This window comes from Paucibacter sp. KBW04, assembly GCF_003852425.1.
GTDB lineage: Bacteria > Pseudomonadota > Gammaproteobacteria > Burkholderiales > Burkholderiaceae_C > Paucibacter_A.
Genome location: NZ_QAJN01000012.1, coordinates 65,554 through 119,949 on the forward strand (window position 1 = coordinate 65,554; position 54,396 = coordinate 119,949).

Genomic DNA, 54,396 nt, shown 5'->3' on the forward strand with positions numbered 1-54,396 from the left:
TCGCCCAGGCAACACGGGGAGCACCAACCCCACTCGGCTCGCTGCGCGTCGCCTCGGTCCAATACATAACTCACAATCGCGGCGCGCTGGCGCGCCGCCCCTCAAGCCGATGCGCAGCGAGGCGTGACGGTATTCAAGTCCCGTTGAGACTGGGTGAGGAGCGGAAACTTCCTTGGGCGTCGCGAAGCGACTTCGAGGACTGACTTCGCGCCCCTTGTCTGAACGGAGCGTAGCGCAGTGAGTTGGGCGCGGCCCAAGGAAGTTGAGCACCGCAACGGACCCCGCAGGGGCCAGGCGTCGGGTCGCCTTCTTTTGCTTACTTTTCTTGGCGAAGCAAGAAAAGTGAGTCGCCCGCCGGGGCGAAATCCCGGCTGGGCCAGGGAACTAAAACCCGGCGAGTTAAAGAGTTATATGGCGGCGAAACGAAGCACGCGCGATTCAACACTTCACCAATACAACTTCGCCCTCACCACACTCGGCCGCCGCAAGCCCAAGCTCCATTGGTGATAGACGCTGCGGGCCATGCGGTGCAAATCATCGGTGCGTTGCTCCAGATCTCGCAGGATCTCTGCCTCGCTTTGAACGGCTGGGCCATGCACATGCTCCAGCTCATGCTTGGACTCATGACACCAGGCGCGTACGCTTTCCTCGGTCACTTCCAGATGACATTGCAGCGCGACATGCTTGCCCATGGTGAATCCTTTGTTGATGCAGTGAGTGCCAAACAGGCTGCGGCGTGCGCCCTTGGGGATCTCGAAGGTGTCGTAATGCCAGTTGAAAACCGTGGTCTGTGAGCGGCCGCAGAACAGCGCGCGGGCGTCCGGTGTCACCCACAGCTTGCTCCAGCCGATATTCGGCCAGGCATTGCGGGTGACCCGCGCACCGCAGCTCTTGGCCAGCAGCTGGGCGCCAAAGCAGTGACCCAACACGGGCACATCGTGCGCGACCGCATCCTTCACCAGCGTCTCTTCCGCCGCAATCCAGTCCAAGTCATCGTTGACGCTGTGATTGCTGCCCAGCACGACCACGCCGCTGAAGTCCTCGGCCCGCCGTGGCGGCGCCTCACCCAGGGCAGGCCGGAAGGTCTCGGTCGGGATGCCTTGCTCTTGCAAGAACTCCGACAGATAACCCGGCCCTTGATTGGCTTCGTGCTGAAGGATGGCGACTGGTCTCATATCCTTGGCGCGCCAGGCTTTTGTAGGGGGCGCCGCTTGTTGCGAGGCCTTCAATTTAGGACCGGGCGACTCAAGACCTCGCCAAGCTTTGGCCCGGCCGCATCAAGAAGCTGTCAAGCGTTTTGATACCTGCACGAACCTACAATCCGGCTTCTCTTTTGACCTGTTCGCTTTCTTCTTCAAGGCCTCCACCATGCCCGTCAATCTCAGCGCCCCCGATCCCGCTTCCTTGCACCCGGTCCCCGGTGTGCGCCTTGGCATCACCCAGGCCGGCATCCGCAAGGCGGACCGACGTGACTTGAGCGTGATCGAGCTGATTGAAGGCGCCAGCGTGGCCGGTGTGTTCACCAAGAACCGTTTTTGCGCGGCGCCGGTGCAGATCTGCCGTGAGCATCTGGCCAAGGACGGCAATCAGATCCGCGCCATCTTGGTCAACACCGGCAATGCCAATGCCGGCACCGGCGCGGACGGCCTGGCGCGGGCGCGCCAGAGCTGCGAGGCCCTGGCTGGTCTGATGGGCGTGCAGGCCGAGCAAATCCTGCCTTTCTCCACCGGCGTCATCATGGAGACCTTGCCGGTGGATCGCATCATCAAGGGCCTGCCTGCCGCCATCGCGGCCCTGCGCGCCGATGCCTGGGGCGAGGCTGCTTTGGGCATCATGACGACCGACACCGTGCCCAAGGCCGCGTCGCTGCAGGTGCAGATTGGTGGCCAGACGGTGACCCTGACCGGCATCAGCAAGGGCGCGGGAATGATTCGCCCCAATATGGCCACCATGCTGGGCTATGTGGCGACCGACGCCAATATCAACCCGGCCCTGATGCAGGCCCTGGTGAGCGAGGCCGCTGACGCGTCTTTCAACCGCATCACCATCGACGGCGACACATCCACCAACGACTCCTTTGTGCTGATCGCCACCCACAAAGCGGCCCATGCGCGTATCGACTCGCTGGACAGTGCCGAGGGTCAAGTCTTGCGCGCCGCGCTGATCAAACTCTCGCAACAGCTGGCCCAGGCCATCGTGCGCGACGGCGAGGGCGCGACCAAGTTCATCACCGTGACGGTGGACGGCGGCCGCAACGAGGCCGAGTGCAAACTGGCGGCCTACGCCATTGCCCACTCACCCCTGGTGAAGACGGCCTTCTTCGCCAGCGACCCGAATCTGGGCCGCATCCTGGCGGCCGTGGGCTATGCCGGTATCGACGATCTGGACCAGACCCTGATCTCTCTGCATCTGGACGATGTGCATGTGGTGCGCGACGGTGGCCGCCACCCCGACTACCGCGAGGAAGATGGCCAGCGCGTGATGAAACAGAGCGAAATCACCGTGCGGGTGAATCTGCAGCGCGGCGCCGCGACGGCCACGGTCTGGACTTGTGATCTGAGCCACGATTACGTCAGCATCAACGCCGACTATCGCTCCTGAAGAAGCGCTGTCCTAAAAATCTACCGCCTTGGTGCGCATACCGCGTGCCACCAAGGTCGCGTTGATCAGCTGGGCTTCTTCGCGGCCGTCAAAAGGCCAGACGGCGGGGCGCCAGCCTTCGGGCGTTTGAAAGACCTGGGCTTGCAGCGCGCCCGCGTGCATGGGCGCGATCATGCCGCGCATACGGGCCAGCTGGGCTTCGGCCTCCTGCTTGCTCGGGCTGACCGGGCCCACCAGGGCCACCACCGGCTTGCTGTCTTGCTTGCCGCTCTTGCCACCCTCGGGTTTGACGACGGAGTGGATGGTCTTGTCCTCGCCCTTTGTGCCCAAGGGGCCCAGCTTTTCCACCAGAGGGGCGGTCGTCGCGGTTTTGTCGCTGGCGGCCTTGTCTGAGGTTTTCTCTCCGGGCTTGGCGGCGGGCTTGGGCGCTTCTTCCTTCGCCTCGGGCTTGAGGGCTTCTTCCGGTTTGGCGCCAAACGGTGTGCGCTTGGGCAAGGCCTTGACGAAATTGGGGCGGATATCGGGCTGGGGTTCGCTGGCCGCCTCTGCGGCTGGGCTGGCCGCCGTCCCAGGAGGCATCGCGGCCTGGGCGCCCGCCGGTTTTTGCGGCAGGCTGTCGGACAAAGACCCCGAGGCCGCAGCCTCGCTACCGGCGGCTTCGGAGGCCGGGGCCGAGGCCCCTTCGGCCGCCGCGGAAGCGGCCGCTGCTGCAGCCGCTGCTGACGCGGCTTCGGCCTGAGCCGCGACCAAGGCCGCCGCAGAAGCCGCTGAAGCTGCTTGGGCAGCGGAAGCAGCGGAAGCCGCAGCCTCAGCTGCCGCCACCGCCTCCTGTGCGGCATGGTGCTTCTGCAGCAGCAGGGCCGAACCCAGGCCTAGCAAGCCCAGCAAGACCATGGCCGCCAGGCCCAGGCGTTTCGGGCTCCAGCAGCGTGGGCCGAGGATGTGGGGCTTGCGGCCCACCCCGATCAAGACCCGGCTGCGCGAGTTGCCGGCATCGATGGCGGCGCTGATCAGATAAAGCTCAAACGGCCAGGCGCCGCTGTGCTTGGCCATCATGGCCTCGTCCATGGCCACCACGCGCTGCGGCCAGCTGGCGTCGCCCGGCGGGTTCAGAAAACCCTGGGCCTGAGCGAACTTGGCCACACGGGCCGGGCGCAGGCCGGGGATGAAGCGTTCGCTGAAAGCCGGCCAGGCGCTGGAAGCGCCGCCTGCGGCGCCGCGCTTCCAGAACCCTGCGAGCCCGCTGAGGCGCTCGCGCCAGCTGGGCTTGGGCAGGTGCTCGGCCGGGTCTTCCCCGTCGGCCAGGGCGTCCAGATGTTGGGCCGTGGTGTTGGCGTGGGCGTCCAGCGTGCTCTCGCCCACATCGTGGGCTGCGGCTTCGCCCACGCCCTCTTCGGCCAGCACCGGCTCGATGGGTTCCGCCAAGCTACCGGCGCGGCCGCCATGGCCCACGGCCGTACCGGCGCGGCCGGTGCGCACAAAGGGCAGGGCGACGACGCCAATGGTGTGGACGTCGTAGATGGTGATTTTCTTCGCGAGCGGATGGCTGTTATGCCAGGCCACCACGTGCTCGACCAATCGATCCATGCTTGCGGTTTGGTTTGAAAAAAGTGAGGGGCGGGCAGGGCCAGAGCCCTTGCCCGCCCATGGTGCCTCAAGTATCCCTGCCCGGAAGGGGCGGCGTTGCCGGCAAGGCACGTTTCAATGCCTGGATAAGCGGGCCAAAACAGGACTTTGGCCCGCGCTGGGGCCTGGCTGCGGGCACGGGTCGGCTCCAGCCTATCCCTCCGTGTCGCGCTGCATTGTGGTGCGCTCTCACCAAGCTGGTGCGCTTTGGGCCGCATGTGCAGCATTTGGGGCGGGGCATGACCAAGACCACACCTGTCAGCTCTTGCTGTGGTGGCATGGCGCTTGCATTGCTGTGCATGACAAACAACGCTTTCACTCGTCTTTGACGACGCCCATCATGAGCACCGCCGCCGACACCGAACGCCTCACTTCCACGGCAAGCGCTGCCTTTCAGCCCGGCTTGCCCGTGGGGGCGCAGCTGCTCTTGCTGGTGCAGGGGGCCACTTCCTTGGCGGCCGGCCCTCAGCCCCGCCATCTCTTGCAAGAGGTGCTGGAGGAGTCGGGCTACAACGTCCAATTGCTGTGGCTTGAGCCAAGGGATGCCCAAGGCCCAAGTGACCCGGCCGAATGGGCCAGGGCGGCTGCATCGGCCACATCGGCCCCATTCGCCTCGTCTGCCTCTGCGCCCGAGGTCTTGCTGATCGAAGTGGCGGCCGAGCAGGAGGCCCAGGCCTTTGCCCTGGCCCAAGAGCTGAAGGCCCTGCCGGTCTTCAGCACCACGCCCCTGGTCTTGCTGGGTGGGGCAGGGGGCGCCGCGCAGACGGAGGCGGCCCTGGCCGCCGGGGCAGTGGACTATCTGGCCCGGCCCCTGCGCCCGCGCGACTTGCTGGCGCGTTTGGGCCAGCTGATCCAGGGGGCACGTGCTCAAGGTCGGGGTCAGCCGGCGCAGCCACAAGCCCTGGCTCAGGCCCTGGATGCCTTTGGCCAGGCCAGCTTGGTGGTGCAGGAGAGCAGCGGCCGCTGCGTCTGGCACACCAGCCTGGCGCGCGATCTGATGTTGCAGTACTTCAGCGCCGGGCATTTCGAGCGCGGCCGCCTGCCGCCCGAGCTGATGCTGTGGCTGCACCGCGAGGCCTTGCGCCGGCGTGCCGGGGCCGATAGCAAGACGCTCACCGTCCTGCCGCAAGCCCACGCCGGCGCCCTGCCCAAGGCGCCCGCCGTGCTGGCCCTGGGCCCCAAGCGCCTGAGCTTTGCCCTGCATGCCATGGATGCCGATTCGGTCGGCGAGGGCTGCTGGTTGATCGTGCTGCGCGAGTCCGATGACGCGGCCTTGCTGCATGGCCTGATCCATGCCTTTGGCCTGGCGGCCCGCGAGGCCGAGTTGCTGTACTGGGCCGTCAAGGGCAAGGACCCCCGCGAGCTGGCCGCGGTGCTGGGCAGCAGCGCCGCCGAGGTGCAGGGCGGCCTGCAAACCATGCTCATCAAATTAGGCGTTAGTACGCTTGGGGCCGCGGTGGCCCTGGCGGCGGAGCGGGTCAAGGGCTTGAGCCGCTCGGCCTGATGGCTGGCGGGGCCAGGGGAGGTAGCATGCACGCTGCCCTTTCTTCTGGACTTCTGGAGGCCCCTCATGAGCACAGGCACCGTTCAATTGCACCGCGTCATCCGCAGCCAGCCGGAGAAGCTTTACCGCGCCTTTCTGGAGCCCGATGCCTTGAGCAAATGGCTGCCGCCCTATGGCTTTACCTGCCAGGTCCATCAGCTGGAGGCGAAAGTGGGGGGCAGCTTCAAGATGTCTTTCCGTAATTTTGGCAACGGCCAGGGCCATTCCTTTGGCGGCGAGTATCTGGAACTGCGTCCGGGTGAGTTGCTGCGCTATACCGATCGCTTCGATGACTCGAACCTGCCCGGCGAGATGCAGGTCGAGGTCAAGCTCAAGGCCGTGCTGTGCGGCACCGAGATCAGCATCACCCAGGCCGGCATTCCGGCCATGATCCCGGTCGAGATGTGCTATCTGGGCTGGCAGGAATCGCTCGCTCAGCTGGCCCAGTTGGTGGAGCCTGAGATCGCGGGCTGAGGCCGGGATGGTGGCTTGGCTGCGCTGGCCCGAAGTTCGCGGCCTGATCTTGGTCATGGTCTTGGCCGCGCTGGGCGCGGCCGCATGGGCCATCCGCCACTACAGCAGCCCCGTGATTGAACAGCCCGGGCAGATTGTTGATGAGGCGCTGGCGCTGATTCAGGCCCATGCGCTTGCGGCCGAGGGCAAGGATTGGCCGCCTTTGCAGGCCGCAGCGCGGGCGCGGGCCGAGCTCGGTGGGCGTGAGGTCGATCTGGACATTGCTCTGAGCCAACTCGTTGGCGCGCTGGGTGACGGGCATTCTTTCTATATGAGTCGCAGCCAGGCCCAGGTCTTTCAGGCGGCTCCGGGTCAGGCGCAGGCGCCCAGCACCGCTTTGGGCGAATTGCAGGCGCCGGTGCAAGGCCTGGCCGTCCTCAAGCTGGATGGGTTTCCCTCCATTCAGCCGGAACAGATGCGCTTGGCCGCCTCGCATCTGCGCGATCAGCTCTTGCTCGCCTTGGCGCAAAGCCCTTGTGGCCTGGTGCTCGATTTGCGGGCCAACACAGGCGGCAATATGTATCCCATGCTGGCGGGCTTGGCAGCGCTGCTGCCCGAGGGCCCGGTCTTGAGCTTTGAAGACGCGCGGGGGCGGCGCGAGCCCTTGCTCTTGCAGAACGGGCAGCTGCGCTATGCCCAAACGAATCCCATGGGGGAGGGGGCCGAGGCAGCGCTGCCCTCAGCAGACCCTGCATGGCGCAGCCATGCCGTGGCCGTGCTTGGCGGGCCATTCACGGGCAGCTCGGGTGAGATGGTCTTGATCGCCTTCAAAGCTCGGGCCAATACCCGCTTCTTTGGCCAGCCCAGTGCCGGCGTCAACACCGGCAATTCGGTTCACGCCCTGCGCCATGGGGGACTCTTGGCTTTGGCCGGCGTTCGTACCCTGGACCGCCAAGGGCGTTTGTACAGCGGCCCCATCGCGCCCGACGAGATCAGTGGGGGTGCCCAGGCCGATGCCGACACGCTGGCGCGGGCGGCCCGCTGGTTGCATTCGACTTGCGGTGCTGCCCCGCCTGCAGGCCGGGCGGCGCCCCTCTGAACAGGGGGCTGTGCGTTTTTGTTCACCCCCTGTTTGAGGTCGCAGCGGAGACAGGTTTTTTCTGGCTCAGGCCCGATGATGGTCGGCATGGGAACGCTCTATCTTGTCCGCCACGGTCAGGCCTCTTTGGGGGCCGAGGACTACGATCAACTCAGCGATCTGGGGCGGCGCCAGTGCCAGGCCCTGGGCCGCTACTGGCGTGAACGGGGCCAGGGCTTTGATGCGGTGTTGACCGGCACGCTCAAGCGCCATCAGCAGTCCCTCGCCGCCCTGAGCGAGGGTTTGCAGCAGGCGGATCTGCCGACGGCAGTTCAATGCCCTGGCCTGGACGAATACGACAGCGAGGCCTTGATTCGCGCCATCCACAGCGGGCCGCTGGAGCGCCCGCTGACGCCAGAGGCGGCGCGCGCCCATTTTCGTCTGCTGCGCGAAGGCCTGGCGGCCTGGATGGCGGGCCGCGCGGCGCCCGAGGGCATGAGTGGCTATGCCGAGTTCAGCGCCGGTGTGGCCGCGGCCCTGCGCCAGGTGCAGGGCATTGCTGCCGAGAAGGCCCGCGCCCGCGTGCTGCTGGTGTCCAGCGGCGGGCCCATCTCCACCGCCATCGGCCAGGTGCTGGGCACGCCGCCCGACGCCACCATCGAGCTGAATCTGCGCATACGCAATAGCGCCGTCAGTGAGTTCGCCATCAGCGCCAAGCGCATGGCTTTGCAGACCTTCAATAGCGTGGCCCATCTGGACGACACGGCCTTGCTCAGCTTTGCCTGATGGGCGAGCCGCCCCCCCAAAGCCTGGCTGCGGCGCTTGAGGGCAATCAGGGCTGGGCCGGGATTGCGGTGGGCGCGGGGAAGAGGGGGAGCTGATCGTCTTTGATCAGGGCTAAGCGGAAGCCCAGGGCATGGTGGCTATGCCCTGGCTCCTCGGTTTGGCGGTGGGCACAGCGAGCTTCGGTAGCGGGGGCGCTCCAGGAACCGCCGCGGGTGACTCTTGAGGCCAGTTGCTTGGCTTCGCGCGAATGAGCCGTCGGCCGCGCCGCGCTGCCGCTGTAGGCGCCGCCCTTGCTGCGTGTCCATTCCCGGACATTGCCCAGCATGTCGTACAACTCCAAGTCATTGGGTGGAAAGCAGCCCACGCTGCAGCTGTCTTGCAGCTGGCTTTCCCGGCTATTGGCCAGCCAGGGCGCTGGCTTGTTGCCCCAGGGAAAGAGGGAGTCGCAGCTATTGCCGCGGGCCGCCTTCTCCCACTCAAACTCGCTCGGCAAAGCAATCTTCCAGCCCTGGCGAATCAGCTTGGTCAAGGCCAGGTTTTGGTAGCGGGGGCCGGACAGCAGGCAGCGGTTCAGCCAGCCGCAATACATCTCGGCGTCCCGCCATGTGACGCGGCGCACCGGTCGGCTGCCCAGGTCGCGCAGGGCCGGTATGTCCAGCGTCATCCGGTTGGCCTCGCGAAAGGCGCGGAACTGCGCCACCGTCACCGGGTAGCGGCCGATGTAGAAGGTGGGCGTGGGCGTCGGGCGGTCATTGATCTCGTTGGGGTGCACCGACACGCCCAACCGGGCGCTGGTCCGGCCGGTGTCCTGGCGGCGGGTGCCGACGCGAAACTCGGGATCGGCCTCGACGCGGACAAAGCCCTGCAATTTGTCTTTGGGCAGGTGGTAGAGCAGGGGGTCAAAGCGAGGGTCGCCCAGGGCCGACAAGGGCTCGGCCATGCGCGCCCGCACAAGGGGGCTGACCTGTTTGAGCAACTCTTTGTCGGACAGCAGCGTGACGATGTGCTGGGCGCAGTCAGCTCGCAAGTCTTTGCCGGCCTCGCGGCGCTCCAGAATGGCCGTGGCCGCCAATTCTGCCGCGCAGCATTGGGCCGTCGGCGTTTGGCCCAGGCGCGCCAGGCGGGCGAAGAAGTTGGGCGCGACCTGCATGGCCTCGCGGCGAGCGCGGTAGCCCGAAAGCAGCAGGATCGGTTCGCGCCACCAGGGATCCTCCAGCCGCGGTTCCAGGGCCGCAAAGATTTCGGTGAGGGCCGTGGCGCCCGTGACCGCGCAAAGATAGCGCGCGGTCAGAAACTCCTGGAATGCCAGGTGAATGAAGCGGTAGACGCCGTCGCGCTCTTCCATGATGCTGCCGCGTTGCCGGACCTGGGCCAGAAAGGCGTCGATATGTGGGCGAAAGCACTCCTCGCGTTGCAGCAGGCGGCGCAGGTCCGCCTCCTCGATCTCTCGCCCCTGCTCCGGCCCTTGCTGATGCATATGAAAGGCCAGGTATTGAGAGATGTCCAGGAACACCTCCCAACCGCTGTTGAGCTGGGTGATCTCGTCCTGATCGACCCCGTAGTCCACCTGCAGCAAGGCCAGGATGGCCTTGTTGAAGAGCAGGGCGCGCTCGTCCGGCAAGGTCCGGTTGTTGACGTCGACGATCAGCAGCAGGCGCACGATCAGGGGGCTGTCCACCAGGGGCTGGCTGTCGCGCCCCAGGCGCTCGCGGCGATCCTGCTCCAGGCGCTGAATGCTTTTGAGCAAGGCTTCGCTGCGTTCCTGGCTTTTGGCTTCGTCGAAGGGCGGGATGCAGCGATAGGCTTGGCGAATCATGGGGGCGATATGGCGGCCCATCTCCAGGGGCTGGACCACGATCTCCTGGAAGTCGGCGCCAAAGGCCGTGCGGCCGTTTCGATAAGCCACCGTCCGGCAGGTGACGATGGCGCGTAGCCCGGGTTTGCCAGCCAGCAGCTCTTCCACACATTGGCGCACCTCGGCGCGCTCATTCTCATTGGCCACCTCGTCCAAGCCGTCCAGCAGGAGCAGGATATTGAGTTTGGCGGCCAGCAGCTGGCTGAAAAAGTCGGCCGGCAGATCCAGGCTGACTTGTTTGCCGATCAGGTGCCGGGAAATGAATCCCGCAAGGGTCAGGTCTTGCGCGGCCAGGCTCTGTGCCTGTTTGCGTCTATGGCGGGCGAAGGAGGCCAGCGGCACGAAGATGGGCAGGGGCAGCTGGTGAACGCCTGTGTTCATGCCCAAACTGGTCTGCGCCGGTTCCGCCTTGTTCTCGACGATGGAGCTGGCTAAAGCCCAGGCCATATGGGCCAACACCGTGGTCTTGCCCGAGCCCGGGCCGCCCACCACCACCAGCCGGCTCCCGAGGGCCAGGAGCTCGTTGAGGGCCAGCTCGCCGCGCGCCTGGCCGGGCTGGGGCTTGCCGGTCTTGCCGCCTTTGGCTTCGTAGAGGCGCTGGCCTCGCATGCGGGCTCGCAGCGGCACATAAGCTGTTTCCAAGGGCAGCATCAGCACCGGGCCATTGCCGCCGCGCTCGATGCCGCGCATCTCGATGTTCTGGCAGCGTTCGCGCAGCCAGCTCAGATAGCTGCGCAGCTGGCGCATCAACACGGTCTGGGCCGCCGATTGCTGCGGTCCGCTTGAGCCGCCCTCGGCTGCCTGCTGGCCGCCCTTGAGTAGGCGCAGTTGTTCTTCCACCAGACGCAGCAGGGCGTCCACATTGTCGTAGTGGGTGTAGAAATGCTGCAAACCTTCCAGCTTGGCCTGGAAGCGCAGCAGGCTTAGCTGGTCTTCCGCCCGCAGGCTGCTGGGCTTGCGCGGCGCGTCGCTGAAGTAGGTGAGGATGCGAGGCCGTCCACATTGCAAGAACTGCCGATAGGCGACGTCGAACTCTTCCTCCGTGTAGCGGCCCACCTTGCCGGCCGCCAGCAGAATCAGCAGATCGCAGTCACAGATGGCTTGGTTGTATTCGTCTTGCTTGCGGGTGGGGGAGAGGCTGGCATCGAAATCCTCGCAGATGACCAGTTCCAGCTGGGCGTGTTCTTGGGACTGTGCCTGTGCCTGCGCATTGCGGCGCGCGACAAGTAGTTGCAGCGCCTCTCGCTCTTGCTTGAGTTCGGCCGAGGAGGCCAGGAAAACCTTGATGCCCAAGTGACGCCTCCTTTGTCCTTCTTGCCTTGCCGCTCCAGTCTGCTACCCGCTGCCGGGCGACTTTAGCCCAGAGCCGGGCGCCGTGGCCGCTGCGGACTAGGGGTCAGGTCTTGCCCAGGTTTGCAGTCCGAGCCCCTGTTTCAACCGTTCATCCGTCCTCGCTTGGTCTCACCGCAGCGCGCTTTTATAGTCAAACGCTCGCCCCGGCCCTCGGCCGGCTCATTGAATTTTTGAGGGAGATGAGATGAAGAGTTCGACTTTTGCGCCTTCGCAGCCCGGTCTGCGACTGGCACGTTTGGCGGCCGCCAGCCTGCTTGCCTTGCTCGCGGCCCAGACCCATGCAGCGGGCGATGGCAGCAGTGCCAGCACCGCGAAGAGAGCCGTCGAGGCCAGCCAGTCCAGCAAGGTGGCCAAGGCCGCCGAGGCCAAGCAGGCGCCCAAGCGTTACAGCATCGAGCAATTCATGGCCACGACGGCCATCAACGGTGCTTCCTTCAGCGCCGATGAGAAGCGCATTTTGTTCAGCAGCAATGTCACGGGCATCTTCAATGTCTACAGCCAGGATGTGGCGGGCGGTGCGCCGCGTGCCCTCACCAGTTCCACCACCGACAGCCATTACGCTGTCAGCTATTTCCCCCAGGACGACCGGGTGCTGTTCACCCGCGACAAGGGGGGCAATGAGCAAAACCACCTGTTTGTGCGCGAGTTGGACGGCCGCGAGCAAGACCTGACCCCGGGTGACAAGTTGAAGGCCAGCTTTGCCGGCTGGACGCCGGACGGCAGCGCTTTTTACGTCAGCAGCAATGAGCGCGACCCCAAGTTTTTCGACCTCTACCGCTACGATGCCAAGACTTATGCCCGCACGCTGATCTACAAGAACGAGGCGGGTTACGAAGTCTCGGAAATCAGCCGCGATGGCCGCTGGATCGCGCTGGAGAAGATCAACACCACCGCCGATTCCGACGTCTATCTGTTTGACACCCAGACCCAGCAGCTCAAGCATCTGACCCCGCACGACGCCAAGAAAGAGTCGATCAGCTACCGCGCCGCCACCTTCACGCCAGACTCCCGCCAGCTGATTCTGCAAACCAATGCCGGTGCCGAGTTCACCCGCTTGCAGCAATATGAGCTGGCCACGGGCAAGACCAGCGAGTTGGAAAAGGCTGACTGGGATATCGCCTACACCTATTTCTCGCAGGACGGTCGCTACCGCGTCACCGGCGTCAATGCCGATGCCAGCATCCGCCTGTCGGTGAAGGAGCAGGTGAATGGCCAGGAACGGCCGGTGGCCCTGCCCAGCCTACCCGGCGGCGAGGTGCGCGGCGTGCAGTTCTCGCGCAGCGGCGCCAAGATGGCCTTTTATTTGAACGGCGATCGCTCGCCCAGCAATCTGTTTGTCTACGACTTCGCGGGCAAACAGGTCAAGCAGCTGACGCAATCGCTGTCCAAGGAAATCGACCCGGCTGATCTGGTGGACGCGCGCATCGTGCGCTTCAAGTCCTTTGACGGCATGGTGATTCCTTCTGTCTACTACCAGCCCAAGGAAGCCTCGGCGACGAACAAGGTGCCGGCCGTCTTGCTGGTGCATGGCGGCCCCGGCGGTCAGACCACGCGGGGCTATTCGGCCCTGGCCCAATACTTGGCCAATCATGGCTATGCGGTGCTGGGCATCAATAACCGGGGCAGCTCGGGTTATGGCAAGAGTTTCTTCACGGCGGATGACGGCAAGCATGGCCGCGAGCCCTTGTGGGACTGCGTGGAGGCCAAGACCTATCTGGCCAGCACCGGTGTGATCGACCCGGACCGCATCGGCATCATGGGCGGCTCTTACGGTGGCTATATGACGCTGGCGGCCCTGGCCTTCCGGCCCGAGGCCTTCAAGGTGGGCATTGACATCTTCGGCGTCAGCAACTGGTTGCGCACGCTGGAGAGCATTCCGCCTTACTGGGAGTCCTTCCGCCAGGCCTTGTATCAGGAGGTGGGCGACCCCGCGCGCGACCGTGACTTCCTGATCGCCACCTCGCCGCTCTTCCACGCCAAGGAGATCAAGCGGCCGCTGATGGTGATCCAGGGCGCCAATGACCCGCGCGTCATCAAGCCCGAGAGCGATGAGATCGTGGAAGCGGTGAAGAAGAACGGCGTGCCGGTGGAGTACCTGGTGTTCGACGACGAAGGCCATGGCTTCTCGAAGAAAAAGAACCAGATCGAAGCCAATCGCCGCATGCTGGAGTTTTTGGATAAATACCTCAAGCCCGGCCTGAGCAAATAAGGGTCTTATTCCCCGGGTAACGGTGTGTAAATGTCGCTCGATTCGAGGTTTGGTGACCTCGATCGTCCGCACAATCGCGCCGTTATTTTTCAGAGGGAGTCAGCATGACCTTCATGCTCAAAAAAGAGCGCCAGCTGATGGCGCTGATCGCAGGCCTGGCCCTCAGCGGACAGGCCTTTTCACATGGCTATATCAGTGCGCCGGAGTCGCGCAATCTGCTTTGCCGCTCCGGTGGCAATAGCGCTTGTGGCGCCATTCAGTGGGAGCCGCAAAGCCTGGAAGGCCCCTCGGGTTACCCCGATCGCGGCCCGGCCGACGGCCAGATCGCCAGCGCCGGCCTGCTGCAGTTCTCCCCCATGGACGAGCAGACCGCCTCGCGCTGGAGCAAGCGGAGCGTCAGCAGCGGCCCCATGAGCTTCAGCTGGACCTTCACCGCCAATCACGTCACCAAGGGCTGGCGCTACTACATCACCAAGCCGGGCTGGAACCCGAACCTGCGCCTGAGCCGCTCGGCCTTTGAGGCCCAGCCCTTTTGCCAGGCGGACGGCGGCATGCGCCAGCCGCCCAAGCTGGTGACGCATCAATGCCAGCTGCCCGCCCGCACCGGCTACCACCTGGTGCTGGGCGTTTGGGAAGTGGGCGACACGCCGAACAGCTTCTACAACCTGGTGGACCTGATGTTTGCCGATGGCGGCAGCAACCCGACCCCACCGGCCGCCAACTGGGCGGTGCGTGGCAGCATCTATCCCTCGGTGGATCTGAAGCCCGGCGACAAGGTCGCCACCCGTGTCTTCGACGCCAAGGGCGAACGCCCCGATCTGCAAACCCGCCTAAGCATTGCGAACGATGCCGATGGTCAGCGCAACACCTGGCCCTATCTGCTGGCGACCCGGGTGAACACCCAGCAAACCCTGCTGCGTGCCGGCCAGCTGGCGCCGGACGGAACGATTTCGCCGGTGCAAGGCCAGAACGAAGTTTTTGCTCGCCAGGACAGCGGCCTGAACCGCGTTGAGGTGCAGATCGAGAAGGCAGCCACGCCGCCCAGCGCCGACATCTTGGTGAACGGCCTGGCCGCGCAGCAGCAGATTGTGGGCGGCAAGCTGACGCTGCAGTTCAGCGTTACCGCCGTGGGTGAGTTGGACTTGAACGCCAGCGTCTTCGACCATGGCGGCCAGACCAAGGGCGTGGCCACGGCCTCGCTGAACAACTCGGGCCAGAGCCTGCGCATCGTCATCGACAAGCCCGCGGCCGGTCACCACCAGCTGGTGCTCAAGGGCGTGGTCAAGGGCAGCGGTCTCTTGATTCAGAAGACGTTTGATCTGATGTTTGTGGGCGAGACCGCACCCCAGCCTGGCGGCAAGTTCGACTACCGCTTCCCTGAGGGCCTGAAGAGCTACAAGGCCGGCACCCGCGTGCTGCAGCCCAAGAACGGCCGCATCTATGAATGCCGCCCCTGGCCCAACAACGGCTACTGCGTGCAGTGGAGCCCCTCGACCCCGCAGTTCGAGCCCGGAACAGGCAGCCACTGGCAGGAGGCCTGGATCGCACGTTGATCGATTGAGCAAAGAATCAGGTCTTGGAGGCCTGATCCTGGCTTGCCCAAGCCGCCTGAGGCCCGCTGGTCCCGCCCGATGTGCAGTTCATCGAGTCAGGGGCCAGTCGGTCGCAGGCGGCTTTCTCTTGTGCGCTTCGCCGCCTAGAGTGCAGTTGTGAGTTCGGGATGGGCCCGGGCTCGCAACAGTCTTGAGGCCTTGGCGGTCTCGATGAAAGGTTTGCGGTGAAGCTCTTGTTGTGGTTGCTGCTGTTTGTGCTGTGCTGGCCCCTGGCCTTGATGGCGCTGCTGCTGTGGCCCTTGTTCTGGCTGATCTCCTTGCCCTTCCGCCTGATCGGCATCAGTGTGGAGGCAGTGTTTGCCCTGCTGCGCGCGCTGCTGTTCCTGCCCGCGCGCTTGCTGGGGCACAAGGGCTCTTGAGCCAAACTGGCCCCGCAGCTCTTAGATCCGCATCACCACCCGTCCATCGATCTGGCCTTGCTTCATCTGATCGAAGATGGTGTTGATGGACTCCAGCTTGTCATTGCGGTAGTGGGTGCGGATCTTGCCGTCGGCGGCGAAGGCCAAGGCCTCTTCCAGGTCCTTGCGGGTGCCGACGATGGAGCCGCGTATGGTCTTGGCATTGAGCACCACATCGAAGATGGGCAGGGCGAAGTCGCCCGGCGGCAGGCCGACCAGCGACATGGTGCCGCGCTTGTGAAGCATGCCCACGCCTTGCTTGAAGGCGCTGTTGGACACCGCCGTGACCAACACCCCGTGGGCGCCACGCACATGTTTTTGCACCTCGGCCACCGGGTCTTGTGTCAGCGCATTGATGCAGACCTCGACCCCCAACTCACGCGCCAGTGCCAGCTTGTCCTCGGCGATGTCCACCGCGATCACGTGGTAGCCCATGGCCTGTGCGTACTGCACGGCCATATGGCCCAGACCGCCTATGCCCGAGATGGCCACCCAGTCGCCGGGCTTGCAGTCCAGCACCTTGAGCCCTTTGTAAACCGTCACGCCTGCGCAAAGCAGGGGCGCTGCCGGGTCGAAGTCCAGGGCGTCGGGTAGGCGACCCACATAGCCGGGGTCGGCCAGCACATACTCTGCATAGCCGCCGTTGACGGTGTAGCCGGTCATTTGTTGCTCACCGCACAGGGTTTCCCAACCGGTGATGCAGTGCTCGCAGTGGCCGCAAGCGGTGTGCAACCATGGGACACCGACCCGGTCGCCTTCTTTGACATGCTTGACGCCACGCCCCAGCGCGGCGACAAAGCCCACGCCCTCGTGGCCGGGAATGAAGGGCAGGGCGGGCTTGACCGGCCAGTCGCCATTGGCGGCGTGCAGGTCGGTGTGGCAGACGCCCGAGGCCACGACCTTGACCAGCACCTGGCCCTCCGGCACCTCGGGCACATCGACCTCTTCGATCTGCAGCGGCGCGCCAAACTCATGGACGACGGCGGCTTTCATTTTTTGAACCATGGCAATCCTCTCCTGTTTGTCCGGGCACTCGCTGCCCGCAAGCAGTATGTCGGCTGCAGGCAGGCGGTCAATGCCCTGGATCAAACAAAGATCGCGCGCGGGCGAGGGCTGTCATGCCGGCAGGCCTAACTCGGCAGGCCTGCGCGCTCAGACCTTCAACTCCAGGCGCAGCTGCCAGCTGGTATAGCTGCGCCCACCGCTGTCCGTCGTGATGATCTGCTCGGTCGTGGTGGTGATATTGCCGTTGCTGTAGTTCAGCGGGTCCAGATTGCTGGCCGACAGGCGCAGCTGGGCATTCGGGTTGATGCTCCACAGCGCAAAGGCGTCCAGCACCACTTTGCGGGAGTTGTGGGCCTCGGTCAGCAAGGTTTGCTGGATGGTGACGGCAGGCGTCCAGTTCAGGCCCGCGCCCAGGGACAGCGGCAGGCTGCGCAGCTTGTAGTCGGCGCCTAAATTGGCGGTGGCGCGGGGCTGTTGATCGAGGCGGTTATTGGGGCCGGGGATGCCCTCCACCGAGGAGCGGAACAGGCTCAGATTGCTGCGCACCGAGACCGGCCAGGCCTCGGGCAGGAACTCATCCAGGCGGAACTTGGCTTCCAGCTCCAGCCCCATGGTCGTGGCATTGCCGATGTTTTGCGGGCTGCTGACCCAGCGCGGCACGCTGGCCCAGGGCACGGTTTGCAAGCGGATATCGTTGCGCATCAGATCGCTGATGCGGCGGTAGAACACGCTTGCGCTGAGGATGCCGCCCTTGGACAGATAGCGCTCATAGGCCACATCGATGCCGGTGGCCAGCTCGGGCTTGAGATTGGGGTTGCCCATGCGGTCGGCATAGTTGACCGCGTTCTCGCCGCAGAGTTGACCGTCCGGGCAGGGGTATTGCGAGTTGATGGCCGGCTTGGCGATCAGGTCTTGCAGCTGTGGGCTGCGATAGCTGCGGGTCAGGCTGGCGCGGATCTGGTCGCGGCTCTTCTCGTCAAACTTCCAGACCGCATGCAGCAGCGGCGTCCAGACGCTGGAGCGGTTGCTGACCTGGTAGTTGGCTGCCGAGCTGCAGGTAGCAATGGTTTCGCCACGCAGGCCGGCGTAGAAAGACCATTGCTTGCCCACGCTCCATTCGTCCTGGGCGTAAAGGGCGAAGCGCTGGGTGGAGGCGGAGAGGTCGTCGCCAAAGTCCAGCAGGCCCGGGCAACCCTGGCCGTTTTGCTGGCAGACACGGGTCTGATCCCTTTGCGTGCCTTCGCCCTCCAGTCCGGCCACCAGGCTGTGCTCGTTCTCAAACTGGTGCGAGTACTTGCTGTTAAGGCTCCAGGAGCGATCCTGGCTGTTCGTCTTGTCGTCCTGCGTGCGCACCGGCGTGCTCGAGGCGCCGACAAACTCCTGCCGCAGGCTGTGGCTGTCCGAGCGACCCAGCCCTAAGCCGGCGCGCGTTTCCAGGCGGCTGTCGTCGGCTATGCGGTGGGTCCACTGGGTGTTGACGCGCAGCATCTCGAACTTGCTGTCGCCGTCAATGCGCGCATTGTCAAAGGGGTTCAGAGGCTTGGGCGCGCCCGAGGCATCGGGCTGGCCGAAAGCTGGCGTGCGGGTCTGGCTGAAGACATTGCTATTGCTGCTCTTGGAGGCCACCAAAAAGGGCTGGATGCTGAGCGAATCGCCGCCGGCCAGCTTCCATTGCAGGCGCAGATTGAGGTTCAGGCCGCGGCGCTCGTCCTCGCTCTGGCCCTGGGTCTTGAGCAGACTGTCGGCGCCGGTCTTGAGGCTGTGGGTCAGGGCGCTGGTGTTCTGATCGTCGCGGTGGCTGACTTGTTGGGCATTCAACGTCAGGTTGTAGGCGCCGCCGTGATCGTCCAGTTTGTCATTGCGGGTCCAGCCTACGCTAGGCGTCCAGATGCCGCGCTCCTCGCCGATGCCGAAGCGCCAGTCGTTCAGACGCCTTTGCAAGGCCTCGCGCAAGACCACATTGATGGTGCCGGCCACGGCACGGGCGCCGTACTCGGCCGTGGGCGCGCGCAAGACCTCGATGCGCTCCACCTGGTCGGGCGGCAGTTGGTCCAGTGAAAAGCCCGGCGGCATGCGCTCGCCGTTGACCAGGATCTGGGTATAGCCATTGCCCATGCCACGCATGCGAATGTCGCCGCCGCGCCCCGGGCGGCCACCGGTCGTGACACCGGGCAGGCGCTTGAGCACCTCGCCCACGGTGCTGTCACCAAAGCGCTCGATCTCCTCCCGGCCGATCACGATCTTGGCTGCAGTCGATGCCCGCCGCACCGCCTCGTCCGAGGCCCGGCCTTCGACCTCCACCCGCTCCAGCTGCTCGGTCTTGGCCTTGGTGGCGGGAGCCGTGGGCGCTTTCTCGGGCTTGGCTTTTTGCTGAGGCGCGGCCGGTGGGTTCTGCGGCTCCTGGCTTTGCCCAAAACTGTGGGCGGCCGGCAGTAGACCCAGGGCCAAGGCCAGGCAGGTTTGTAGTTGCTGTTTGTTCTTCAACAAGGAGGGCTTGGCGGTCGCGACGGTGAGTTTGTTCTTGAAGTTAGGCATGGCGGCGATCAAGGCTCTGGCGAGCATGCTTCCGGCGCTGCCGGAGCGGTCAATTTTTGGAAGGCTGAAGCATCGCACGGAAGCCTCTCTCGCCTTCTTGCCCGACTGTCTCGCGGCCCGGGTTTTAATCTTCTTTACCTGGCCCGTGCGCTATCCGCATCCCGCGGGGTGGCTTTTTCATGCTTGAAAGGGTTTCGCACTTGCGATCGTGAGTGCGGCCCAAAAATCGTCGCCACAAAAGCAAAGGGCCACTACCCAACGGCTGTGGCCCTTTTGACTTCCGGACACCTTTGCAGGAGACGGTTTCTTGGCGCTGGTGACGGGTTCCAGGACTCTGCCCAATCTGCAGCCGGTTTGTCGCCTCGAATGCATGCATTGTGCATGCGGTTTATGACATTGCTTTGACAAAAAGCGGTGAACTTTCCCTCTTATTGATTGGCATCAAAAAGCCCCGCACCGTCGAGGGAGTGCGTTCGGCTTCATGGCTTGCGTCAAAGACGGCGCATCAACCCAGGGGGCCAAAAGTAAAAAGACCCACCGCAGAGACAAGCTCAGGATGGGCGACCTTGAGGCCAGATCAGCGAATCCGGCCTCAGGGCTTCAAGAAAGCGGGCCCGACTTTGCAGCCAGCCCGCTGTGTTTGTTTTTAGCCACTAGCAGCCGCTGTTCAGGCCGCTGCTCGGTGGGGCTTCAGACCGCGGCTTACTGCTTGGCGGGGGCCTTGTCGGCCATCTTGCTGACGGGCGCTTCGGCCTTGTCGGCCGCCTTCTCGGCGCCGTGCTTGGCATGCTTGGCGTGATGCTTCTTGCCTTCATGCTTGGCGGACGCTGCCTTCTCGACGGCCGGAGCGGCGGGCGCAGCGGTGGCGGCCGGGGCTGCAGGGGCGGGGGTTGCCGTGCTGGTCGCTACCGTGGCGGCGGTCTTGGCGGCGCCGGTGTTGGCCGCCGCGTTAACGGCCTGGGTGGCGCTGTGCGTGGCGCTATTTGTGGCGGCGGTGGTGGCAGCCGTGGCCGTGCTCTTGGCCGCGTCCGTCGCCGCAGCCTTGACCGTTGCGGCCGGGGCGGCGGTGGTGGCAGCTGCAGGCGCTTGCGCCATGGCCAGGCCGGTGCCCAGGGCAAACAGAGCGGGGATCAGAGCGGTCTTCAGTGCTTTCATCAGGTTCTCCTGGGGGTTGCGGAACAAGTCCGATAAGGTGCTGGTTCAACGAGGCCAGAAGACCCGGCGTTGACCCAATTTCATGGCGTTGCAAAGCGTTACACCGCGCTCACTGCGTGATCACTTTGGGGTCAGGTCTTGCTAGAGCTTTGGTGGCCCGGCATGACTTAGGTCAGCAAAAAGGCTTGGCGTCACAATGGGGGAACAGGAGATTCGCCATGAGCCCCGTCTTTGACTGGAACAGCGGCTATGCGCATGCGCGCAGCCCCGTGTTTGCCCGCAATATCGTGTCGACCTCGCATCCGCTGGCGGCGCAAGCCGGTCTGCGCATGCTGGCGCAAGGCGGCAATGCGGTGGACGCGGCGATTGCTTGCGCCGCCTGCATGACGCTGGTGGAGCCTTGCAGCAATGGCCTGGGCTCGGACGCTTTTTGCATACTCTGGGACGGCCAGCAATTGCATGGCCTGAATGCCTCTGGCACGGCGCCCGCGGCCTGGACACCCGAGCACTTCTTCAAGACCTATGGCGCAGAGTGCCGCAATCCTCCCAAGCGGGGCTGGGGCGGCGTGACCGTGCCGGGCGCGGTGGCCGGCTGGGTGGCCCTGAGCGAGCGCTTTGGCAAGCTGGCATTTGCCGATCTGATGGCACCGGCGATTGAGATTGCCGAGCGCGGCTATGCCGTGCCGGTGATCGTGCAGCGCAAATGGGCCATGGCGGCGGCGCTGCCCGAGTTGACCGAGCAGCCGGGTTTTGCCCAGGCCTTTTTGCCCGGCGGCCGGGTGCCGGCGGTGGGCGAGTTGTTCAAGTTTCCCGATGCGGCGTGCAGCCTGCGCCTGATCGCGCAGACGCGTGGCGAAGCCTTTTATCGGGGCGAGATCGCCGCCGCCGTGGAAGCCTTTGCGCGCGAGACCGGTGGCGCCATCACGGCGGCGGACTTCGCGGCCTATCGCCCCGAGTGGGTAGAGCCGCTGGCGCAGGACTACGCCGGCCACACCCTGCATGAGATTCCCCCAAACGGCCAAGGCATCGCGGCCCTGATCGCCTTGGGCATCCTCAAGCATCTGGATCTCAAGCCCCATGCGGTGGACAGCGTTTTTGCCCAGCATCTGCAGATCGAGGCGATGAAATTGGCCTTCGCCGATGTCTACCGCTATGTGAGCGAAGCCTCCAGCATGGAGCTGAGGGCGGCCGATCTGCTGAACCCCGACTACTTGCGCGAACGCGCTCGCCTGGTGGACCCGCTGCGGGCGCAGGACTTTGGCTGCGGCAATCCGGTCAAGGGCGGCACCATCTATCTGACGGCGGCGGACGAGAGCGGCATGATGGTCAGCTTCATCCAGAGCAATTACATGGGCTTTGGATCGGGCCTGGTTGTGCCGGGCTATGGGGTCTCGCTGCAAAACCGCGGCCATTGCTTCACCCTGCAAGCGGATCACCCCAATGTGGTGGCGCCGGGCAAGCGGCCCTTCCACACCATCATTCCTGCCTTCCTCACCAGGGATGGAAAACCGGTGATGAGTTATGGGGTGATGGGCGGCAATATGCAGCCCCAAGGCCATCTTCAAACCTTGGTGCGCATGCTGGACTATGGGCAAAGCCCGCAGGCCGCCTGCGATGCGCCGCGCTGGCGCTTCAACGAAGGGCTCTCGCTCAATGTGGAGCCGCATATGCCGGCCGCCACCATCGAGGGCCTGCGTGCCCTGGGCCATCAGATCGGCGATATCCACGACAGCTATCAAGACTTTGGCGCCGGGCAATTCATCTGGCGCTTGGAGAACGGCGCGGGCTATGTGGCTGCGAGCGACCCGCGGCGCGATGGTGCGGCTGTTGGTTTTTAGCCAGTTGCTGAGCGAGCGCTGTTAGGATGGACCGCAGATTTGACGCAGAGCAAGACAAGACCATGACCAAACTCCTCGATCGCAACCGACGCAGCGCAGATGCCGCTGCTGTTGGCGCTCGGGTCGAGCGGTCTGGCCGTCTCGCCCTCGGAGCCGCCGCGCCGCACTGAGCTCGCTGGCCCGGTCCGTGTTGAACCGAGGCTCGCTGCTCAAGTTCCTCCGAACAAGCGCCCAGCCTCACCCGTCAAAGATTTCAGGAGTTCGTCCTATGCAAACCCGACAAGCTCGGCGTCTGCCTTGGCTAGGTTTGTGGCAAAGGTTCTCATCTTTGCTGCGCCTGCCGCCCAACGATTTGTTGCGCGATCTGGTTTATCGCCGCCTGTTCACGTCCATTCTGATCAGCTCCCTGGGCGGTCAGATCACCATGCTGGCCCTGCCGCTGACGGCGGCGCTTTTGCTCAATGCCAGCCCGACCCAGATGGGCTTGCTGACGGCCATGGAGATCGCACCTTTTGTGCTGTTCTCCCTGCCCGCCGGAGTCTGGCTGGACCGGGTGCGCAAGCTGCCCGTCTACATCATCGGCGAGACCTTGCTGGCCCTGACCGTGGCCACTGTGCCGCTCGCCGCCTGGATGGGCTGGCTCAATATGACCTGGCTCTACGTCGTGGGCTTTGTGCTGGGCACGGTCTACACCACGGCCGGCAGTGCCTCGCAAATCGTGCTGACTCAGGTGGTGGAGCGCGACCGCCTGGTGGAGGCTCATGCCAAAAACGCGCTGGCTTCTTCGGGCGCCGAGGTGGTGGGCCCCGGCGTGGCCGGCGTGCTGATCAAGCTGATGGGCGCACCCATGGCCTTGGCGGTGGATGCGGTGCTGGTGCTGGCCTCGGCCCTGATCCTGCGCGGCATTCAGGTCAAGGAAGTGCTCAAGCCTCGCGAGGCCGGCACGCGCTTTTGGGATGAGCTCAAGGGCGGGCTGCGCTTTGTGCGCCAGCACAGCTTGCTGGTGGCCCTGGCCAGTGCGGTCGGTGGCTGGCAAGTCTTCAATAACGCCGCCCAGGTGGTGCAGATTCTTTATGCCACCCGCACCCTAGGCTTGTCGGCCCAGGCGGTGGGCATGAGCTATGTGGCCCTGGGGGCGGGCACGGTCTTGGCCAGTGTGATGGGGCACCGTATCAGCGCGCGCATCGGGCCCGGCCCCAGCCTGGTGCTGGGCCTAGCTACCAGCGGCCTGGGCTGGTTGACCCTGGCCCTGCTGCCCACGGGTTTCGTTGGCGCGCCGGCCTTTGCCTTCATGCTCTTTATGTTCGGCGTGGGCGCGGTGCTGATCTTCATCAATTTCCTGTCCCTGCGCCAGGCGGTCACGCCCACGGCCATGCTGGGCCGCATGACCAGCACCATGCGCTGGTTGATCCTGGTGCCGGCCGGCCCTGGCGCGCTGATCGGTGGCTGGCTGGGCGAGCATGTGAGCCTGCGCTCCTCCCTGCTGTTTGCCGGCGTGGGCGCTTTGTTGGTGAGCTTGCTGGCCTGGCGCTTTGGCCCCATACGCGGGGTGCTGAGCCTGCCCACGCCCGAGCAAGACGAAGAACCCGTGCTCGGCGCCGAGGCCATGCCCGGTGCCTTGGGCGAGGCCGAGATTGGCGGCAATCCTTTGACGATGGAAGGGCCACGCGATGGCAAGACCTGACCCCATTCTGATCCAGGTGCCCGAGCGCATCGAGGGTGAGCGCATCATCCTGGCCGCGCCGGTAGCGGGTCTGGGCCCCATCATGGCCGCCACCGTGTGCGCCTCCTTGGATCACATCAAGCCCTGGATGCCTTGGGCTCAGACCGCGCCCACGATGGAGGACTCCGAAGCCGTGATGCGCCGCATGCAGGCCGACTTCATTGCGCGCCGTGAGCTGCCTTTTCAGATCTACTCCAAGGCCGCAGACGGCAGCTGTGCCGAGATGCTGGGTGGCACCGGCCTGCACCGCATCGACTGGGAAGTGCGCAAGTTCGAGATCGGCTATTGGATACGCCCGAGCTCGGTGGGCCAAGGCTTTGTCAGCGAGGCGGTTCGCTTGTTGACTGATTTGGCCTTCAAGCAGCTGCGCGCGCGGCGGGTCGAGATCCGCATGGACGATAGAAACCTGGCCAGCCGCGCGGTGGCCGAGCGCTGCGGCTTTGAGTTTGAAGGCGTGCTGAGAAACGAGGCCCTGGGTGTGGACGGCGAGCCTCGAGATACGCGGGTGTATGCGCAAATTCAGGCCTGAGAACGGCGGGGCTGGGGAAGTGTCTAAGCTGTCGCTCGATGGTTCCCCAGGCAGTCAGCCCACGCTGCTGAGTGCCTGCTCATGCAGGCTTTGTATCAACGAACAATATGTGGCTTCGGGAAGACCCAGCGGCCATCCAGGATCTCGGCCCGAGGGCGATACATGCGGACGGTGTAATTCCAGCCAGGCATGATGCGAAGATAGTTGTCGGCCTTGGGGTCACCGCCGAAATTAACCGTCACGGAGCCGTCGGCGCCGCGCTTGGCCGTCAAACTATTGAGCGAACTGGCGCTGACCGGGGCCTCATAGAAGCCATTCTTGTTGTAGATGGTGATGGACCAGAAGGCGTCCACCGGTACATCTTTTACCGTCAGGCGCATGGCCGTCTTGCCGTCATTTTGCTCGGGCACCTCGACCTTGTAGAACGCGTCTTTTTCGGCATTGCCGAAGATGCCGCCAGCGGTGCCGATGAGGTGGCGCACATCGTCGGTTTCCTCTTTCTTGCCGAAGGTTCGGTGACTGTCCGGCATCCAGGGGGTCAAGCCCAAGATGGCTTTGCGCAAGCCGGTCAAACTTTTTTGATCCCAGTTGGGCACCTCGAAACTGCCTGGGCTGGACTGGATCACCTGAATTGCATCCTGGGCCTTGCGCATTTCGGCGATATCGGCCGGGTTGTTGGGATCCACCAGGGTGCGGAAGGTGATTTGTACATAGCGAGTCCCCATTTCCTTCTCGGTAAAGGTGTAGGTGCCCGGTTCGTAAATTGCACGTTGGATGTAATGATCTTGGTTGATCACCAGCATCGATTGAAAGCGCCCTCCAATCTCGGGTTTGACAATGGTGAGTGCTTGGCTGAGGTCGAACACGCCGGTGCTGTAGGGCGTGTCGCGGTTCATGCGTATCACCAGCTGCTTGTCCACGTCGACCGGGCCGCGCTCATGATGGAGTTTGCCGAAAGCGCCCTGCTCGAAGCGCTTCTTGAAGTAGCGATCGGTTTCGGCGCGCACAAAGGAGTCGACGTTGACGGGTACCGTCGCTTCAGCCTTTGCGGCTGCAGGGGCTGCTGCGGCACCGCTGGGCATGGCGGCCACAGCAAACAGGCCGAGTGCTGGAAGGCAGAGTTTGAAGAGATGTTGCTTCATAGGGCGCTTCTAAGGCTGGGTGATGGAAGACTGGGCCATGGATTTGAGCTGACCGCTTGGCCCAGGGCTGCGTGGTCGCGTGGGACTGAAGCTCTGCATCCAGGCGCAGCAACTTGCGGTGGGGAGGCGTGATGTTGAGGCCTGTGCCTCAGGGTTTAAGACTTGACTTGCTCCTCTGTTTGGCCTGAGCTTGGTTGCGCTGGATGAAATCGCTGATCAGGCGCTGCAGATCCTCGGGGCGCTCGTTCAACATATTGTGGCCACAAGCAGGCAGGCCAACCAACCAGGTCGCGGGCCGCTTTTTGGCGATGGACAGGGCGCTCTCGGGCACGGCCACGCGGTCCTGCAAGCAGGTCAGTACCAGCATGGGCGCCGTGCCGCCCATGGACCATTGCTCCTTGGGGGTGGCATCACTGGCCTTGGCCTGCGCATTGGCCAAGGCGGGGAACTCGCCTTGCTCCAGGTCCAGCTGGGCCAGATGCTCATTGGCGGGGGCATACATCAGCTGCCCTTGCAGCTTGAGCCAATCCGCGCGGCTGATGGCCGGGTCCAGATACTGCTTGTACAGCGCGATGGTGTCGTCCGAGGGCTGCACCTCGCCGCCCGCGCCGATCAGAACAATGCCCAGGACTTGATCGGGCCGGGCTTGTGATGCTGCACGAGTGACCCGGTTGCCATAGGTCTTGCCGGCCAGGTAGACCTTGCCAAGCCCGAGCTTGTCCACCACTTGCCAGAGGTCATTGGCATAGTCGTGCAGGGTCAGGCCTTCGATGGGCCCGGTGCTGGCCCCCAGCGTGCGGTAGTTGTAGGTGACGACGCGTATGCCTTGCTTGGCGATGCCGCGCGCGAGACCGTCCAGCTGCGAGGCCGGGCGCCCATTGCCGGCCGCCATGACCAGGGTGACTGGACCTTTGCCGAAGGTGGTGGTCTCGATCCGGATGTCGCCGGCCTCGACGATGCGCGACACCGGATTGGCGGCCATGGCCGCGGAACACCACAGACCGGCGGCGAGGGCACTCAAGGCCGCCCAATTTTTGATTCGAACATGCATCGAAAACTCCTGGTTTGAAACACGGGTCCGATGCGCTGCCGAGAGGGTCTTGGCTCTGGCTGGCCCGGGTTTGCGACATCGTCTGCAGCGTGTATTTCTGGTTTTGAAGGCCGCTGCCAGCCGAGTTGGGCTGCCTTGGGCATGGCCAGCCCCTAATCCTTCTTGCCCTGCCGCAGCTTTTCCCGGTCTTGTTCGTATTTCTCGTAGGACTGGCTATTGGCACGGCGGCAGGCATTGCGGTCCTCGATATTCACCAAGCTCTCGCAGCGCTGCAGCGCTGTTTGCTGGCCGATGTCATAGGCCAGGGAGCAGGCGCTGAGCGCGCCCACCAAGGCACCGGCCAGGGCGAGTCGAACAAGTGCTTGGGTCGTCTTCATAGACAGATCCTCCTTGGGGCAGAAGTGTAGGGGCCGAGAAGCGAGCGCCGCCAGCCGCTGTGCTGCCGGCGGCTTGCTCGACCGCCTCGTCTTACTGCGCGGCCGCCTTGGCCTTGAAGGGCCGGCCTTCAAAGACCGTGCCCCAGACCTTGATGTCGCGCAAGCCCTTGACGCCGACCTCGTAGGGGTCCTTGTCCAGCACGGCAAAGTCGGCCAGCTTGCCGGCTTCGATGCTGCCCAACTCGTTCTCCATGCCTATGGTGTAGGCCGCGTCAATGGTGACGGCGCGAAGGGCTTGATCCAGACTCAAACGCTCCGCGGGCGCAAACACCTTGCCCGACAGGGTCTCGCGCGAGGCGGCGGTCCAGGCCAGGAAGAGCGGCTCGGCCGGGGCCATGGGGAAGTCTGAGTGCAGGGAAACCGCCACATTGCGCCGCACCAGGCCGCCCAGGGGCGCGATGCGCGATGCGCGGTCGGTGCCAAGGCCGCTGGCCGCATAGCGGTCGCCCAGGTCGTGGAGGTAGAAGGGATTGGCCGAGACCGAGGCGCCCAAGGTCGCGATGCGACGCGAGACGCCGTCATTGGCATAACCGTAATGCTCGATGGTGAAGCGATGGTCGGCGCGGAATTTCTCGTTCTGCAATTTCTGCAAGGTGTCCAGCACCAGCTTGGCGCCACCGTCGCCATTGGTGTGCACATGGATTTGGTAGCCGGCATTCCAATAGCTGCGGGCGATCTCTTCAAACGGCGCTGGTTGCGTGATCCACTCGCCATGATGACCGTCGATATAGCCCGGCTCATTGACCTGCATGGCCTGGGAGAACATGGCGCCATCGGCGAACAGCTTGATGCCGTTGTTGAACACCAGATGGCGGGTGTTTTGAGCCTTCAGATCGGCGACGCGCTTCATCGCCGCTTCCGGGCTCTTCAGGGCCAGGCCGATCTTGTAGACGTCCGGCGTCAGGCGCACCCGTACCGGCGAGTCGGGTTGGTCGATATTGCGCTTGAGCGCGCCCATCTCCAGCTCCCAGTTCGTGCCGCCGGTGTTCATATCGGCGACGGTGGTGACGCCGTTATAGGTCAGATAGTCCAGGGTCTTGCGATAGCCTGGATCGGCGGCGGCCGGAGCCAGCAGAAAGTTGGAGAGATAGGGCAGGGCCACGCTGAACATGCCGTCTTCCCAGAAGTGATTCTTCTTCCAGTCGATCTGCGGATGGTCTTTGAAGGCGGTCGGATCCATGCCCTTGCTCTTCAGCAGCTCCAGCATGGCGCTGTTGATATAGATCTCGTGCAGCGAACGCTGCAAGACAAGGATAGGCACGTCCTTGGAGATGCCGTCCAGCACCCCCGCCGACAGCTCGCCATGGGTGTCGGCGCTGAAGCCCCAGGTCATGAAGATGGGGCTGTCTTTTTTGCGCTCGGCGAAGGCGGTCTTGAGCGCCTTCAGATAGGCCGCTTGGCCGATGGTGGCCGGTGTCTTCTTGCCCATGATGTTCCAGGGCTCGGGCGTGATCCAGGTGGTCTGGAAGGCGATCGCGCCCAGCAGCGGGTGCATATGCGGGTCGATCAAGCCGGGTACCAGTACCTTGTCCTTGAACTGGGTGTCTATTCTGTGCGGGTGGGCCTTCAGCCAGGGCTGCAAATCGGCCAGGGAGCCGACGCTCAAAATCTCACGCCCGCGCACCGCCACGGCGCTTGCCGTGGGCTGGGTGGGGTCCATGGTGACGATTTTCTTGGCCACAAAAACGGTGACCAGCTCTTCGCTGGCAGCAACCTTGGGTGGGTTGATGCCGTGCGCGCTGGCCAGACCGGCGGCCAACAAGCTGAGGGCAGGCAGGTATTTGCCGAAACGACGTCGATTCATTCTTGAACTCCCCTGGCGAACCATCTGTTTGAAACGGCGGTCCGGCCGCCGTGCCGCCGGCAGCTTAGCAGGCCTGTTTGGGGGGAACTTGAAGAAAAATCAAACCGGCGGGAACTTGTCCACCGCGTCGGTGATGATGCCGTCCACCCCATTGCCCGTCAGCCAGGCGGCGGTGGCGGGGTCGTTGACGGTGTAGACCAGGGCCTTCATGCCGGCGGCGTGAATGCGCTCAATCACGGCCTTGTCCATGGCCGCGTAGTTGCTGATGACGGCGGCGCAGCCCAGGCTTTGCGCCTGCTCCAGCCAGCCCTCGTGCAGGCCGTCCAGCAGCAGGCCGCGCGGCAGTTCGGGCGCGGTCTCGCGCGCGCCGGCCAGGGCCTCGGGCTTGAAGGAGCTGAACAGCGGCGTCAGACCCGAACCCTGCCAGAGCCGCAAGACCTCACGGCCCACGACCTGGCCGGTCCGCAACTCCAGGCCGGGTGTGGGCTTGATCTCGATATTGAGCGCGAAGCGATTGCCGATGATGTATTGCGCTAGCGCCTCCAGGCTGGGCAGGGGTTCGCCCGCGTAGGCGCGGCTATGCCAGCTGCCGGCGTCCAGCAAGCTCAGCTCGGCCCAGCTCAGATCGCCGGCCCGACCGCGGCCATTGCTGGTGCGATTGAGCGTGGCGTCATGCAGCAAGAAAGGCTGGCCGTCGCGGCTGAGTTTGACGTCGCACTCGAAGGCCCGGTAGCCGTGGCTGGCCCCCAGGCGGAAGGCCGCCAAGGTGTTCTCGGGGGCCAACTTGCCGGCGCCCCGGTGGGCGATCCAAAAGGGCAGGGGCCAGTTCTTGCTGCTAGGGCTTTCGGGGCTTGTGGGGCTTTCGGCGTTCATGGCTTCAGTCTACCCGGCGGGTGGTCTGCGGGTCGAACCAGTGCAGATGCTTGTCGCTGACCTGCAGATACACGGTGTCGCCCAGGGCGGGAGGCTTGTGCGTGCCGTCGATGCGCAGGGTGAACATCTCGCTGCCCAGGCGGCCGTAGACCAGGCGCTCGGCGCCCAGCATCTCGATCATCTCCACCTTGAGCGGCCAGGCATTGGCTGTGCTGGCTTCATGCGACCAGTGGTCCAGATGCTCAGGGCGCAGGCCCATGATCAGCTCGCCCGCCCGCGGGGCAGCAGCGGGCAGGTTCACCGTGACCCCGCCCAGGCTGAACTGCTGGCGACTGTCGCCCAGCACCTGACCCTTGAGCAAATTCATCGGTGGCGAGCCCATGAAACCGGCCACAAAGGTGGTGGCGGGGCGGGCGTAGACGTCCTCGGGCGTGCCGATTTGCTCCATATGGCCGCCATTCATCACGATCATGCGCTGGGCCAAGGTCATGGCTTCCACCTGATCGTGGGTCACGAACAAAGACGTAACGCCGAGTTCGCGGTGCAGCTTCTGGATCTCCAACCGGGTGTGGGCGCGCAGCTTGGCGTCCAGATTGGACAAGGGCTCGTCGAACAAAAAGACCTGCGGGTTGCGCACGATGGCGCGGCCCATGGCCACGCGCTGGCGCTGGCCGCCGGAGAGCTGGCGCGGCGTGCGGTCCAGCAAATGGCCCAGCTCCAAAATCTTCGCAGCCTTGTCCACCCGCGCCTTGATCTCGGCCTCGGGCACCTTCTTGATCTTGAGGCCATAGGCCATATTGGCGAACACCGTCATATGCGGGTAGAGCGCATAGTTCTGGAACACCATGGCGATGTCGCGGTCCGCCGGCTCAATGTTGTTGACCACGCGTGGGCCGATGGCGATCTCGCCATCCGAGACTTCTTCCAGACCGGCCACCATGCGCAGCAAGGTGGACTTGCCGCAGCCCGAGGGGCCGACGATGACGATGAACTCACCGTCCGCGATTTCGGCGTCCACGCCGTGGATGACTTGAACAGCCTTGGCGCCTGCGCCGTAGCGCTTGACGACTTTGCGAAGAGAAATGCTTGCCATGTTTTTTCTTTGGATGTGTTTTGTTGAGCTTGGGGAATCTCTAACCGGTGGGGCCAGAGCACGTCGCAAGACTCCTATTTTTCTGTGTCGACCAGTCCCTTGACGAACCAGCGCTGCATCAGGATGACGACCAGGGCGGGCGGGATCATGGCCAGCATGGCGGTGGCCATGATGATGTTCCACTCATTGGCCGCGTCGCCGCCGCTGATCATGCGTTTGATGCCGATCACCACGGGGTACATGTTTTCTTGCGTGGTCACCAGCAACGGCCACAGGTATTGGTTCCAGCCGTAGATGAACTGGATCACGAACAGGGCGGCGATGGAGGTGCTGGAGAGCGGCAGCAGCACGTCTTTGAAGAAGCGCATGGGTCCGGCGCCGTCGATGCGGGCGGCTTCCACCAACTCGTCCGGCACGGTCATGAAGAACTGCCGGAACAAGAATGTGGCGGTGGCCGAGGCGATCAGAGGCACGGTCAGGCCGGCGTAGCTGTTCAGCAGGCCCAAATCCGCCACCACCTGGTAGGTGGGCCCGATGCGCACTTCCACCGGCAGCATCAGCGTGACGAAGATGGCCCAGAAGAAAAAGCTCTTGAAGGGAAAGCGGAAGTAGACGATGGCAAAGGCCGACAGCAGGGAGATGGCGATCTTGCCGATGGCGATCACCAGGGCGGTGACCAGGCTGACCCACATCATCTGCGCCACCGGCGCCTTGGAGCCGGCGCCGCTGGCATTGCCGAACAAGGCGGCCGTGTAGTTGTCGATCAGATGCCCACCGGGCAGCAAGGGCATGGGCGCCTGCACGATGGCATCGGCTGTGTGGGTCGAGGCGATGAAGGCGATGTAGAGCGGGAAGGCCACGATCATCACACCCAGGATCAGAACCAGGTGTGAGAGCAGGGTGAGGGCGGGGCGGCGTTCGATCATTTCAATACTGCACTTTCTTTTCGACGTAACGGAACTGCAGCACCGTCAGCGTGATGACGATGACCATCAGCACCACCGACTGCGCGGCCGAGCCGCCCAGGTCCATGGCCTTGAAGCCGTCGTAATAGACCTTGTAGACCAGGATGGCCGTGTCCTTGCCTGGGCCGCCGTGGGTGGCCGCGTCGATGATGCCGAAGGTGTCAAAGAAGGCGTAAACGATGTTGATCACCAGCAAGAAGAAGGTGGTGGGCGAGAGCAGGGGGAAGACGATGCTCCAGAAGCGGCGCCAGGGGCCGGCACCGTCGATGGCCGCGGCCTCGATCAAGGACTTGGGGATGGACTGCAAGCCCGCCAGGAAGAACAGGAAGTTGTAGGAGATCTGCTTCCACACGGCCGCCATCACCACCAAGGTCATGGCGTGGCCGGAGTTGAGCAGGTGATTCCATTCAAAGCCCAGGGCGTTCAGGCCGTAGGACACCACGCCGATGGAGGGGGCGAACATGAACATCCACAACACGCCCGCGATGGCAGGCGCCACGGCATAGGGCCAGATCAGCAGGGTCTTGTAGGCCAGGGCGCCGCGCACCACGCGGTCGGCCATCACGGCCAACAGTAAGGAAATGCTCAGACCAAGGACCGCCACTAGGATGGAGAAGACGGCGGTGGTCTTGAAGGAGGCCAGATAACTTTCATCGGCCCAGAGGGCGCGGAAGTTGTCCAGGCCCACCCACTCGGTGGACATGCCGAAGGCGTCTTGCTGCTGCAGCGACTGCAGCACGGCCTGGCCGGCGGGCCAGAAGAAGAAGACGGTGATGACCACCAGCTGCGGCATGAGCAAGGCCCAGGGCAGCCAGGAGGATTTGAAGAGGACGCGTTTTTCGAGAGCCATCTTGTGGTGGTTTCTGCTGAGGTTCAGCCTGAGGTCTGTCGGCCCGGCTTGGAGGGGAGGAGGCAGGGGCCGTTTTGCGGCAGAGTAGAAAAGCCGCCAAAACCGGTCAGGGCTTGGCGGCTTGGAGCCAGGGCGGGTGATACCCCTTAAGACACTTCGTCTTAGCCTTTATTGGCCTTCTGGAACTTTTCCAGCTGCTCGTTGCCGCGCTTGATGGCGGCGTCTATGCCTTCCTTGGGGGCCTTTTTGCCGGCCCAGACGTTTTCCATCTCTTCGTCCACGATGGTGCGGATCTGGACGAAATTGCCCAGGCGCACGCCACGTGATTTGTCGGTGGTCTTGCGAATCATCTGGGTCACGGCCACATCGGTGCCGGGGTTGGCCTTGTAGAAGCCGCTCTTCTCGGTCAACTCATAGGCCGCCTTGGTGACGGGCAGATAGCCGGTGCGCTTATGGCTTTCCATCGCCACCTCGGGTTTGGAGAGGTAGTTGAAGAAAGCGGCCACGCCCTTGTACTCGGGGGCCTTCTTGCCCGACATCACCCACAGGCTGGCGCCACCGATGACGGTGTTCTGCGGTGCGCCGGGCACATCGGGGTAGAAGGGCAGGGGGGCCATGCCGTAGCCGAACTTGGCGTTCTTCTTGACGTTGGCGTAGAGGCTGGAGGAGGCCGTCTGCATGGCGCATTCGCCCGAGACAAAGGTGGCGTCGGCCGAGTTGCCGCGGCCCTTGTAGACGAACAGGCCTTGCTTGGACATATTGGCCAAGTTCTCAATATGGCGCACATGCAAGGGCGTGTTGAAGTTCAGCCGCGTGTCCAGGCCGCCAAAGCCATTGTTCTTGCTGGCGTACTCCACGTTATGCCAGGCGGAGAAGCTCTCCAGCTGGGTCCAGCTGACCCAGCTGGTGGTGAATGGGCATTTGACGCCGCTGGCCTTGAGCTTGGCGGCGGCCAGAGCCACCTCGGGCCAGGTGCTGGGGGCCTTGTTGGGGTCCAGACCGGCGGCCTTGAAAGCGTCCTTGTTGTAGAACAGCACGGTGGTCGAGCTGTTGAAGGGGAAGCTCAACATCTGGCCATTGGCGGCCGTGTAATAACCGGCCACGGCGGGCACATAGACGCTGGGGTCGAACTTGGCACCGGCCTGCTTCATCACCTCGGTGACCGGGATCACGGCGCCCTTGCTGGCCATCATGGTGGCGGTGCCGACCTCGAAGACCTGCAGGATGTGCGGTGCGTTGCCGGCCCGGAAGGCGGCGATGGCCGAGGTCATGGATTCGTCGTAACTGCCCTTGTAGGAGGGCACGATCTTGAATTCTTTCTGGCTGGCGTTGAAGTCCTTGGCCAGATCATTCACCCAGTCGCCCAGGGCACCGCCCATGGAATGCCACCATTGGATCTCGGTTTGAGCGCTGGCGTTTTGCGCCAGGCCCGCGATCAGCAGGGCGGCGCCAAGGTGTTGGAGTTTCATCAGGGGTGCTCCGAAAAAATCAGAAGGGGAATGAAGCGAACAGCAAAAAACGGTAAAACGAAAAAGAACGAGCCTTAACGCTAAACCAGGATTGTGACATTTGAGCCCTGCAAATTCGCGATTTGGGCCGCAAGAGCGGGCGTTCTGTAGTCATTGACCGCCAGCTGGGCCCATGCCGTCAATCGGTGACGGCCCGAATTTGAGCCTTGTTTCATAGAGAAACTGGACTGTTTTCGCTTGGGCGCAATCGCCGCCAGGGGCCAAGGGCAATTGCGGCGTAGCGAGGCCGCCATGCTGCACTGCGGTAGGATTCGGGCATTGCTTTTGAGGCTTTTCGGCGACCCGCGACACCGTGCTGGGTACTCCGTGCAAGGCTTGCACCTCTCTGAGCCGGGCCACAAGCCAGGCTGGGGCCCGCAAGCCCTCAGATTCAGACTCAAACGAGCTCGCAAATTCTCAGCTTCGCTGCGCGTCCCTCTGTCTTGCTTGCGCCCCAGGCAGGGCGGGGCCGCCGCCCAATCAGAGCGCTTTGCCGCGCTCGTATGCCATGAATGCACCGCATCCCCTGATGCCCGCCGATCAAGACCTGAACACTCCCGCTGTCCCCGGCCAAGAGTCAGACGCCGAGTCTTCCCACCGCGCCCCCCGCCTGCGCGAGATTCCCTACAACTACACCTCCTTCTCCGACCGCGAAATCGTCATCCGCTTGCTGGGCCATCGCGCCTGGGAGCTGCTGAACCAGCTGCGCGAGGAGAGGCGCACCGGTCGCTCGGCCCGCATGTTGTACGAGGTCTTGGGCGATGTCTGGGTGGTGCAGCGCAACCCCTATCTGCAAGACGATTTGCTGGACAACCCGAAACGCCGGGCCCTGCTGATCGAGGCCCTGGAGCACCGCCTGCACGAGGTGGAGCGCCGCCGCGACCCCAGCACCGACGCGCAGCGCGATGCGCATGTGGGCGAGCTGCTGGCCGCCGCCCGGGTGGCCGTGCAGCAGTTTGCGCGCCAGTTTGAGCAGGTGGCCGAGCTGCGCCGCCGCGCCAGCAAGCTGTTTGCCAAGTCCACCGAAAAAGACAATATCAAGTTCGACGGCCTGTCCCGCGTCAGCCATGTGACCGACGCCACCGACTGGCGGGTCGAGTACCCCTTTGTGGTGCTGACGCCGGATACCGAGGCCGAGATGGCCCAGCTGGTCAGGAGCTGTGTGGAGCTAGGCCTGACCGTCATCCCGCGTGGCGGCGGCACCGGTTATACCGGCGGCGCCGTGCCCCTGGTGTGGAATAGCGCCGTCATCAATACCGAGAAGTTGGAGGCGCTCAAGGGCGTGGAGATGCTGGTCTTGCCCGGCCTCGACAAGCCGGTGGCCACCATCTGGAGTGAGGCCGGTGTGGTGACCCAGCGCGTGGCCGATCTGGCCGAGCAGCATGGCTTTGTGTTCGCGGTCGACCCCACCAGCGCCGAGGCCTCCTGCGTGGGCGGCAATGTGGCCATGAATGCGGGCGGCAAGAAAGCCGTGCTCTGGGGCACGGCGCTGGACAACCTCGCCTCTTGGCGCATGGTGACGCCCGAGGCCAAGTGGCTGGAGGTGGTTCGCCTGAACCACAATCTGGGCAAGATCCATGATGTGGAGACGGCCAGCTTTGAGCTGCGCTACTTCGACGCCACCGGCAAGAAGCTGGAACGCACCGAGAGGTTGGACATCCCCGGCCGCATCTTCCGCAAGGAAGGCCTGGGCAAGGACGTGACCGATAAATTCCTGGCCGGTCTGCCCGGCATTCAGAAGGAAGGTTGCGACGGCCTGATCACCAGCTGCCGCTGGATCGTGCACAAGATGCCGGCCCATGTGCGCACCGTCTGCCTGGAGTTCTTTGGCAATCCCAAGGACTGCGTGCCGGCCATCGTGGACATCAAGGACTTCATGTTCACCGAGGCCAAGCGCCCGGGAGGCGCGGTGCTGGCTGGCTTGGAGCACCTGGACGACCGCTACCTGAAGGCCGTGGGTTACTCCACCAAGAGCAAGCGCGGCGGCCTGCCCAAGATGGTGCTGGTGGGCGATATCGTCGGCGAGGATGCCGACGCGGTGGCCCGCGCCACCTCCGAGGTAGTGCGCCTGTCCAATGGCCGCAACGGCGAGGGTTTTATCGCCGTCTCGGCCGATGCGCGCAAAAAGTTCTGGCTGGACCGCAAGCGCACGGCGGCCATCTCCAAGCACACCAATGCCTTCAAGGTGAACGAGGATGTGGTCATCCCCTTGCCCCGCATGGGCGAGTACACCCTAGGCATCGAGCGCATCAACGTCGAGCTGAGCCTGCGCAACAAGCTGGCCCTGGTGCAGGCCCTGCAAGCCCTGTTCCGCCAGGGCAAGCTGCCTCTGGGCAAGAGCGATGACGCGGGCGACATCCCCAGCGCCGAGCTGCTGGGTGACCGGGTGCAGCAAGCCCTGGCCTTACTGGACGAGGTGGGTGCGCAGTGGTTGCGCTGGAAGAACGAGTTAGACCTGCCGCGTGAAGTGCAGGGCGAGCGCAGCTTCTTCGATCAGCTGCAAGATCACAGCTTGCGTGCCTCCTGGAAGACGCAGATCTTCAAGCCCCTGCAAGCCATCTTCAACGGCGGCGCCTTCGAGCCCATCCTGGCCGAGTGCAAGCGCATCCACGGCGAGGTGCTGCGTGGCCGCGTCTGGGTGGCCCTGCATATGCATGCCGGTGACGGCAATGTGCACACCAACATCCCCGTCAACTCCGACAACTACGAGATGCTGCAAACGGCCCACGAGGCCGTCGCCCGCATCATGAAGCTGGCGCGCAGCCTGGACGGTGTGATCTCCGGCGAGCATGGCATCGGCATCACCAAGCTGGAGTTCTTGAGCGACGCCGAGCTGGCACCCTTTGCCGACTACAAGGCCCGCATCGACCCCGAAGGCCGCTTCAACAAGGGCAAGCTCTTGCGTCTGGGCGGGCCTGAGTCTATGACGACTTTTGCTGACCTGACCAATGCCTACACGCCCAGCTTCGGCCTGATGGGGCATGAGTCGCTGATCATGCAGCAGAGCGATATTGGCGCCATCAGCGACTCGATCAAGGACTGCCTGCGCTGCGGCAAATGCAAGCCGGTCTGCGCCACCCATGTGCCGCGCGCCAATCTGCTCTATTCGCCGCGCAACAAAATCCTCGCCACCTCCCTGCTGGTCGAGGCCTTTCTGTACGAGGAGCAAACCCGCCGCGGCATCTCCATCAAGCATTGGCAGGAGTTCGAGGATGTGGCCGACCACTGCACGGTCTGCCACAAATGCGCCAACCCTTGCCCGGTCAAGATCGACTTCGGCGATGTGACCATGAATATGCGCAACCTCTTGCGCAAGATGGGCCAGAAGACCTGGCGCCCCGGCAATGCCGCCGCCATGTTCATGCTCAATGCCAGCAAGCCCGAGACCATCAAGCTGGCCCGTGCCGCCATGGTGGGCGTGGGCTTCAAGGCTCAGCGCCTGGCCCACGATGTGCTCAAGCGCTTTGCCAAGGCGCAGACGGTCGCGCCTCGCGCCACCGTGGGCGCCGCCCCCATCAAGGAGCAGGTGATTCACTTCGTCAACAAAAAGCTCCCCGGCGGCCTGCCCAAAAAGACGGCTCGCGCCTTGCTGGACATCGAGGACAAGGACTATGTGCCCATCATCCGCAACCCGGTCGCCAGCCATGCCGACACCGAGGCGGTGTTCTACTTCCCCGGCTGCGGCTCCGAGCGTTTGTTCAGTCAGGTGGGCTTGGCCACCCAGGCCATGCTCTGGCATGCCGGCGTGCAGACCGTGCTGCCGCCGGGTTATCTCTGCTGCGGCTATCCCCAGCGCGGCAGCGGCCAGTTCGAGAAGGCCGAGAAGATGATCACCGACAACCGGGTGCTCTTCCACCGCGTCGCCAACACGCTCAACTACCTGGACATCAAGACCGTGGTGGTCTCATGTGGCACCTGCTACGACCAGCTGCAGGGCTATAAGTTCGAGGACATCTTCCCCGGCTGCCGCATCATCGACATCCACGAGTACCTGCTGGAGAAAGGCATCACCCTGGGCTCAAGCACGAGCTATCTCTACCACGACCCCTGCCACTCGCCCATGAAGCTGCAAGAGCCCATGAAGACCGTCAAGGCCTTGGTGGGTGAGAACGTGGTGGAGAGCAAGCGCTGCTGCGGCGAGAGCGGCACCCTGGGCGTGACCCGGCCCGACATCTCCACCCAGATCCGCTTCCGCAAGGAAGAAGAGTTGCGCAAGACCGAGACCCTGTTGCGCGACAGCGGCAAGGTGGCGGCGGCCGACAACCTCAAGATCCTCACCAGCTGCCCCAGCTGCTTGCAAGGTCTCAGCCGCTACGGCGGTGATTTGCAAAACGGTCTGCTGGAAGCCGACTACATCGTGGTCGAGATGGCGCGCCAAATCCTGGGTGAGAACTGGATGCCGGAGTATGTGGCCAAGGCCAATGCGGGCGGCATCGAGCGCGTGCTGGTTTGAGCCTGGCGTCAGCAAAAGCAAAGGCCCGCTTCGAGCGGGCCTTTTTTCGTCTGAAGCGAGTGCGCCTCAGCGCTGTTTGTCCGTCCTGCGCTTGACCCAGGCCAGGGCGGCCAGGCCGCTCAGCAGCAAGGCATAGCTTTGAGGCTCAGGCACAGCCGGATGCAGATTGGCGATCTCGGCGGCCGACAAGGCCGTGTCGTAGATGGCGATGTAGTCCACCGAACCGGCCGAGGCTTCGCCGCCCACGGCGTTGTCATCGACGAAGAAACGTGCCACCTGATTGGGGCCGCTGAACTGAGCCAAACCCGCCGTGTCATTGAAGCTGATCTGCAAGACACCGTTGATATAGCCGGAGAAATTGCCCGCCGCATCGCGGCTGACAGTCAGGCGCACGGTCTGGCCGTTGGCGAAGGCGCCGCTCCCGCCGGTGGCGACGTTGTAGAAGTTCAGTGCGGTCGACAGGTTGTAGAGGCCGGTGTCACTGAGGGCATTTTTGAAGTCCAGCAGGCGGCGATAACCATTGGTTTGATCCAGGGCAAAGCTGGTGTCTATGGTGTAGATCGAGCTGCCCACCGCGTTGTCCAGGCTGAGGCCTTGGTTGGCGGCAAAGCTGTAGCTGCTGGCACCTAGCGAGCCGCCCAGGGGGTTCAGCGCGGGGCCGCCCAGGGCATCGGCAAAGCTACCGTTGAGTTCATACAAATGACTGGGCGTTGTCGCCCCAGCTTCCGGCAGGCCGCCGAGGGCAAACAGGCTGCCCAGCAAGGCGGCAGCAGGGATACAGCGAGTGCTAAGGCGAGGCATTGACTTCTCCTGGCGGCAACATCACCGCTGGGCCCAACCATAAGCATTGCGGCGCCATTTGCTATCCCCAGGACAAGGGAGCGGAATGCTTGAGGCGGATCAAGCCCTAGGCGCAGGCAAGCGGGCCGCCTGGGTTTCCCCCAGTCAGGGCCATCTGAGTGTCGGCATTTTGTCCCTTCACAATGGGCAGGCTGCGCGCATGCAGCGCCCTCAGCCCCAGGAATACTCATGCCGCGCCGTTCTCCCTTGTTCAAACATCTGCTCGGCCTAGTCGGCCTTGCCTCCCTGTGTGCAGGTGCCGCTCAGGCGCAGACGCAAGGCTTGGTCGATCAACCCTGCGCCCTGATCGAGGCGCGTGTGGCAGCTGCCGCCGAGGCCGAGCGCCATGGCCTGTGGCAAACGCAGGATTGGGCGGGCCTGTGTCGCTATCAAGCCGCCAACAAGGCCTGGCTGGCTGCGCACAAGAGCGGGCCTGTGGTGGTCTTTATGGGCGACTCCATCACCGAGGGCTGGGGGCGACGCCAGGGGCGTGGCGGGCCGGGAGAGTTCATGGAGCCGGGTTACTTGAGCCGAGGCATCTCGGGTCAGACCACGGCGCAGATGCTCTTGCGTCTGCGCGCCGATGTGCTGGATTTACGGCCCAAGGTCTTGCACCTGATGGCGGGCACCAATGACATCGCCGGCAATCGCGGGCCGGTCTCCAAGCAAGACTTGCAAGCCAATATCCAGTCCATGGTGGAGCTGGCACGGCGCCATGGCTTGCGAGTGGTGCTGGCCTCCATCTTGCCGACCGAGCGCTTTGATTGGCGGCCCGAACTCAAGCCGGCCCAAGCCGTGCGCGAGATGAATACCTGGCTGCGGGCCTATGCCGCAGCCCAAGGCCTTGTCTACGCCGACTACTACACGCCCATGGCCACTGAGAGCGGTGGCCTCAAGCCCGAGTTGGGGCCGGATGGCGTGCATCCCAATGAGGCGGGCTATTTGCTGATGGAGCCCATCGCGAGGGAGGCGATTCGCCGCGCGATGAGCGATGGCAAGTAGCGGCCGGCCTGGGGCTACATCAGCACAAAGTAGGGCTTGTAGGCCTCGCCATTGCCGTCCTTCCAGTCCTTGCCGGCCACGATGCCACCGGTTTGCGGTTCGATGATTCTGACCTGACCGCGTGTGTCCACAAAGACGTTGACCGCATGTGCACCGGTGGAGGTGCGGCCAAAGATCACCCCGATGGCATAGCCGAATTCGGCGCTGCTGGCGTAGGCCGTCTTGGAAGCCTGGGCCTTGTAGACATAGCTGAAGTCATCGCAGTCGAAGACCTCGTTCTTCCACTTGTAGTTGCGCAGGCCGGACTCTTGATAGATGGTGCCGGCCTGGGTGTCGGAGATGGCTTCGTAGAACTCGTCCCCGGTATTGAAGGCCGAGTAGACGAAAGAGGAGCCGGGCCAAGTGCTTTGGAACAGTTGCTCCACCTTGTTCTTGATGACGAAGAATTTGTGAAAGGTGTACTGGCTGCCGGCATTGCTGCCCGAGACATAGAGCCAGTTCCAGGAGCCGGCGTCGGCGGCCAGATGCATGGTGGTGCCGGCATTGTTCCAAGCCAGCTTATAGCTTTGCGAACCATCCGGATTGGTCTGGCTGAGCTGGGCGCTCAAGCCCATCACGGGATAGCCCTCGCCATAACCCGAACTGGCCCAAAAGGTCCATTCCCAGTTGCTTGACTTGCCGTTGGCGTGCAGGGGCCAGCTCAGGCCGCCGCTTTGAATACTGAGATTGGCGGGCCCCTGTGTCGGGTCGGACGAGACGGACAGGGGCAAGACATCTTGGGGGTAGTCGGTGTATTGACCCATGAAAGCCCAGTTCCAAGTGCCCGAGCCTGCGCCGTCCACGCAGAGCACGCGCCCTTGCGGGTCCTTCAGCGCGTAAACACCGGCTGGGTCCAGCTTGGACGCCGCCATGGCTTGGCCCAGCACCATGGCGCTGGCGGTCTCGGCCTGCGTCGAGCCTTGGGCTTTGTCCAGGCCCTTGGCCCCCGCTTGGGGGTAGGACTTGAGCTGCGCGCCCGGTTCGGCATGCGCGTTGATGGGTAGTGCAAATTGAGCGAGGGCGCCGGCGGGCTTGTGGGTCGTGTGGGTGGACATGAGCTGTTCTCCGAGTCTGCTTGAATCGAATCAACTGATCTGCGGGCGCAGCGCCACCGCCTGGGCGGGCCGCTGGGCAGGCCTCTGCCGTCGAGCCTGCCTGCTTGATTGCGTGCAGCAAGACGCGACGGTCGACTCAATGTAGGAGGCCTGCGCTCAAGGCGACTCCTAAGGCGGGGGGAGCAAATGATGTCGGCTTTTCTGCTCGTTTCCCGTTGCTAAAGCTAGGCGTTCAACTCAGCGGATTCTGTCTCGGCTCACACAATCTTGGCCATGGATGCGCAGCAGTTTGCCAATACCTTTGCTCAGCTCGATGGCGATGTTTACCCCCTAGCCGCCGGCCGTTTAGCCTTGGGGCTGCAGCGATTGTCGAATGAAGCGGAGGACTTGCTCTCCCGCCAAGTGGATCCCCAATAGGGGCGCAGCGCGCTGATTGACCTGAGTCACGCTGGCGAAACGCTCCTTCTGATGCCTTGAAGGTGCTGGACATTGATCGCCCTTTGACTGCCGCTCTTGCTGCCATAGATTAGGCGCTGAGCTTGCACGCCTTGGCGATTGGGCACGCTTCTTTAGGCCAGGGCTGTGCTTCATTGCACGATTGCGCCTAGGTAGGCGCTTAGTTGCCAGCCAAAAACCTATACAAGAAATGAATAAGCTTGCATGATGGTTGCAAGGCGACCCTGACTTCAAAAGGTCTTTTGAACCCCATCGGACATGCTTCTTGGCCATGCCCAGTGCATCAACCGACAGTGTTTCTGAGCCGCTAAGCCTCGGGTTGACCTGGCCTTTACACCCCTTTCAATGGGAGTTCGCATGATGCAAACGCCAATGGATCGTCGAAGCTTTCTTGCGGGCTCAGTTGCCGCTGTGGGTTTGGCCTCCGGTCTTTGGAGTGGCCAGCACTGCTGGGCGGGCGAAGTCGCCGCTTCAGCAGAAACCGCCAAGCGGGCCAGTCGCGAAGAGGCCGTCGCCATGGTCAAAAAAGCCATTGCCCAGTTCAAGCGCGACGGTGCAGAAAAGACCTATGCGGCCATCATGGACGCGAAAGGGCCCTATCGCGATCGTGATCTCTATGTTTGGATCAGCGATTTGAAGACGGGCTTCACCGTGGCACATGGCATCAATCCGCGCCTCTTGGGCAAGGATCTCACCGGTATTCGTGACGCTGATGGCCAGGCCTTTGTGCTGAACCTGCAAAAGCTGGCGCGCCTGGGTAAGCCGGGCTGGGTGAATTACAAATGGCCCAATCCCACGACCAACGTCATCGAGTCCAAAACCACTTACTTTGAGCCCTGGGCGGATTTGGCTTTTTGCGCCGGTGTCTATTTGCCTGAATGAATCGCCAGCTTGAAGCCTCCTAGGCGTTTGAGTCGTCGTGGTTGAGAAGAACGTCTCGGCGCCTTTCAGCCTGCAGTCCCGTCATCCCAAACGGGTCGCAGGCCTGGGTTTGTTGACCCTGATCCTGCTCCTGGTGTTCGTCGTCAATATGCGCAACGGCCAGGTGGCTGTGGACGCGATCTATGCCAATTTGGTGAGGGTGCAGGCCGCCACCCAAAAAGCCAACACCATGCTGCAGTTGGTGATGCGGCAAGACATTGCGGTGCGCGGTTTGGGGCTGTCGCAAGAGCCTGCCAAGATGCAATCCTCGTACTCGACCAGCGTCGAATCGACCGAGGCTTTTGGGCGTTTGTTGGACGAGTTCATGGCCGTGCCTCAGGGAGAAATCAACCTACGGGTACTGCGCGAACTGAAGCAGGTTCAACAGCAAGCGCTGCCCTTGATCAAGGAAGCTTCGGGCTATGCCTTTTCCTACCAGATTGAAGACACCATACGCATCATCAACGCGCAATTGGACGGTGTGTCTCGCAAGCGAATGGAACTCACCACCCAGTATGTGGCCTTGATTACTCAGGAGGCTAACGAGACCACGCAGCGCATTCTTGAGCAGGCCGAACGCTCGCGTAACAGCACTTATTTCTTCGGCGTTCTGTCTTTGTTGTCACTGGTTGCATTCGGGGTGATGATGGCGCGGGAACTTCGTCATGCGGACGCTGCCGTGCATGAGGTCGAAGAGCGGCGTGCGCGCGAAAAGGCCGAAGTCTTGGCCTCGGCCAATGTGGAGTTGGCCGAGGCGCTGGAGGTGGCAAAGATCGCCACCCAGGCCAAGAGCGAGTTCTTGGCCAATATGAGCCACGAGATCCGCACCCCCATGAATGCCATCATCGGCCTGTCCGGCCTGGCTCTGCGCTTGGATCCGAGTCAGCGCATGCGGGACTACCTGGACAAGATTCAACAAGCGGGTCAGCACCTGCTGGGCATCATCAACGACATTCTCGATGTGTCCAAGGTGGAAGCCGGCCGGATGGAGTTGGAGCAAATGCCATTTGACCTGGAGCGGGTGCTGGATAACCTGTCCAGCCTTTTGCTTGAAAAGGTCAGCGCCAAAGGGCTGGAGATGATTTGGCGCATCGCGCCCGATGTGCCCTTCGGGCTGGTCGGTGACCCGTTGCGCCTGGGGCAGATCTTGATCAACTACTGCAATAACGCCCTCAAGTTCACCGAGACTGGCGAGATCGAGCTTGATCTGACGGTGTTGGAGCAAAGCGATCAAGAGGTGATGCTGCGCTTCGCGGTGCGCGACACCGGCATTGGCATGACCGAGGCCCAACAGGCGCTGTTGTTCCGCAGCTTCAACCAGGCAGACGCCTCCATCACCCGCAAATACGGCGGCACCGGCCTGGGCCTGGCCATCAGCAAACATCTGGCTGCGCTGATGGGTGGTGAGGTGGGGGTGAGCAGCGTGCCTGGTCAGGGCTCGGTGTTTTGGTTCACCTGCAGACTGGGCCTGGGCGAGCGTCGCAAGCTCAACTTCACCCCCGCAGATGCGCAGGGCAAGCGGGTGCTGGTGATCGATGACAACCCGACGGCCGCCACCGTGCTGGCCGAGAATCTGGCCCTCCTGGGTTTTGAGGTGCAGATTGAGCATTCCGGGGCGGCGGGCCTGGACAGGCTTTCGCATGCCGCCAGTGCCAAGGCGCCCTTCGACTTTGTCATGCTGGATTGGATAATGCCTCATCTGGACGGCATTGAGACGGCCCGTTTGATCCAACAAGCCCCTGTTGAGCCGCGGCCCAAGCTGGTGTTGGTGACTCAATTTGGCCGGGAAGAAGTGGCGCAAAAGTCTCGCGAGGTGGGCATCTCCCATGTGCTGGTCAAGCCGGTCAATCCGTCAACCTTGGTTGATGTGATGATGAATCTGCTGGGCCATGTGGGCTACGCGAGCAAGCCGGTCGCTTTGGGCAAGGACCTTGTCCAGGTGCGGTCAGATATCCGCGGCGCCCGCCTCTTGCTGGTGGAAGACAACGCCATCAATCAGCAGGTCGCGCTTGAGTTGCTGACGGATGAGGGATTCAGGGTCGATATTGCTGACAATGGCGCCATTGCCCTGGCCAAGATCGACCAGGCCCATCAACAGGGTCAAGCCTACGATCTGGTGTTGATGGATATGCAGATGCCCGTCATGGACGGCTTGCAAGCCACTCGAAAGCTGCGTGAAGACCCGCGCAACGCCCAACTCCCCGTGGTCGCCATGACCGCAAATGCGATGGGCTCGGACCGGCAACTGTGCTTGGATGCCGGCATGAACGACTACGTGAGCAAGCCTATTGAGCCCGCCTTGCTGTGGCGGGCACTCAATCAATGGGTGCCGCCTGATGCCAATCGCAGCCCGCCAAACGCCGCGCCTCTTGAGTCCGCATCGGCCAGCGCGGCTGAGCTGCCTGCCATTGCGGCCCAGGTGCTGCTCATGCCCGTGAGCGGCCTAGAGATCGAGTTAGGCCTGTCGCGCCTGAATGGCAAGGCGAGTTTCTACACCCTCTTGCTGCGGCGTTTTGTCGAGGCTCATGCGAGCTATTTGGCCGAGCTGAAGGACAGCGTTGCCGCTGCCGATTGGCCCACGGCCGAACGTGCCGCGCACACCCTCAGAGGGGTGGCCGGCAATATCGCTGCCAGCGACTTGCAAGAGTCGGCGGGGAGTTTGGAAAACCGGCTGAGGCGTTGTGTCGAGTCCGCGCCCACGGCGGCCGAACTGCTGTTGCTCGAGCCGGCCTTGAACAAGGTCGTTCAACAGGTCATGGCGCTTGTGCAGGGCTTGCGGCGGGCGTTTCCCGCCAGCCCAGGCCTTAGCGGCCAGCCCTCTGCCGACGAGCAAGACCTGGCCCGGCTCTGCCATTCATTGCTGGCCCTGCTGCGAGAAGACGATGGACAGGCCTTCGAGTTTGTGCAGGAGCATCTGGCGAGCTTGCAGCAAGCCCTGGGCGAGCACTTTTTGGAGTTAAAGACCTGTGTTGAGGCCTTTGAGTTCCAAGCCGCCGCGATGCTGATGCAGGCGCAGTTGCCGAGCATCGAAGCTCGGGCTGCTGCTGCCGCTGCTGAGCTTGCGGGAGCCCAGCCGGGCTAAGCCTCGGGCCTACTCAATCCGGGCCAAGCTGGCGCCCTGCAGCACATAAGTTCCAGCCTCAGCCAAATGCCTAAGCTTGCCGCTGCGCTGCGCCGTCACTTGCATTTCCATCTTCATCGCCTCCATCACGGCAAGGGTCTGGCCGGCTGTGACTTCTTGACCGTCGGCGACGGCCCAGGATTGCAGATTGCCGGCGATCGGTGCGGGCACGGCCAGCGTGTCTACGGCCTTGGTCGGGTCGGCTGCGGGCTCGGTCGAATGGGCTTGATGGCCCAGGCCTCGCAGCAACTCGGTCGGCAGGCCCAGGCTGACGCGGCGGCCGTCGATCTCGACGTAGAGGCGCTGCAGGCTGTTGTCCGCCATTGGCTCGGCCCGCGCCGCCGCCTGCAGCGTGGTCGCGAAGTCAGTTTCTATCCAGCGGGTGTGGACCTTGAAGCCGTCTTCGGAGACAAAGTCTGCGTGCTCCATCACCGCGCGGTGAAAGGGCAGGACCGAGGCCACGCCCTCGATGCGGAACTCGCGCAAGGCGCGGCGGGCTCTTTGAATGGCTTGCGCGCGCGTGGCGCCGGTGACGATGAGCTTGGCCATCAGCGAATCGAAGCTGCCGGGGATGGTGGAGCCGCTCTCCACCCCCGAGTCCAGGCGCACGCCGGGCCCCGAGGGCGGCTCGAAGCGCTGAATCAAGCCGGGCGTGGGCAGAAAGCCGCGGCCCACGTCCTCGGCATTGATGCGGAACTCGAAGGCATGGCCCAGGGGCTCGGGCGTTTGCGTGATGCGCAGCGGCAGGCCCTCGGCGATGCGCAGCTGCTCCACGACCAGGTCGATGCCGGTGGTCTGCTCGGTGACGGTGTGCTCCACCTGCAGCCGGGTGTTCACCTCCAAGAAGGTGATGGCGCCCGTTTGGCTTAGTAAAAACTCCACCGTGCCTGCGCCGGTGTAATGGGCAGCGGCGCAGATGTCGTGGGCGGCCTGGTGGATGCGCTCGCGTTGCTCGTGAGTGAGAAAGGGAGCGGGAGATTCTTCGACCAGTTTTTGATTGCGGCGCTGCAAGGAGCAGTCGCGCGTGCCCAGCACCAGGACCTGACCTTGGCTGTCGGCCAAGACCTGGGCCTCGATATGGCGGGGCCGGTCCAGATACTGCTCGACAAAGCACTCGCCACGGCCGAAGGCGGTGATGGCCTCGCGGCGGGCGGACTCATACAGCTCCGCCACCTCGTCCATGCGCCAGGCGATCTTCATGCCGCGCCCGCCGCCGCCGAACGCCGCCTTGATGATGATGGGCAGGCCGTGCTGCTCGGCAAAGGCCAGCACCTCGGCGGCACCCTGTACCGGCTCGGCCGTGCCCTTCACCAGGGGCGCGCCCACCTGCATGGCGAGTTGGCGGGCCTGAATTTTGTCGCCCAGCAGGGCGATGGTGGCGGGCGAGGGGCCGATCCAGATCAGGCCCGCGTCCAGCACGGCCTGAGCAAAGGCCGCGCTCTCCGACAAAAAGCCATAGCCCGGATGCACCGCATCGGCGCCGCTGCGGCGCGCAACAGCCAATAGCTTTTCGATGTTGAGGTAAGTGTCGGCGGGCCGCTGGCCGTCGAGCCCATAGGCCTCATCGGCCATGCGGGTGTGCAAGGCGTTCAGGTCGGCATCGGCGTACACGGCGACGGACTGCACGCCGTAGTCGGCGCAGGCGCGGGCGATGCGGACGGCGATTTCGCCTCGATTGGCGATCAGAACTTTTTTTATCATCATCAAGAGCCTTGTGTGACCGGCCGAAACTTCAGCCAAGCATGAACAGGAATCTGCCCCGCCAGATCGAGGTGGTAGCTCGCCACATTGGCGATCACGGGGTAGCCGCCGGTGAGCGGGTGGTCGGCCAAAAAGAGCACCGGCTGGCCATTGGCCGGGACCTGGATCGCGCCCCAAGCTGTGCCTTCGCTGGGCAGCTCCTGCTGCACGCTGCGCTGCAGGGCTTGCTCACCTGCCAAGCGCAGGCCGATGCGATTGCTCTGCGGCGTGACCTGCCAGGCCTGGCTGCACAGCAGATCCAAGGCCTCTTGGCTGAACCAGTCATCGCGGGGGCCCAGCACGATGTCCAAGGTGATGGTCTCGTTGGGGTGGGGCAGCTTGGGAGGGTGAGTTTCAGGGGCACTCACCACCGCCGCACCCCGAGGCGGATGCAGGTTCAGCACATCGCCCACGGCCAAGGGCGGCGGGCCGATGCGGGCCAGGGTGTCGGTCGCGCAACTGCCCAACACCGGTGTGACGGTGAAGCCGCCGCGTGCAGCCAGATAGCTGCGCAGGCCGGCACTGGGGGCGCCCAAGTCGAGCGTGTCGCCGTCGGCCAGGGCCAGGGCTTGATGGCTTGGCACCGGCCAGCTGCGGCCGTTTGCCTCGGTCAGTGTGAGTGCCAGGGCAGCCCCCGTCACCGCCACCACGTTCTCGCCCCGGCTGCGCAGCTTCAGGCCGCCGCCCAGGACTTCGAGTGCGGCCGTGTTGGAGGCATTGCCCACCAGTCGGTTGGCGCTCTTCAAGGCCGCTTGATCCATGGCGCCCGAGGCCGCGACGCCCTGGCCTGCCAGGCCCTTGCGGCCCAGGTCTTGGAACAAGGTTTGCAGGCCAGTGGCGAGCACTTCCAAGGCGCTGGCGCTGGGCTCGGCCTGAGCGGCGTCGGCTTGAATCGGCGCCGAGGCTGGCTTGGGGTGGTAGCCCGCTTTGGCCATGTCCACAAAGCGGACTCGGTCGCCCGGTTGCAGCAGGGCGGGCTGGGCACGGCTGAGGTCCCACATGGCCCCGGGGGTTTGGCCGATGATTTGCCACCCCCCAGGGCTGGCCTGCGGGTAGATGCCGCTGAAACAGCCGGCCAGGCCCACGGCGCCCGCCGGAATGCGGGTGCGCGGTGTGGCGCGGCGGGGCATGTCGTCAAAGCTCGGGTGGCCGCCGCTGAGGTAGGCAAAGCCGGGCGCAAAGCCGGTGAAGGCCACGCTGTACTCGGCGCCGGTATGGCGCTCAATCACTTCGGCTGGGCTGATGTCCAGCAGGGCCGCCACCTCGGCTAGGTCTTCGCCCTGGTAGTCGACGGGAATCGTGATCAGGCGGCCGGCCGCGCGTGCGCTGTTGCTGAGGTCGCGAGCCAGGATCTCTTCGCGCAGGCGCGCCATCGTTGTGGCCGCTGGGCGCCAGCGGATCAGCACGGTGCGCGCGCCCGGCACCAGCTCTTCCACCCCGGCCAGGGGCTCGCTTTGCAGCGAGTGCAAGAGGGCCAGGGTCTCTTCCAGATCGGCCAGCTCCACCAGCATGGCGTCCAAATTGACGGTAAGGAATCGCATGCTGATCAGGCCGCAAAGCTGTGGATCTGCACGCCTGCTTGCTCCAGCGTGGCGCGCACCTGGGTGGCGATGGCGACGGCATCGGGGCTGTCGCCGTGCACGCAGATGGAGTCGGCCTGCAAGTGGATCAGGCTGCCGTCTATGGCCTCGACCACGCCGTCCCGCACCAGTCGCAGCATGCGCTGAGCGATGAGGTTTGCGTCGTGCAGCACGGCGCCGGGTTCACGCCGCGAGACCAAGGCGCCTGTGGCGGTGTAGGCGCGATCGGCAAAGGCCTCGGCCACCACGGGCAGGCCCGCCGCACGCGCCCAGGCCAGCAGGGGCGAACCAGCCAAGCCTACCAGCGTCAAGCTGGCGTCCACGGCCAAGATCGCTTGAATCACATCGGCCGCCTGACGGGGGTCTTGGGCAATGGTGTTGTAGAGCGCGCCATGCGGCTTCACATAGCTGACCCGGGTGCCCGCCACGCGGGCCAGGGCCTGCAGGGCGCCGATTTGGTAGATCACATCGGCGATCAGGTCGGCGCTGTCCACCTCCATCTTGCGGCGGCCAAAACCTTGCAGATCGCGGTAGGCCACATGGGCGCCCACGGCCACGCCGCTCTGGGCGGCCTGGCGCAGGGTGGCCAGCAGGCCGGCCGGGTCACCGGCATGGAAGCCGCAAGCCACATTGGCGCTGCTGACCAAGCCCAGCATGGCCGCATCGTCGCCCATGCGCCAGGCACCGAAGCTCTCGCCGAGGTCGCTATTCAGATCGATCTGCATGGTTCAAAACATCAGGAAGTACATCAGGAACACATTGGCCACCAGCAGGGTGAGGGCCGTGGGTATTTGGGCGCGGATCACGGCATTCTTGTCCGGCAACTCCAAGAGCGCGGCGGGCACGATATTGAAGTTGGCGGCCATGGGCGTCATCAGCGTCCCGCAATAGCCCGACATCATGCCGATGGCCGCCATCACCGCCGGGTTGCCGCCGTATACGCCCACCAGAATCGGCACGCCCACGCCGCCTGTCATGACGGGGAAGGCGGCGAAGCCATTGCCCATGATGACGGTGAACAAGGCCATGCCCAGGACGTAGACGGCCACCGCGACGAAGCGGATGTCCATATTGATATAGCTGGTGGTGACGTAAGCCACGGCCTTGCCCACGCCGGCGTCGGAGAACACCAGGCCCAGCATGCCCAGCATCTGCGGCAGCACCAGGGCCCAGCCGAGTGCGTCGGTCAGGCGGCGCGATTCGCGCATGCCTTGCACAGGGCTTTCGCGGGTCATCCAGCAGGTGATGGCAAAGGCGCTGATGCAGCCCAGGGCCAGACCGATCAAGGTGGTGTTCTTGGGGTCCAGCAGGGGCACACCGCCCACCATCAGATGCTTGGCCGACAAGGTGGCGGCGACGGTGACCAAGGGGATGGTCAATGCCGGCAGAAAGAGCTTGTTGCCCAGGCGCTTGGCGGCGGCCAGATAGTCTTCGGCACGGCGTTCGATGTGGCGGCCTGAGCCCACGCCGCCAAAGCCGGCGATCAAGGCCATCAGGATCACGCCCGCGCCCACCCAGGTGGGCGGCAGCTTTTCACCGACCAGGAACACCAGGGAATAGAGGCCCCAGAACAAGCCGCTGCTGAAGCGCTTGGGGTGTGTTTTGTCGGCCAGGGTCATGGCCGACATGATGAGCAGAATGCCGCCCACCAGGTAGTAGAGGTGTTGGATGGAGATGATCATTTGCTACCTTCTTCTCCGTCCTTGGCTGCGCCCAGCTCGCGGTTGAGGGCCTTGTCCAGCCGTATCAAACGCCAGGCGTGGATCAGGAAGGCGACGATGGCCGTGGGGATGCCCCACAGGGCGATATGCAGAGGCTCGACCGTGATGCCGGCCTCGCTGAGGAAGGTGGTCATCAAGACGATGGCACCGAAGGCCACAAAGATGTCTTCACCGAAGAAGAGGCCCACGTTGTCGGTCGCCGCCGCGTAGGCGCGCAGCTTGTAGCGTATGCGCTCGGGCAGGCTGCCGTAGCGGGTCTCGGCCGTGCCTTCCACCATGGGAGCGAGCAGGGGGCGCACCATTTGCGGGTGGCCGCCCAAGCTGGTTAGCCCCATGGCGGCGGTCAGCTGGCGTGCGGCCAGATAGACCAAGAGCAAGCGGCCCGCGGTGGCGGACTTGATGCTGGCGATCCAGCGCTGCGCGTGCTGGCGCAGGCCGTGGCGTTCCAGCAGGCCGATCACGCCCAGGGGCAGCAAGATGATGAGGGGCAGATTGCGGGTCTTGATAAAGCCCGCGCCAATGGTGGCCAGCACTTTTGTGGGGTCAAAACCCGCCGCCAGGGCGGTGGCCACGGCCGTGGTGATGACCACCAGCATGGGGTTGAAGCGCAGGACGAAGCCCGCGACGATGACCGCCACCCCGATGAGTGGCCATAGATTGAGGTCCTGAATCATGTGATTCCTTTGTGGGGTCAAAAGTCGCCGGTCCCTGAACGCCTCGCCCATTGCCTGGGTCTGTGGCTTGCTCTCATCCCGCTCATTTGTGTGCAGGAATTGTTGAACAATATTTGTATTGTGCTCAACAATCGTCGATTGCAGGCATTCGGACATACCCTCGGCCCGGCTGGCCCCGATGTGAAAGAATCGCCCGCAAGAATTTGCGCCGTGCTTGCTCTGCGAGCCGGTGCCGCCACCTCTGACGCCCCGGTATGACGCAAACCCTTCAAAAAGACGCAAGCCCGCTCACGCTGAACCAACGCAAGGCCGATGTGATCCGGCAAAAGATTTTTGACGGGGAGTTTTTGCCGGGGCAGCGCCTGTCGGAGGCGGCGCTGAGTGAGAGCCTGGAGATCTCACGCAATACCTTGCGCGAGGTCTTTCGCATCCTCACCCAGGAGGGCTTGCTGGTGCATGCGCCCAATCGTGGGGTGTCGGTGGCCACGCCCACGGCGGCGGCCATCATGGACATCTACCGCCTGCGCCGCCTGATCGAATGCCAGGCCCTGGCCCAGGCCTACCCGCAGCACCCGGCGCGGCAGCAGATGCGCGCGGCGGTGGAGCAGGCCAAGGCTTGCCGCGAGGCGGCCGACTGGCGCGGCGTGGGCACGGCCAATATGGCCTTCCACCTGGCCATCGTGCGCCTGGCCGATAGCCAGCGGCTCAACGCCATGTTTGAGCAGATGCTGGCCGAGCTACGCCTGGCCTTTGGGCTGCTGAAGGACTCGGCCCTTTTGCACGGGCCTTATATCGAGACCAATCAGCGGATTCTGGAATTGTTCGAGGCCGGCCAGCTGGCCGAGAGTGCGGCCTTGTTGAAGGACTATTTGCAGCACTCCGAGCGGGTGGTGCTGGCCGCCAGCCACTGAACTTACTCCGCTGAGAGCTTGCGCTCCTTGATCAGCGCATGCCAGCTCTGGGTTTCTTGTTGCACAAAGCGGCCCAGGGCGGGGCCGTCGCTGGGGTCGACCTGCAGACCGAACTCCTCCAAGCGGGCCTTCACCTCGGGCAGTTTGATGGCCTTGTTCATCTCCGCCGTCAGGCGCTGGACGATGGGCTCGGGCGTGCCCTTGGGCACGAACAGCCCTTGCCAGGCCGACACATCGACGCCCTTCAGTCCTAACTCTTCAAAAGTGGGGACATCGGGCAGTTGATTGAGTCGTTTTTTGCTCAGCACGGCCAGGGGCTTGAGTTTGCCGGCGCGAATCTGCGCCAGGCTGGCGGCGGTGTCCAGAATGGCCATGGGCACGACACCGGCCATCAGGTCTTGGATCGCAAACGCGGTGCCGCGGTAGGGCACATGGACGACGAAGGTCTGGCTGCGCTCCTTGATCAGCTCCATGGCCAGATGGTGCGGGCTGCCGATGCCGGGCGAGGCATAGCTGTATTTGCCGGGGTTCTTTTTCAGTTCGGCCAGCCACTGGCTGGCGCTGCTGAAACCCGAGCTGGGGTTGACTACCAGCATCAAAGGAAAGCGCGCCATGAATCCGACCGGCGTGAAGTCGCTGGGCGAGTAGGGCAGCTTTTTGTACATGGCGCTGTTGAAGACCATGGCACCGTTATCGCCCGTCAGCAAGGTGTAGCCATCGGCGGCCGACTTGGCCGCCGCGTCCGTGCCTATGCTGCCACCCGCGCCGGGGCGGTTGTCGATGATGAAGGTCTGGCCCAGCTGCTTGCCCATATAGGGCGCCAGCTGGCGCGCCAGAAAGTCGGAGCCGCCGCCGGCCGGGTAGGCCACGATCCATTTGATCGGCTTGTTGGGCCAGGCGGCGTTGTCGGCCCGCGCCGGCGTGGCAAGCATGGGGAGCAGGCCAGCCAGCAGGGCCGAGCCGAGTTGAAGTAGAAGAAGGGGGCGGCGGCGAACCGGGGCGGTGCTTCGGGCTTTGGGCGGCATGGAAGATCTCTGTGTTGGCTTACAGTGCCGCCATCTTAGTCATGCCTCGCAGCCATTCCCATGAGCCATACGCCCAACACCTGCCCTTTGTGCCTCGAAGCGGGCGGCCTGCTGGTGCATCAAACGCCGCAATGGCGCTTGATCCGCGTGCTGGACGATGCCAACTTCCCGGCGTTTTACCGCCTGATCTGGCAAGGGCCCGGAACCCATATCGCCGAGTTCAGCGCCCTGTCCCAAGCCGAGCGCAGCGCCTGCATGGAGGCGGTGGCCACGGTGGAGCGGGTGCTGCTTGAGCAGCTGCGGCCCACCAAGATCAATCTGGCCAGCCTGGGGAATATGGTGCCGCATCTGCACTGGCATGTGATTGCCCGCTTTGACTGGGACAGCCATTTCCCTAACCCCGTCTGGGGCGCGGCCCAGCGCGAAGTCGCGGGCGGAGCCGAGGCGCGCTTGGCCCTGCCGCTGGCCGAGCTGGATCGCCTGCTGGCCGCCGCTTTTAAAAGTTAGGCCGCCAGCGCCTGGGTGCTTTCGGCCCGCAGCTGGCCGAACAAATCCTTGGGGTCGGCCATGGCCGGGATCAGGCCCACCTCCTGGCCCAGGCCGAGCTCACGCGCCACATCGCGCAGCAGACGCAGGGCCGAGAAGTCTTCCAGCGCAAAGCCCACCGAGTCGAACACGGTGATTTGCTCGGCGCTCTCGCGGCCCTGGGCCTGGCCGCTCAGCACGCGCCAGAACTCGGTCACGGCGAAGTCCGCCGGCATCTGCTGCACATCGCCTTCGATGCGCGACTGCGGCTCGAACTCGACAAACACCTTGCCCGCCTCCAGCACGCCGG

The 54,396-nt window shown here is 64.0% G+C and carries 40 protein-coding genes and 1 pseudogene; 17 read left to right on the plus strand and 24 right to left on the minus strand.

Going from position 1 to position 54,396, the window contains the following annotated elements; all coding sequences use genetic code 11:
• Nucleotides 1-446 precede the first annotated feature (446 nt).
• Complete coding sequence (locus DBR47_RS15140) at nucleotides 447-1,175, minus strand: type 1 glutamine amidotransferase (protein ID WP_124451503.1); 729 nt, start codon at nucleotides 1,173-1,175, stop codon at nucleotides 447-449.
• A gap of 193 nt (nucleotides 1,176-1,368) precedes the next feature.
• Here DBR47_RS15140 and argJ point away from each other — a divergent pair, with 193 nt between their 5' ends.
• Nucleotides 1,369-2,601 (plus strand): bifunctional glutamate N-acetyltransferase/amino-acid acetyltransferase ArgJ, encoded by a 1,233-nt coding sequence (gene argJ, locus DBR47_RS15145; RefSeq protein ID WP_124451505.1) that lies wholly within the window; start codon nucleotides 1,369-1,371, stop codon nucleotides 2,599-2,601.
• Nucleotides 2,602-2,613: 12 nt separating this feature from the next.
• Here the strand turns inward: argJ and DBR47_RS15150 are convergent, their stop codons facing one another.
• Entirely contained in the window at nucleotides 2,614-4,188 is a 1,575-nt protein-coding gene (locus DBR47_RS15150; RefSeq protein ID WP_124451507.1) for a hypothetical protein, read from the minus strand.
• Nucleotides 4,189-4,567: 379 nt separating this feature from the next.
• Here DBR47_RS15150 and DBR47_RS15155 point away from each other — a divergent pair, with 379 nt between their 5' ends.
• From DBR47_RS15155 to DBR47_RS15170, 4 genes are all read left to right on the plus strand, one after another.
• A complete protein-coding gene (locus DBR47_RS15155) occupies nucleotides 4,568-5,731 on the plus strand; it encodes a hypothetical protein (RefSeq protein WP_124451509.1) in 1,164 nt (387 codons plus the stop codon).
• Nucleotides 5,732-5,797: 66 nt separating this feature from the next.
• On the plus strand, nucleotides 5,798-6,244 hold the full coding sequence (locus DBR47_RS15160; RefSeq protein WP_124451511.1) for an SRPBCC family protein: 447 nt from the start codon (nucleotides 5,798-5,800) through the stop codon (nucleotides 6,242-6,244).
• A 7-nt stretch (nucleotides 6,245-6,251) separates the two neighbouring features.
• Complete coding sequence (locus tag DBR47_RS15165; protein ID WP_124451513.1) at nucleotides 6,252-7,322, plus strand: S41 family peptidase; 1,071 nt, start codon at nucleotides 6,252-6,254, stop codon at nucleotides 7,320-7,322.
• Nucleotides 7,323-7,409: 87 nt separating this feature from the next.
• Nucleotides 7,410-8,087: a histidine phosphatase family protein gene (locus DBR47_RS15170; RefSeq protein WP_124451515.1), complete on the plus strand. Its 678-nt coding sequence runs from the start codon at nucleotides 7,410-7,412 to the stop codon at nucleotides 8,085-8,087.
• A 46-nt stretch (nucleotides 8,088-8,133) separates the two neighbouring features.
• Here DBR47_RS15170 and DBR47_RS15175 read toward each other — a convergent pair whose 3' ends face one another.
• Nucleotides 8,134-11,235: an SUMF1/EgtB/PvdO family nonheme iron enzyme gene (locus tag DBR47_RS15175; protein ID WP_124451517.1), complete on the minus strand. Its 3,102-nt coding sequence runs from the start codon at nucleotides 11,233-11,235 to the stop codon at nucleotides 8,134-8,136.
• Nucleotides 11,236-11,479: 244 nt separating this feature from the next.
• Between DBR47_RS15175 and DBR47_RS15180 the strand changes: the two genes are divergently transcribed.
• The 3 genes from DBR47_RS15180 to DBR47_RS15190 all read left to right on the plus strand — a co-directional run bounded on the left by DBR47_RS15180 (nucleotide 11,480) and on the right by DBR47_RS15190 (nucleotide 15,476).
• Nucleotides 11,480-13,504 carry a S9 family peptidase gene (locus DBR47_RS15180; RefSeq protein ID WP_124451520.1) on the plus strand — a complete coding sequence of 675 codons (2,025 nt, stop codon included), beginning with the start codon at nucleotides 11,480-11,482 and terminating at the stop codon, nucleotides 13,502-13,504.
• 104 nt (nucleotides 13,505-13,608) lie between these two features.
• On the plus strand, nucleotides 13,609-15,057 hold the full coding sequence (gene gbpA / locus DBR47_RS15185) for an N-acetylglucosamine-binding protein GbpA (protein WP_197047093.1): 1,449 nt from the start codon (nucleotides 13,609-13,611) through the stop codon (nucleotides 15,055-15,057).
• Nucleotides 15,058-15,281: 224 nt separating this feature from the next.
• Complete coding sequence (locus DBR47_RS15190; protein ID WP_124451522.1) at nucleotides 15,282-15,476, plus strand: hypothetical protein; 195 nt, start codon at nucleotides 15,282-15,284, stop codon at nucleotides 15,474-15,476.
• A gap of 21 nt (nucleotides 15,477-15,497) precedes the next feature.
• Here the strand turns inward: DBR47_RS15190 and adhP are convergent, their stop codons facing one another.
• From adhP to DBR47_RS15205, 3 genes are all read right to left on the minus strand, one after another.
• Nucleotides 15,498-16,520: an alcohol dehydrogenase AdhP gene (gene adhP, locus DBR47_RS15195; RefSeq protein WP_124451524.1), complete on the minus strand. Its 1,023-nt coding sequence runs from the start codon at nucleotides 16,518-16,520 to the stop codon at nucleotides 15,498-15,500.
• Between the two features lie 147 nt (nucleotides 16,521-16,667).
• Nucleotides 16,668-19,082: a TonB-dependent siderophore receptor gene (locus tag DBR47_RS15200; protein WP_124451526.1), complete on the minus strand. Its 2,415-nt coding sequence runs from the start codon at nucleotides 19,080-19,082 to the stop codon at nucleotides 16,668-16,670.
• A gap of 675 nt (nucleotides 19,083-19,757) precedes the next feature.
• On the minus strand, nucleotides 19,758-20,210 hold the full coding sequence (locus DBR47_RS15205) for a hypothetical protein (RefSeq protein ID WP_124451528.1): 453 nt from the start codon (nucleotides 20,208-20,210) through the stop codon (nucleotides 19,758-19,760).
• Nucleotides 20,211-20,428: 218 nt separating this feature from the next.
• Between DBR47_RS15205 and DBR47_RS15210 the strand changes: the two genes are divergently transcribed.
• The 3 genes from DBR47_RS15210 (at nucleotide 20,429) to DBR47_RS15220 (ending at nucleotide 24,300) form a co-directional block, all read left to right on the plus strand.
• A complete protein-coding gene (locus tag DBR47_RS15210) occupies nucleotides 20,429-22,048 on the plus strand; it encodes a gamma-glutamyltransferase family protein (RefSeq protein ID WP_124451530.1) in 1,620 nt (539 codons plus the stop codon).
• 268 nt (nucleotides 22,049-22,316) lie between these two features.
• Entirely contained in the window at nucleotides 22,317-23,732 is a 1,416-nt protein-coding gene (locus DBR47_RS15215) for an MFS transporter (RefSeq protein ID WP_124451532.1), read from the plus strand.
• Complete coding sequence (locus DBR47_RS15220; RefSeq protein ID WP_124451534.1) at nucleotides 23,719-24,300, plus strand: GNAT family N-acetyltransferase; 582 nt, start codon at nucleotides 23,719-23,721, stop codon at nucleotides 24,298-24,300. Before DBR47_RS15215 ends, DBR47_RS15220 begins: the two co-directional genes overlap by 14 nt.
• A gap of 95 nt (nucleotides 24,301-24,395) precedes the next feature.
• Here DBR47_RS15220 and DBR47_RS15225 read toward each other — a convergent pair whose 3' ends face one another.
• The 9 genes from DBR47_RS15225 to ugpB form a co-directional block, all read right to left on the minus strand.
• Nucleotides 24,396-25,442 carry a DUF1214 domain-containing protein gene (locus tag DBR47_RS15225; RefSeq protein WP_124451536.1) on the minus strand — a complete coding sequence of 349 codons (1,047 nt, stop codon included), beginning with the start codon at nucleotides 25,440-25,442 and terminating at the stop codon, nucleotides 24,396-24,398.
• Nucleotides 25,443-25,590: 148 nt separating this feature from the next.
• A complete protein-coding gene (locus DBR47_RS15230) occupies nucleotides 25,591-26,493 on the minus strand; it encodes an alpha/beta fold hydrolase (protein WP_124451538.1) in 903 nt (300 codons plus the stop codon).
• A gap of 152 nt (nucleotides 26,494-26,645) precedes the next feature.
• The gene (locus tag DBR47_RS15235) at nucleotides 26,646-26,870 is read right to left on the minus strand and encodes a hypothetical protein (RefSeq protein ID WP_124451540.1); all 225 of its coding nucleotides are present in this window, start codon (nucleotides 26,868-26,870) and stop codon (nucleotides 26,646-26,648) included.
• Between the two features lie 91 nt (nucleotides 26,871-26,961).
• The gene (locus tag DBR47_RS15240; RefSeq protein ID WP_124451542.1) at nucleotides 26,962-28,734 is read right to left on the minus strand and encodes an amidohydrolase; all 1,773 of its coding nucleotides are present in this window, start codon (nucleotides 28,732-28,734) and stop codon (nucleotides 26,962-26,964) included.
• A gap of 99 nt (nucleotides 28,735-28,833) precedes the next feature.
• A complete protein-coding gene (ugpQ, locus tag DBR47_RS15245; protein WP_124451544.1) occupies nucleotides 28,834-29,607 on the minus strand; it encodes a glycerophosphodiester phosphodiesterase in 774 nt (257 codons plus the stop codon).
• Between the two features lie 4 nt (nucleotides 29,608-29,611).
• Nucleotides 29,612-30,700: a sn-glycerol-3-phosphate import ATP-binding protein UgpC gene (locus tag DBR47_RS15250; protein WP_124451546.1), complete on the minus strand. Its 1,089-nt coding sequence runs from the start codon at nucleotides 30,698-30,700 to the stop codon at nucleotides 29,612-29,614.
• 74 nt (nucleotides 30,701-30,774) lie between these two features.
• Nucleotides 30,775-31,626 carry a sn-glycerol-3-phosphate ABC transporter permease UgpE gene (gene ugpE / locus DBR47_RS15255; protein WP_124451548.1) on the minus strand — a complete coding sequence of 284 codons (852 nt, stop codon included), beginning with the start codon at nucleotides 31,624-31,626 and terminating at the stop codon, nucleotides 30,775-30,777.
• Nucleotide 31,627: 1 nt separating this feature from the next.
• Nucleotides 31,628-32,515, minus strand: a complete 888-nt coding sequence (gene ugpA / locus DBR47_RS15260) for a sn-glycerol-3-phosphate ABC transporter permease UgpA (RefSeq protein ID WP_124451550.1) — start codon at nucleotides 32,513-32,515, stop codon at nucleotides 31,628-31,630.
• Between the two features lie 161 nt (nucleotides 32,516-32,676).
• Complete coding sequence (ugpB, locus tag DBR47_RS15265) at nucleotides 32,677-33,984, minus strand: sn-glycerol-3-phosphate ABC transporter substrate-binding protein UgpB (protein WP_124451552.1); 1,308 nt, start codon at nucleotides 33,982-33,984, stop codon at nucleotides 32,677-32,679.
• Between the two features lie 547 nt (nucleotides 33,985-34,531).
• Here ugpB and DBR47_RS15270 point away from each other — a divergent pair.
• Complete coding sequence (locus tag DBR47_RS15270) at nucleotides 34,532-38,476, plus strand: DUF3683 domain-containing protein (protein WP_370454924.1); 3,945 nt, start codon at nucleotides 34,532-34,534, stop codon at nucleotides 38,474-38,476.
• A gap of 66 nt (nucleotides 38,477-38,542) precedes the next feature.
• Here DBR47_RS15270 and DBR47_RS15275 read toward each other — a convergent pair whose 3' ends face one another.
• Nucleotides 38,543-39,277, minus strand: a complete 735-nt coding sequence (locus DBR47_RS15275) for a LamG-like jellyroll fold domain-containing protein (protein ID WP_124451970.1) — start codon at nucleotides 39,275-39,277, stop codon at nucleotides 38,543-38,545.
• Between the two features lie 228 nt (nucleotides 39,278-39,505).
• On the opposite strand from DBR47_RS15275, the gene DBR47_RS15280 reads away from it, so the two are divergent.
• Complete coding sequence (locus tag DBR47_RS15280; protein ID WP_124451554.1) at nucleotides 39,506-40,318, plus strand: GDSL-type esterase/lipase family protein; 813 nt, start codon at nucleotides 39,506-39,508, stop codon at nucleotides 40,316-40,318.
• A gap of 14 nt (nucleotides 40,319-40,332) precedes the next feature.
• Here the strand turns inward: DBR47_RS15280 and DBR47_RS15285 are convergent, their stop codons facing one another.
• Nucleotides 40,333-41,412: a lectin MOA-related protein gene (locus DBR47_RS15285; protein WP_124451556.1), complete on the minus strand. Its 1,080-nt coding sequence runs from the start codon at nucleotides 41,410-41,412 to the stop codon at nucleotides 40,333-40,335.
• Nucleotides 41,413-42,240: 828 nt separating this feature from the next.
• On the opposite strand from DBR47_RS15285, the gene DBR47_RS15290 reads away from it, so the two are divergent.
• A complete protein-coding gene (locus DBR47_RS15290; RefSeq protein WP_124451972.1) occupies nucleotides 42,241-42,750 on the plus strand; it encodes a cache domain-containing protein in 510 nt (169 codons plus the stop codon).
• A gap of 37 nt (nucleotides 42,751-42,787) precedes the next feature.
• On the plus strand, nucleotides 42,788-45,871 hold the full coding sequence (locus tag DBR47_RS15295; RefSeq protein ID WP_124451558.1) for a hybrid sensor histidine kinase/response regulator: 3,084 nt from the start codon (nucleotides 42,788-42,790) through the stop codon (nucleotides 45,869-45,871).
• A 9-nt stretch (nucleotides 45,872-45,880) separates the two neighbouring features.
• On the opposite strand, the gene DBR47_RS15300 is transcribed toward DBR47_RS15295, so the two are convergent.
• Genes DBR47_RS15300 through DBR47_RS15320 form a run of 5 tightly spaced genes read right to left on the minus strand, consistent with a single transcriptional unit; the run spans nucleotide 45,881 to nucleotide 51,625 of the window.
• Nucleotides 45,881-47,608, minus strand: a complete 1,728-nt coding sequence (locus tag DBR47_RS15300) for a biotin carboxylase N-terminal domain-containing protein (RefSeq protein ID WP_124451974.1) — start codon at nucleotides 47,606-47,608, stop codon at nucleotides 45,881-45,883.
• Between the two features lie 5 nt (nucleotides 47,609-47,613).
• Nucleotides 47,614-49,191, minus strand: coding sequence for a 5-oxoprolinase/urea amidolyase family protein (locus DBR47_RS15305; RefSeq protein ID WP_124451560.1), 1,578 nt, complete (start codon nucleotides 49,189-49,191; stop codon nucleotides 47,614-47,616).
• A 5-nt stretch (nucleotides 49,192-49,196) separates the two neighbouring features.
• On the minus strand, nucleotides 49,197-49,955 hold the full coding sequence (locus tag DBR47_RS15310) for a LamB/YcsF family protein (RefSeq protein WP_124451562.1): 759 nt from the start codon (nucleotides 49,953-49,955) through the stop codon (nucleotides 49,197-49,199).
• Between the two features lie 3 nt (nucleotides 49,956-49,958).
• The gene (locus DBR47_RS15315; RefSeq protein ID WP_124451564.1) at nucleotides 49,959-50,912 is read right to left on the minus strand and encodes a DUF979 domain-containing protein; all 954 of its coding nucleotides are present in this window, start codon (nucleotides 50,910-50,912) and stop codon (nucleotides 49,959-49,961) included.
• On the minus strand, nucleotides 50,909-51,625 hold the full coding sequence (locus DBR47_RS15320) for a DUF969 domain-containing protein (RefSeq protein WP_124451566.1): 717 nt from the start codon (nucleotides 51,623-51,625) through the stop codon (nucleotides 50,909-50,911). Before DBR47_RS15320 ends, DBR47_RS15315 begins: the two co-directional genes overlap by 4 nt.
• Nucleotides 51,626-51,879: 254 nt before the next feature.
• Between DBR47_RS15320 and DBR47_RS15325 the strand changes: the two genes are divergently transcribed.
• A complete protein-coding gene (locus DBR47_RS15325) occupies nucleotides 51,880-52,536 on the plus strand; it encodes a GntR family transcriptional regulator (protein ID WP_124451568.1) in 657 nt (218 codons plus the stop codon).
• A 2-nt stretch (nucleotides 52,537-52,538) separates the two neighbouring features.
• Here the strand turns inward: DBR47_RS15325 and DBR47_RS15330 are convergent, their stop codons facing one another.
• On the minus strand, nucleotides 52,539-53,561 hold the full coding sequence (locus DBR47_RS15330) for a tripartite tricarboxylate transporter substrate binding protein (RefSeq protein WP_231512329.1): 1,023 nt from the start codon (nucleotides 53,559-53,561) through the stop codon (nucleotides 52,539-52,541).
• Between the two features lie 60 nt (nucleotides 53,562-53,621).
• On the opposite strand from DBR47_RS15330, the gene DBR47_RS15335 reads away from it, so the two are divergent.
• Nucleotides 53,622-54,068, plus strand: a complete 447-nt coding sequence (locus DBR47_RS15335; RefSeq protein ID WP_124451570.1) for an HIT family protein — start codon at nucleotides 53,622-53,624, stop codon at nucleotides 54,066-54,068.
• On the opposite strand, the pseudogene DBR47_RS25050 reads toward DBR47_RS15335, so the two are convergent.
• Nucleotides 54,065-54,396, minus strand: a pseudogene (locus tag DBR47_RS25050) (ornithine cyclodeaminase); the annotation flags it as partial. The gene DBR47_RS15335 and the pseudogene DBR47_RS25050 sit on opposite strands and share 4 nt — an antisense overlap.

What these genes read in the sequence shown, in the direction of transcription:
- DBR47_RS15140 (WP_124451503.1), bottom strand. Translation starts at nt 1,175, where the DNA reads ATGAGACCAGTCGCCATCCTTCAGCACGAAGCCAATCAAGGGCCGGGT.
- argJ (WP_124451505.1), top strand. Translation starts at nt 1,369, where the DNA reads ATGCCCGTCAATCTCAGCGCCCCCGATCCCGCTTCCTTGCACCCGGTC.
- DBR47_RS15150 (WP_124451507.1), bottom strand. Translation starts at nt 4,188, where the DNA reads ATGGATCGATTGGTCGAGCACGTGGTGGCCTGGCATAACAGCCATCCG.
- DBR47_RS15155 (WP_124451509.1), top strand. Translation starts at nt 4,568, where the DNA reads ATGAGCACCGCCGCCGACACCGAACGCCTCACTTCCACGGCAAGCGCT.
- DBR47_RS15160 (WP_124451511.1), top strand. Translation starts at nt 5,798, where the DNA reads ATGAGCACAGGCACCGTTCAATTGCACCGCGTCATCCGCAGCCAGCCG.
- DBR47_RS15165 (WP_124451513.1), top strand. Translation starts at nt 6,252, where the DNA reads ATGGTGGCTTGGCTGCGCTGGCCCGAAGTTCGCGGCCTGATCTTGGTC.
- DBR47_RS15170 (WP_124451515.1), top strand. Translation starts at nt 7,410, where the DNA reads ATGGGAACGCTCTATCTTGTCCGCCACGGTCAGGCCTCTTTGGGGGCC.
- DBR47_RS15180 (WP_124451520.1), top strand. Translation starts at nt 11,480, where the DNA reads ATGAAGAGTTCGACTTTTGCGCCTTCGCAGCCCGGTCTGCGACTGGCA.
- gbpA (WP_197047093.1), top strand. Translation starts at nt 13,609, where the DNA reads ATGACCTTCATGCTCAAAAAAGAGCGCCAGCTGATGGCGCTGATCGCA.
- adhP (WP_124451524.1), bottom strand. Translation starts at nt 16,520, where the DNA reads ATGGTTCAAAAAATGAAAGCCGCCGTCGTCCATGAGTTTGGCGCGCCG.
- DBR47_RS15200 (WP_124451526.1), bottom strand. Translation starts at nt 19,082, where the DNA reads ATGCTCGCCAGAGCCTTGATCGCCGCCATGCCTAACTTCAAGAACAAA.
- DBR47_RS15205 (WP_124451528.1), bottom strand. Translation starts at nt 20,210, where the DNA reads ATGAAAGCACTGAAGACCGCTCTGATCCCCGCTCTGTTTGCCCTGGGC.
- DBR47_RS15210 (WP_124451530.1), top strand. Translation starts at nt 20,429, where the DNA reads ATGAGCCCCGTCTTTGACTGGAACAGCGGCTATGCGCATGCGCGCAGC.
- DBR47_RS15215 (WP_124451532.1), top strand. Translation starts at nt 22,317, where the DNA reads ATGCAAACCCGACAAGCTCGGCGTCTGCCTTGGCTAGGTTTGTGGCAA.
- DBR47_RS15220 (WP_124451534.1), top strand. Translation starts at nt 23,719, where the DNA reads ATGGCAAGACCTGACCCCATTCTGATCCAGGTGCCCGAGCGCATCGAG.
- DBR47_RS15225 (WP_124451536.1), bottom strand. Translation starts at nt 25,442, where the DNA reads ATGAAGCAACATCTCTTCAAACTCTGCCTTCCAGCACTCGGCCTGTTT.
- DBR47_RS15230 (WP_124451538.1), bottom strand. Translation starts at nt 26,493, where the DNA reads ATGCATGTTCGAATCAAAAATTGGGCGGCCTTGAGTGCCCTCGCCGCC.
- DBR47_RS15235 (WP_124451540.1), bottom strand. Translation starts at nt 26,870, where the DNA reads ATGAAGACGACCCAAGCACTTGTTCGACTCGCCCTGGCCGGTGCCTTG.
- DBR47_RS15240 (WP_124451542.1), bottom strand. Translation starts at nt 28,734, where the DNA reads ATGAATCGACGTCGTTTCGGCAAATACCTGCCTGCCCTCAGCTTGTTG.
- ugpQ (WP_124451544.1), bottom strand. Translation starts at nt 29,607, where the DNA reads ATGAACGCCGAAAGCCCCACAAGCCCCGAAAGCCCTAGCAGCAAGAAC.
- DBR47_RS15250 (WP_124451546.1), bottom strand. Translation starts at nt 30,700, where the DNA reads ATGGCAAGCATTTCTCTTCGCAAAGTCGTCAAGCGCTACGGCGCAGGC.
- ugpE (WP_124451548.1), bottom strand. Translation starts at nt 31,626, where the DNA reads ATGATCGAACGCCGCCCCGCCCTCACCCTGCTCTCACACCTGGTTCTG.
- ugpA (WP_124451550.1), bottom strand. Translation starts at nt 32,515, where the DNA reads ATGGCTCTCGAAAAACGCGTCCTCTTCAAATCCTCCTGGCTGCCCTGG.
- ugpB (WP_124451552.1), bottom strand. Translation starts at nt 33,984, where the DNA reads ATGAAACTCCAACACCTTGGCGCCGCCCTGCTGATCGCGGGCCTGGCG.
- DBR47_RS15270 (WP_370454924.1), top strand. Translation starts at nt 34,532, where the DNA reads ATGAATGCACCGCATCCCCTGATGCCCGCCGATCAAGACCTGAACACT.
- DBR47_RS15275 (WP_124451970.1), bottom strand. Translation starts at nt 39,277, where the DNA reads ATGCCTCGCCTTAGCACTCGCTGTATCCCTGCTGCCGCCTTGCTGGGC.
- DBR47_RS15280 (WP_124451554.1), top strand. Translation starts at nt 39,506, where the DNA reads ATGCCGCGCCGTTCTCCCTTGTTCAAACATCTGCTCGGCCTAGTCGGC.
- DBR47_RS15285 (WP_124451556.1), bottom strand. Translation starts at nt 41,412, where the DNA reads ATGTCCACCCACACGACCCACAAGCCCGCCGGCGCCCTCGCTCAATTT.
- DBR47_RS15290 (WP_124451972.1), top strand. Translation starts at nt 42,241, where the DNA reads ATGGATCGTCGAAGCTTTCTTGCGGGCTCAGTTGCCGCTGTGGGTTTG.
- DBR47_RS15305 (WP_124451560.1), bottom strand. Translation starts at nt 49,191, where the DNA reads ATGCGATTCCTTACCGTCAATTTGGACGCCATGCTGGTGGAGCTGGCC.
- DBR47_RS15310 (WP_124451562.1), bottom strand. Translation starts at nt 49,955, where the DNA reads ATGCAGATCGATCTGAATAGCGACCTCGGCGAGAGCTTCGGTGCCTGG.
- DBR47_RS15315 (WP_124451564.1), bottom strand. Translation starts at nt 50,912, where the DNA reads ATGATCATCTCCATCCAACACCTCTACTACCTGGTGGGCGGCATTCTG.
- DBR47_RS15320 (WP_124451566.1), bottom strand. Translation starts at nt 51,625, where the DNA reads ATGATTCAGGACCTCAATCTATGGCCACTCATCGGGGTGGCGGTCATC.
- DBR47_RS15325 (WP_124451568.1), top strand. Translation starts at nt 51,880, where the DNA reads ATGACGCAAACCCTTCAAAAAGACGCAAGCCCGCTCACGCTGAACCAA.
- DBR47_RS15330 (WP_231512329.1), bottom strand. Translation starts at nt 53,561, where the DNA reads ATGCCGCCCAAAGCCCGAAGCACCGCCCCGGTTCGCCGCCGCCCCCTT.
- DBR47_RS15335 (WP_124451570.1), top strand. Translation starts at nt 53,622, where the DNA reads ATGAGCCATACGCCCAACACCTGCCCTTTGTGCCTCGAAGCGGGCGGC.